This is a genomic window from Lysinibacillus sp. CD3-6 (genome assembly GCF_006351725.2).
Classification (GTDB): Bacteria; Bacillota; Bacilli; order Bacillales_A; family Planococcaceae; genus Lysinibacillus.
In genome coordinates this window covers 57,672-115,342 of sequence record NZ_CP085880.1, presented here as the reverse complement: position 1 = coordinate 115,342, position 57,671 = coordinate 57,672, and the positions used below count along the sequence as shown (strand labels likewise).

General features: G+C 38.2%; 56 protein-coding genes, 3 tRNA genes and 3 rRNA genes (2 of these 62 cut by a window edge). 5 read left to right on the top strand and 57 right to left on the bottom strand.

The window, feature by feature from the left end; genetic code table 11:
• From FH508_RS00545 to FH508_RS00460, 18 genes are all read right to left on the bottom strand, one after another.
• A 16S ribosomal RNA gene (locus tag FH508_RS00545) occupies positions 1–362 on the bottom strand (it extends 1,190 nt beyond the left edge of the window).
• Between the two features lie 550 nt (positions 363–912).
• Positions 913–2,415 (bottom strand): lysine--tRNA ligase, encoded by a 1,503-nt coding sequence (gene lysS / locus FH508_RS00540; RefSeq protein WP_228134280.1) that lies wholly within the window; start codon positions 2,413–2,415, stop codon positions 913–915.
• A gap of 237 nt (positions 2,416–2,652) precedes the next feature.
• A complete protein-coding gene (dusB, locus tag FH508_RS00535) occupies positions 2,653–3,693 on the bottom strand; it encodes a tRNA dihydrouridine synthase DusB (protein ID WP_228134279.1) in 1,041 nt (346 codons plus the stop codon).
• 117 nt (positions 3,694–3,810) lie between these two features.
• Complete coding sequence (gene folK, locus FH508_RS00530) at positions 3,811–4,332, bottom strand: 2-amino-4-hydroxy-6-hydroxymethyldihydropteridine diphosphokinase (RefSeq protein ID WP_228134278.1); 522 nt, start codon at positions 4,330–4,332, stop codon at positions 3,811–3,813.
• Positions 4,332–4,697 (bottom strand): dihydroneopterin aldolase, encoded by a 366-nt coding sequence (gene folB, locus FH508_RS00525; RefSeq protein WP_228134277.1) that lies wholly within the window; start codon positions 4,695–4,697, stop codon positions 4,332–4,334. The genes folK and folB overlap by 1 nt, the downstream gene beginning before the upstream one ends.
• On the bottom strand, positions 4,697–5,551 hold the full coding sequence (folP, locus tag FH508_RS00520; RefSeq protein WP_228134276.1) for a dihydropteroate synthase: 855 nt from the start codon (positions 5,549–5,551) through the stop codon (positions 4,697–4,699). The genes folB and folP overlap by 1 nt, the downstream gene beginning before the upstream one ends.
• A gap of 13 nt (positions 5,552–5,564) precedes the next feature.
• Positions 5,565–6,404 (bottom strand): aminodeoxychorismate lyase, encoded by an 840-nt coding sequence (pabC, locus tag FH508_RS00515; protein ID WP_228134275.1) that lies wholly within the window; start codon positions 6,402–6,404, stop codon positions 5,565–5,567.
• Positions 6,388–6,987, bottom strand: coding sequence for an aminodeoxychorismate/anthranilate synthase component II (pabA, locus tag FH508_RS00510; RefSeq protein WP_228134274.1), 600 nt, complete (start codon positions 6,985–6,987; stop codon positions 6,388–6,390). The genes pabC and pabA overlap by 17 nt, the downstream gene beginning before the upstream one ends.
• Positions 6,984–8,363, bottom strand: a complete 1,380-nt coding sequence (locus FH508_RS00505; protein WP_228134497.1) for an anthranilate synthase component I family protein — start codon at positions 8,361–8,363, stop codon at positions 6,984–6,986. The genes pabA and FH508_RS00505 overlap by 4 nt, the downstream gene beginning before the upstream one ends.
• 409 nt (positions 8,364–8,772) lie before the next feature.
• Positions 8,773–9,702 carry a cysteine synthase A gene (cysK, locus tag FH508_RS00500; protein ID WP_228134273.1) on the bottom strand — a complete coding sequence of 310 codons (930 nt, stop codon included), beginning with the start codon at positions 9,700–9,702 and terminating at the stop codon, positions 8,773–8,775.
• Positions 9,703–9,854: 152 nt separating this feature from the next.
• Positions 9,855–10,817 (bottom strand): peptidyl-prolyl cis-trans isomerase, encoded by a 963-nt coding sequence (locus FH508_RS00495; protein ID WP_228134272.1) that lies wholly within the window; start codon positions 10,815–10,817, stop codon positions 9,855–9,857.
• Positions 10,801–11,682, bottom strand: a complete 882-nt coding sequence (gene hslO, locus FH508_RS00490; protein ID WP_228134271.1) for an Hsp33 family molecular chaperone HslO — start codon at positions 11,680–11,682, stop codon at positions 10,801–10,803. Before hslO ends, FH508_RS00495 begins: the two co-directional genes overlap by 17 nt.
• A 21-nt stretch (positions 11,683–11,703) precedes the next feature.
• Positions 11,704–12,471, bottom strand: a complete 768-nt coding sequence (locus FH508_RS00485) for a type III pantothenate kinase (protein WP_228134270.1) — start codon at positions 12,469–12,471, stop codon at positions 11,704–11,706.
• 236 nt (positions 12,472–12,707) lie between these two features.
• Positions 12,708–13,541 carry an aldo/keto reductase gene (locus tag FH508_RS00480; RefSeq protein ID WP_228134269.1) on the bottom strand — a complete coding sequence of 278 codons (834 nt, stop codon included), beginning with the start codon at positions 13,539–13,541 and terminating at the stop codon, positions 12,708–12,710.
• 120 nt (positions 13,542–13,661) lie between these two features.
• On the bottom strand, positions 13,662–15,689 hold the full coding sequence (gene ftsH, locus FH508_RS00475; protein ID WP_228134268.1) for an ATP-dependent zinc metalloprotease FtsH: 2,028 nt from the start codon (positions 15,687–15,689) through the stop codon (positions 13,662–13,664).
• 291 nt (positions 15,690–15,980) lie between these two features.
• Entirely contained in the window at positions 15,981–16,523 is a 543-nt protein-coding gene (gene hpt / locus FH508_RS00470; RefSeq protein ID WP_228134267.1) for a hypoxanthine phosphoribosyltransferase, read from the bottom strand.
• A gap of 69 nt (positions 16,524–16,592) precedes the next feature.
• Entirely contained in the window at positions 16,593–17,999 is a 1,407-nt protein-coding gene (gene tilS, locus FH508_RS00465; protein ID WP_228134266.1) for a tRNA lysidine(34) synthetase TilS, read from the bottom strand.
• A 28-nt stretch (positions 18,000–18,027) separates the two neighbouring features.
• A complete protein-coding gene (locus FH508_RS00460; protein ID WP_228134265.1) occupies positions 18,028–20,421 on the bottom strand; it encodes a SpoIIE family protein phosphatase in 2,394 nt (797 codons plus the stop codon).
• Positions 20,422–20,792: 371 nt separating this feature from the next.
• Between FH508_RS00460 and FH508_RS00455 the strand changes: the two genes are divergently transcribed.
• From FH508_RS00455 to FH508_RS00440, 4 genes are all read left to right on the top strand, one after another.
• Positions 20,793–20,867, top strand: a tRNA-Gly gene (locus FH508_RS00455).
• A gap of 9 nt (positions 20,868–20,876) precedes the next feature.
• A tRNA-Met gene (locus FH508_RS00450) sits at positions 20,877–20,953 on the top strand.
• A gap of 5 nt (positions 20,954–20,958) precedes the next feature.
• Positions 20,959–21,030 (top strand) — tRNA-Glu (locus FH508_RS00445).
• A 143-nt stretch (positions 21,031–21,173) separates the two neighbouring features.
• Positions 21,174–21,422 carry a hypothetical protein gene (locus tag FH508_RS00440; RefSeq protein ID WP_228134264.1) on the top strand — a complete coding sequence of 83 codons (249 nt, stop codon included), beginning with the start codon at positions 21,174–21,176 and terminating at the stop codon, positions 21,420–21,422.
• Between the two features lie 390 nt (positions 21,423–21,812).
• Here FH508_RS00440 and FH508_RS00435 read toward each other — a convergent pair whose 3' ends face one another.
• The 25 genes from FH508_RS00435 to metG all read right to left on the bottom strand — a co-directional run bounded on the left by FH508_RS00435 (position 21,813) and on the right by metG (position 46,250).
• Positions 21,813–22,241, bottom strand: coding sequence for a S1 domain-containing RNA-binding protein (locus FH508_RS00435; RefSeq protein ID WP_024362602.1), 429 nt, complete (start codon positions 22,239–22,241; stop codon positions 21,813–21,815).
• Positions 22,242–22,375: 134 nt separating this feature from the next.
• Positions 22,376–22,780, bottom strand: a complete 405-nt coding sequence (locus tag FH508_RS00430; protein ID WP_228134263.1) for an FtsB family cell division protein — start codon at positions 22,778–22,780, stop codon at positions 22,376–22,378.
• A 16-nt stretch (positions 22,781–22,796) separates the two neighbouring features.
• Positions 22,797–23,288 carry a spore cortex biosynthesis protein YabQ gene (yabQ, locus tag FH508_RS00425; protein WP_337980135.1) on the bottom strand — a complete coding sequence of 164 codons (492 nt, stop codon included), beginning with the start codon at positions 23,286–23,288 and terminating at the stop codon, positions 22,797–22,799.
• Complete coding sequence (gene yabP / locus FH508_RS00420; protein WP_004229167.1) at positions 23,285–23,584, bottom strand: sporulation protein YabP; 300 nt, start codon at positions 23,582–23,584, stop codon at positions 23,285–23,287. Before yabP ends, yabQ begins: the two co-directional genes overlap by 4 nt.
• 148 nt (positions 23,585–23,732) lie before the next feature.
• Positions 23,733–24,023, bottom strand: a complete 291-nt coding sequence (locus tag FH508_RS00415) for an RNA-binding S4 domain-containing protein (RefSeq protein ID WP_228134262.1) — start codon at positions 24,021–24,023, stop codon at positions 23,733–23,735.
• A 4-nt stretch (positions 24,024–24,027) separates the two neighbouring features.
• Positions 24,028–25,488: a bifunctional methyltransferase/pyrophosphohydrolase YabN gene (gene mazG / locus FH508_RS00410; RefSeq protein ID WP_228134261.1), complete on the bottom strand. Its 1,461-nt coding sequence runs from the start codon at positions 25,486–25,488 to the stop codon at positions 24,028–24,030.
• Between the two features lie 9 nt (positions 25,489–25,497).
• A complete protein-coding gene (locus FH508_RS00405) occupies positions 25,498–27,117 on the bottom strand; it encodes a putative polysaccharide biosynthesis protein (RefSeq protein ID WP_228134260.1) in 1,620 nt (539 codons plus the stop codon).
• Positions 27,118–27,278: 161 nt separating this feature from the next.
• Positions 27,279–27,815 (bottom strand): stage V sporulation protein T, encoded by a 537-nt coding sequence (gene spoVT, locus FH508_RS00400; protein ID WP_024362596.1) that lies wholly within the window; start codon positions 27,813–27,815, stop codon positions 27,279–27,281.
• 187 nt (positions 27,816–28,002) lie between these two features.
• Positions 28,003–31,515 (bottom strand): transcription-repair coupling factor, encoded by a 3,513-nt coding sequence (gene mfd / locus FH508_RS00395; RefSeq protein ID WP_228134259.1) that lies wholly within the window; start codon positions 31,513–31,515, stop codon positions 28,003–28,005.
• Positions 31,516–31,791: 276 nt separating this feature from the next.
• Positions 31,792–32,019 carry an anti-sigma-F factor Fin gene (locus tag FH508_RS00390; RefSeq protein ID WP_228134495.1) on the bottom strand — a complete coding sequence of 76 codons (228 nt, stop codon included), beginning with the start codon at positions 32,017–32,019 and terminating at the stop codon, positions 31,792–31,794.
• A gap of 60 nt (positions 32,020–32,079) precedes the next feature.
• Positions 32,080–32,643, bottom strand: coding sequence for an aminoacyl-tRNA hydrolase (gene pth / locus FH508_RS00385; protein ID WP_228134258.1), 564 nt, complete (start codon positions 32,641–32,643; stop codon positions 32,080–32,082).
• Positions 32,644–32,848: 205 nt separating this feature from the next.
• Positions 32,849–33,448 (bottom strand): 50S ribosomal protein L25/general stress protein Ctc, encoded by a 600-nt coding sequence (locus FH508_RS00380; protein WP_228134257.1) that lies wholly within the window; start codon positions 33,446–33,448, stop codon positions 32,849–32,851.
• A 309-nt stretch (positions 33,449–33,757) separates the two neighbouring features.
• Positions 33,758–34,717: a ribose-phosphate diphosphokinase gene (locus tag FH508_RS00375; RefSeq protein WP_228134256.1), complete on the bottom strand. Its 960-nt coding sequence runs from the start codon at positions 34,715–34,717 to the stop codon at positions 33,758–33,760.
• A 24-nt stretch (positions 34,718–34,741) separates the two neighbouring features.
• Positions 34,742–36,112, bottom strand: a complete 1,371-nt coding sequence (gene glmU, locus FH508_RS00370; protein WP_228134255.1) for a bifunctional UDP-N-acetylglucosamine diphosphorylase/glucosamine-1-phosphate N-acetyltransferase GlmU — start codon at positions 36,110–36,112, stop codon at positions 34,742–34,744.
• A gap of 273 nt (positions 36,113–36,385) precedes the next feature.
• Positions 36,386–36,688: a septation regulator SpoVG gene (gene spoVG, locus FH508_RS00365; RefSeq protein ID WP_228134254.1), complete on the bottom strand. Its 303-nt coding sequence runs from the start codon at positions 36,686–36,688 to the stop codon at positions 36,386–36,388.
• A 556-nt stretch (positions 36,689–37,244) separates the two neighbouring features.
• The gene (locus FH508_RS00360; protein ID WP_228134253.1) at positions 37,245–37,619 is read right to left on the bottom strand and encodes a RidA family protein; all 375 of its coding nucleotides are present in this window, start codon (positions 37,617–37,619) and stop codon (positions 37,245–37,247) included.
• Between the two features lie 3 nt (positions 37,620–37,622).
• Complete coding sequence (gene purR / locus FH508_RS00355; protein ID WP_228134252.1) at positions 37,623–38,450, bottom strand: pur operon repressor; 828 nt, start codon at positions 38,448–38,450, stop codon at positions 37,623–37,625.
• Positions 38,451–38,506: 56 nt separating this feature from the next.
• A complete protein-coding gene (ispE, locus tag FH508_RS00350) occupies positions 38,507–39,373 on the bottom strand; it encodes a 4-(cytidine 5'-diphospho)-2-C-methyl-D-erythritol kinase (RefSeq protein WP_228134251.1) in 867 nt (288 codons plus the stop codon).
• Positions 39,374–39,586: 213 nt separating this feature from the next.
• Complete coding sequence (locus FH508_RS00345; protein ID WP_228134250.1) at positions 39,587–39,766, bottom strand: small, acid-soluble spore protein, alpha/beta type; 180 nt, start codon at positions 39,764–39,766, stop codon at positions 39,587–39,589.
• 113 nt (positions 39,767–39,879) lie between these two features.
• On the bottom strand, positions 39,880–40,140 hold the full coding sequence (veg, locus tag FH508_RS00340; RefSeq protein ID WP_010857021.1) for a biofilm formation stimulator Veg: 261 nt from the start codon (positions 40,138–40,140) through the stop codon (positions 39,880–39,882).
• A 154-nt stretch (positions 40,141–40,294) separates the two neighbouring features.
• On the bottom strand, positions 40,295–41,176 hold the full coding sequence (gene rsmA / locus FH508_RS00335) for a 16S rRNA (adenine(1518)-N(6)/adenine(1519)-N(6))-dimethyltransferase RsmA (RefSeq protein WP_139860055.1): 882 nt from the start codon (positions 41,174–41,176) through the stop codon (positions 40,295–40,297).
• Complete coding sequence (rnmV, locus tag FH508_RS00330; protein ID WP_139860054.1) at positions 41,169–41,735, bottom strand: ribonuclease M5; 567 nt, start codon at positions 41,733–41,735, stop codon at positions 41,169–41,171. Before rnmV ends, rsmA begins: the two co-directional genes overlap by 8 nt.
• 167 nt (positions 41,736–41,902) lie before the next feature.
• The gene (locus tag FH508_RS00325) at positions 41,903–43,114 is read right to left on the bottom strand and encodes a resuscitation-promoting factor (protein ID WP_139860053.1); all 1,212 of its coding nucleotides are present in this window, start codon (positions 43,112–43,114) and stop codon (positions 41,903–41,905) included.
• Between the two features lie 135 nt (positions 43,115–43,249).
• On the bottom strand, positions 43,250–44,020 hold the full coding sequence (locus tag FH508_RS00320) for a TatD family hydrolase (RefSeq protein ID WP_139860051.1): 771 nt from the start codon (positions 44,018–44,020) through the stop codon (positions 43,250–43,252).
• Between the two features lie 253 nt (positions 44,021–44,273).
• The gene (gene metG / locus FH508_RS00315) at positions 44,274–46,250 is read right to left on the bottom strand and encodes a methionine--tRNA ligase (RefSeq protein ID WP_228134249.1); all 1,977 of its coding nucleotides are present in this window, start codon (positions 46,248–46,250) and stop codon (positions 44,274–44,276) included.
• Positions 46,251–46,596: 346 nt separating this feature from the next.
• On the opposite strand from metG, the gene FH508_RS00310 reads away from it, so the two are divergent.
• The gene (locus FH508_RS00310) at positions 46,597–46,875 is read left to right on the top strand and encodes a transition state genes transcriptional regulator AbrB (protein WP_024362580.1); all 279 of its coding nucleotides are present in this window, start codon (positions 46,597–46,599) and stop codon (positions 46,873–46,875) included.
• Between the two features lie 264 nt (positions 46,876–47,139).
• Here FH508_RS00310 and rsmI read toward each other — a convergent pair whose 3' ends face one another.
• The 14 genes from rsmI to FH508_RS00240 all read right to left on the bottom strand — a co-directional run.
• Entirely contained in the window at positions 47,140–48,015 is an 876-nt protein-coding gene (rsmI, locus tag FH508_RS00305; RefSeq protein ID WP_228134248.1) for a 16S rRNA (cytidine(1402)-2'-O)-methyltransferase, read from the bottom strand.
• Positions 48,012–48,275 carry a GIY-YIG nuclease family protein gene (locus tag FH508_RS00300; protein WP_228134247.1) on the bottom strand — a complete coding sequence of 88 codons (264 nt, stop codon included), beginning with the start codon at positions 48,273–48,275 and terminating at the stop codon, positions 48,012–48,014. The genes rsmI and FH508_RS00300 overlap by 4 nt, the downstream gene beginning before the upstream one ends.
• Positions 48,259–49,008 carry a tRNA1(Val) (adenine(37)-N6)-methyltransferase gene (locus FH508_RS00295; RefSeq protein WP_228134246.1) on the bottom strand — a complete coding sequence of 250 codons (750 nt, stop codon included), beginning with the start codon at positions 49,006–49,008 and terminating at the stop codon, positions 48,259–48,261. The genes FH508_RS00300 and FH508_RS00295 overlap by 17 nt, the downstream gene beginning before the upstream one ends.
• Before the next feature lie 63 nt (positions 49,009–49,071).
• A complete protein-coding gene (gene yabA / locus FH508_RS00290) occupies positions 49,072–49,428 on the bottom strand; it encodes a DNA replication initiation control protein YabA (RefSeq protein WP_228134245.1) in 357 nt (118 codons plus the stop codon).
• Positions 49,429–49,455: 27 nt separating this feature from the next.
• Entirely contained in the window at positions 49,456–50,271 is an 816-nt protein-coding gene (locus FH508_RS00285) for a PSP1 domain-containing protein (protein ID WP_228134244.1), read from the bottom strand.
• Entirely contained in the window at positions 50,264–51,268 is a 1,005-nt protein-coding gene (gene holB, locus FH508_RS00280) for a DNA polymerase III subunit delta' (RefSeq protein ID WP_228134243.1), read from the bottom strand. The genes FH508_RS00285 and holB overlap by 8 nt, the downstream gene beginning before the upstream one ends.
• A 153-nt stretch (positions 51,269–51,421) precedes the next feature.
• Positions 51,422–51,862, bottom strand: a complete 441-nt coding sequence (locus tag FH508_RS00275; protein ID WP_228134242.1) for a YaaR family protein — start codon at positions 51,860–51,862, stop codon at positions 51,422–51,424.
• A 92-nt stretch (positions 51,863–51,954) separates the two neighbouring features.
• Entirely contained in the window at positions 51,955–52,284 is a 330-nt protein-coding gene (locus tag FH508_RS00270; protein ID WP_024362572.1) for a cyclic-di-AMP receptor, read from the bottom strand.
• Positions 52,285–52,587: 303 nt separating this feature from the next.
• Positions 52,588–53,217, bottom strand: a complete 630-nt coding sequence (gene tmk / locus FH508_RS00265) for a dTMP kinase (RefSeq protein WP_228134241.1) — start codon at positions 53,215–53,217, stop codon at positions 52,588–52,590.
• A gap of 17 nt (positions 53,218–53,234) precedes the next feature.
• Positions 53,235–54,659, bottom strand: coding sequence for an aminotransferase class I/II-fold pyridoxal phosphate-dependent enzyme (locus FH508_RS00260; protein ID WP_228134240.1), 1,425 nt, complete (start codon positions 54,657–54,659; stop codon positions 53,235–53,237).
• A 146-nt stretch (positions 54,660–54,805) separates the two neighbouring features.
• Positions 54,806–56,365, bottom strand: a complete 1,560-nt coding sequence (locus FH508_RS00255) for a S26 family signal peptidase (protein ID WP_228134239.1) — start codon at positions 56,363–56,365, stop codon at positions 54,806–54,808.
• On the bottom strand, positions 56,358–56,891 hold the full coding sequence (locus FH508_RS00250; protein ID WP_228134238.1) for a sigma-70 family RNA polymerase sigma factor: 534 nt from the start codon (positions 56,889–56,891) through the stop codon (positions 56,358–56,360). Before FH508_RS00250 ends, FH508_RS00255 begins: the two co-directional genes overlap by 8 nt.
• A 171-nt stretch (positions 56,892–57,062) precedes the next feature.
• Positions 57,063–57,178 (bottom strand): 5S ribosomal RNA (gene rrf, locus FH508_RS00245).
• A 103-nt stretch (positions 57,179–57,281) separates the two neighbouring features.
• Positions 57,282–57,671: ribosomal RNA gene (locus FH508_RS00240) — 23S ribosomal RNA — on the bottom strand; it runs 2,538 nt beyond the window's last position.

Sequence of the window (57,671 nt, the reverse complement as noted above, 5' to 3'; positions counted from 1 at the left end):
CTGCCTCCCGTAGGAGTCTGGGCCGTGTCTCAGTCCCAGTGTGGCCGATCACCCTCTCAGGTCGGCTACGCATCGTTGCCTTGGTGAGCCGTTACCTCACCAACTAGCTAATGCGCCGCGGGCCCATCCTATAGCGACAGCCGAAACCGTCTTTCAGAATTGTCTCATGAGAGACAAAAGATTATTCGGTATTAGCCCCGGTTTCCCGGAGTTATCCCAAACTATAGGGTAGGTTGCCCACGTGTTACTCACCCGTCCGCCGCTAACGTCAAAGGAGCAAGCTCCTTATCTGTCCGCTCGACTTGCATGTATTAGGCACGCCGCCAGCGTTCGTCCTGAGCCAGGATCAAACTCTCCATAAAAGAAATTTGATTAGCTCAAATTGTTTTGCTGGCATCAATTTTGATGTCCAAAATTTTGTTTCGTTCGCTAACGAAGTTAGCTACTAAAAACTATATTGATTACGTTTTGCTTGTTCAGTTTTCAAGGTTCATTTCGTTACCGCTAATTTCAGTAACTTTTATATAATAACATTTTCGATTTTCTTTGTCAACAACTTTTTGAAATATTTTATTTCCTTAAGAAGTGACAACTTTTATATCTTACCACTTTGCAATGTTGATGTCAACACTTTTTTTGTGATGTTATTAATAATTTGTAGTACTTAATGTTGCGTCGTCTTAGCGACAAGTAATAATTTATCACGATTTTATAATCTCTGCAAGTGTTTTTCTATAAAAATATCATTTTATGAAAAAAAGGTCATTAGTAAGCTATTAATAGCTTATTCTAGCTTTCATATTTTTGCATTTATTGATACTATACAACACTATTTTTACTATACCGCTGTTTTTGTAATTTCACAATAAAATAAGGAGACCCTTTTATATAAAGGATCTCCTTATTTTAATTTTATTTAGCAGTGTGGCGCATTGTTGGGAATAATAACACGTCACGAATTGATGGAGAGTTTGTAAGAAGCATGATTAAACGGTCAATACCAATACCTAAACCACCTGTTGGAGGCATACCGAATTCTAAAGCTTCAATAAAGTCATTATCCATTTCGTGCGCTTCGTCGTTACCCGCTTCTTTTTCAGCTAATTGTGCCTCAAAGCGTTCGCGTTGATCGATTGGGTCATTTAGTTCTGTAAATGCATTTGCATGCTCACGACGTACGATAAACAGCTCAAAACGATCTGTAAAACGCTCGTCCTCTGGATTTTTCTTCGCTAAAGGAGAGATTTCTACTGGGTGTCCGAATACAAATGTCGGCTGTACTAGCGTTTCTTCTACTTTTTGCTCGAAGAATTCATTAATAATATGTCCAACCTCATGTGCAGCCTTCACTTCTACTCCATGCTCTTGAGCAAGTGCTTGAGCTTGTTCTTTTGTCATCGGTTGCCAGAAGTCTACACCTGTAGCTTCTTTAACAGCATCTACCATGTGAACACGTCTCCAACCCACTGCTAGGTTGATCTCATCTTCACCGTATCGAACTGATGTTGTGCCAAGTACTTCTTGTGCTACATGTGCAATTAAGTTCTCTGTTAACGACATAATATCTTTGTAGTCCGCATATGCTTCGTACAGCTCAATCATCGTGAACTCTGGATTGTGACGAGTTGAAATTCCTTCATTACGGAATACACGACCAATTTCATAAACTTTTTCTAGTCCACCAACGATTAAACGTTTTAAGTGCAACTCGATAGCGATACGCATATATAGTTCCATATCTAATGCATTGTGGTGAGTGATGAACGGACGAGCCGCTGCACCACCTGCAATAGTATGAAGCATTGGTGTTTCCACCTCTAAATAGCCTGCGTTATCTAAATAGTTGCGAATAGCACGTATAATTTTAGAACGTGTAATAAATGTTTTTTTGCTATCTTCATTTGTCATTAAATCTAAGTAACGTTGACGGTAACGTTGTTCTACATCCTGCAAGCCGTGGAATTTTTCTGGCATTGGACGTAGCGCTTTTGTTAGGAATGTAAATCCTTCAGCCTTAACTGAAAGTTCTCCCACTTGCGTACGGAATACGTTACCACGTACACCTACGATATCGCCTAGGTCAGCTTGCTTAAATAAATCATAAGCTTCTTCACCTACATGGTCTTGACGAACGTAGATTTGAATTTGGCCACCTAAATCTTGAATATGCGCAAATCCAGCTTTCCCTTTACCGCGCTTTGTCATAATACGACCTGCGATAATAACTTCTTGTAAGTTTTCTTCTAACTGTTCTTTTGTTTGATCTGCGAATTGTTCACGAACTTCTGTAGATAAGTGTGTACGTTCAAATCGACTACCAAATGGATCTTGTCCATTCTCTTGAATAGCAGTCATCTTTTGACGTCTCACCAAAAGCTGATCATTTAACTCTTCTATATTTGACACTTGTTTCACTCCTTATTAAATTGTCCGCGTTTACGTCCATAATATTTCTATTGTACACAATTTTAAAGCTGTATTCATCTGTTTCGGTTTAATTTCCAAAAGAGTTGAAATTATTAATAATTCTAAAAATTAAAGTTAGCTGCATTAGAAATAACTTCTATACCAGTGTTAGTTCTATTCATTCTTGTCAGACAAACATATAAAAAGGAGGCATCTCACGTTAAAATGGAGAGGCCTCTTTTCTATTTATATAACTATTTCTTTATGCTCGGGTGCAAAAATGCCAGACTCCAGTTCTTCATACTCTTGCACTATTCCATTTAAAATCGCACGTAGCTCAACTGCTGTTTCGGTTTGATTAATAGCGCTACGAGCTTTACCGTTACCACGAATGCCTTTTAAATACCACGATGCGTGCTTACGCATTTCGCGCACAGCCACACTCTCGCCTTTTAATTGCAGTAGACGTTCAAAGTGCAGTAAGCATACATCCATTTTTTCGCGCACTCCAGGCTCGTCTTTTAGCTCACCTGTTTCTAAATACTGAACTGTACGATAAATCATCCACGGATTACCTAATGCCGCACGTCCTATCATGACCGCATCTACACCTGTTGTATCAAGCATACGTTTTGCATCTTGCGGTGTTTCAACATCACCATTGCCAAGCACAGGAATATTAACATTTTCCTTTACTTGACGAATAATATCCCAGTTTGCTCTACCTTCGTACATTTGCACACGAGTACGGCCGTGAACAGCTAGAGCAGAGGCGCCAGCACGTTCTGCAGCCTGCGCGTTTTCCACAGCAAAGATATGTTCATCATCCCAGCCAATACGCATTTTTACGCTGACTGGCTTTTTCACAGCATCTACAACTGCTGCGACCATTTCATAAATTTTGTTAGGATCTAGCAGTAACCGAGCGCCTGCTTCACACTTAATAATTTTATTAACTGGACAGCCCATATTAATATCAATAATATCAGCATTTGTATTTTCATCTACATACTTTGCCGCTTCTACTAATGTCGTTTTATCTCCACCAAAAATTTGCAATGAAAGGGGATTTTCACGTTCATCGATATAAAGCATACCTAACGTTTTTTCGTTTTTATTCACGATTCCTTTATCACTAATCATTTCAGCATATACAAGCCCCGCTCCGAATTCTTTTACCGTTAATCGGAAAGCAGAGTTACAAATCCCAGCCATTGGTGCTAAGACGACACGGTTGTCCATGACAATATCGCCAATTTGAAACGGCTTCTCAGATGTCTGACTCAACGTCGATTTCCTCCTTCTACGGGCTTTTACCCTACATTCCTAAAGCTCTATTGTTAGTGCTTAGACCATGATCGTTAAGCTAAGCACAAATATTAAAGTATTACCGACTTATGCACATTATTTCATAGACGGCATAAATCTCATATCCGATGAGTCTTTCCATAGCATTACGCCCTCTGCTTGGCAATTTAGCTGTTTCAACGTGTCATGCGCTCGTTGTAATTGCTCACCCACGGGTGTAGGTGTAATTTCTATTAGAGGTACTAACACGAAAGCCCGTTCATACATTCTTGGATGTGGAACAAGCAAACTCTCTGTTTCAATATTCTCGTGATTGTAGAGTAAAATGTCAAGGTCAATGATTCGAGGTCCCCACCGAAACTCTCGCACACGACCTAGCTCATTCTCTACCGACTGACAAATCTTCAGCATTTCCGAAGAAGAGCAGCTCGTTCTAATAGCAACCGCAATATTTAAAAAATCCGCTTGGTCAGTGTAACCTACAGCCGCGGTTTCATATATAGAAGATATACGAATAACCTCTACGCCTTCTTTTTCCATCAAAAGCTCGATTGCTCGCTGAAGGTTTTCATAGCGCTCACCAATATTTGTACCAATAGATAGATACACATCATTCATCAGAAATCACCTCGAGTAATCTCAACCGAAACTTCTTTATAATAACCATGTATCGGAGGATCTGGTTTGATGAGCTCAACCCGAACACCTTTTACTTTGTCAGGGTAAGCAGAAAGTATACTGTTTGCCATTTTCGATACGAGTGCTTCGATTAACTTAAACGGCTCACCCTCAACAATGTCACGACAGAGTTCATATACTTCCGCATAATTAACAGTGTATGCTAAATCATCTGTTAGTCCCGCTTCTGTCATATCGACCGCCAACGAAACATTAGCACGGAAGCGTTGACCAAGTGTTGTTTCTGCCGCTAAAACACCGTGGTAACCATAAAACTGCATGTCCTTTAAATGAATATAGTCCATTATGCTTCCTCCTCATATATACGTTTGCCGACTAACACATCCGTCATTTGTGAAGCACGGGCCATTTCCTTTACATCATGTACACGAATCATATGGCAGCCTTTTTCTATACCATAAACAACGGTTGCACTTGTACCTTCTATTCGCTCTTCTACAGGAAGCTTCAATACATTGCCGATCATTGATTTACGTGAAGTTGCTAATAATACTGGATAACCCATGTCCACTAAATCAGCAAGATGCTGCATCATTGCAATGTTATGAGACGTTGTTTTAGCAAACCCTATACCAGGATCTAATATAATATGCTTATCTGGCACACCTGCCTTTTTAGCGATGGCAATACTTTCTTCTAGGTCGGCTTTTGCTGTTGCCCAAAAATCATTTCCGTAGTCCATGTTATCGCGATTATGCATTAAAATTATCGGGACATTGAGTTCTGAAGCAACCTGTGCAATGGCAGGTTCTGATTTTGCACCCCAAATATCATTAATAATATGCGCACCCGCTTCAACTGCAGCACGTGCTACGTTCGCTTTATACGTATCAACCGAAATAATCGCTGGTACTTCTGCTATTAACGCCTGAATTACTGGTACAATGCGAGCAATTTCATCTTCATCAGAAATACGCTCATAGCCAGGGCGTGTCGATTCGCCGCCTACATCAATAATTTTCGCCCCATCAGCGACCATTTTTTTAGCTTGTTCTACCGCTGCCTCGACGTTATTGTATTTTCCTCCGTCAGAAAAAGAATCTGGCGTGACATTTAAAATACCCATCACGAAAGTTTCGCTTGTATAATCTAATGTAATCCCGTTAATCGTTAACGGTGTGATATATTTTTCTAGCATTTTGACGCTCCTTCTATTCTTGTTCCACTTCTTTGACAAACGCTTCATGTAAACGCAAATAAATAGGTCCTCTATTGCCTAACAACTGTATATCTTCTAATCTACAAATTGGAACAAGCTCTTGCACAGAGTTTGTAATAAAACATTCGCTGCCTTGCTCCACATCATTTTTAGTAAAAAGACCTTCTTGTATTTCAATACCTAGTGATTGTGCACGCTCAATTACCCATGCTCGCGTTATCCCAGGCAAAATACCAGCTTCTAAAGAAGGCGTATATAGTATATCATTTTTCACCCAGAAAATATTTGATGTGACACCTTCCGCGACATAACCAGTCTCTGTTAAAAAGAAACCTTCCTGTTCAGCCAATGAGGGCATTTCAAATCTTCCTAAAACGTTATTGCCATAATGATGTGACTTTACACGTAGCTCACCCTCAGGCGTATTCCGTCTTGTCTCCAACCATTGTGCTGTTTTTTCTTTGCCACGCGGTGCATCAAGTAATTCTTTACGAAAGATAATAACATTAGGTTGGGTATATTCCCTCGGTTGCAAACCTATACCATGCTCACCAGCAGATACATTTACACGAAAATAACCATCTTGTCCACCCGCTACTGCATTTAATCGTTCACAAACAGCAAGCAATTCCTGTTCTGTATATGGCATTTGAATGCGGAATTGTAAGAGTGCCGTTTGCAACCTTTCCATATGGGCATCCCAAAACAGCACGTTCCCGTTATAAGTACGAAACGTCTCAAAAAAACCTAACCCATACAAAAAGCCGTGGTCAAATGGTGAGATTCGTAATTCATCCGCCGCTAGATAGTTTCCATTAATCCAGCACTGCATTTTGCTTCGCTCCTTGTACATACAATTCAATAAAATGTCGCAGAAGCTTTTTCCCCTGTTCGGTCATAATAGATTCTGGATGATATTGCACACCTTCTATTGGATAGTCTCTATGACGAATACCCATAATTTCTCCTTCTTCCGTCCATGCTGTTACATCCAAGCATTCTGGTAATGATTCTTTCTCCACAATAAGGGAATGATAACGCGTTGCTTTAAATGGATTGGGCATACCTGCATGTAGCCCTATTTCCGCATGTAACACTGGAGACGTTTTACCGTGCATTAAACGCTCAGCACGAATAACATGTCCGCCAAATACTTGGGCAATTGCTTGATGTCCTAGACATACACCTAAAATAGGAATATTTCCCGCGAAATAACGAATAATGTTTAAACTTTCACCCGCTTCGTTCGGACTACAAGGTCCTGGAGAAATAACAATCATATCAGGCGCAAGTTTTTCAATATCTGCAATCGTTAACGAATCATTTCTTTTCACAATTAATTCATGTCCAAACTCACCAAAATACTGCACAAGATTATATGTAAAAGAATCATAGTTATCAATCATTAAAATCATTTTGCTCGCTCCTCCGCCATAGCTTTCGCTTGCCACATTGCTTTTGCTTTATTTAGAGACTCTTGGTATTCTCTTTCTGGTACAGAATCTATGACAATACCTGCACCCGCTTGTATATGAGCCATGCCATCTTTAACAAATGCCGTTCGAATCACAATATTTAATTCCATATCTCCTGTATAGCCTAGCCAACCAATAGAGCCTGTATATAATCCTCGTCGAACGGGTTCCAGTTCTTCTATAATTTCCATCGTACGAATTTTAGGTGCGCCCGTAATCGTTCCGCCTGGGAACATCGCTCGCACAACATCTGCATTTGTCTTTCCATCAGCTATTTCACCACGAACATTTGACACAATATGCATCACGTGTGAATAGCGTTCAATCACCATAAATTCGTCTACTTCAACAGTTCCGTAGGCTGAAACTCTCCCTAAATCATTACGCTCTAAATCTACAAGCATTACATGCTCAGCTCGCTCTTTCTCGTTATCAATCAATTCATGCGCCAATGCAATGTCTTCCTCTTGCGACTTCCCTCTTGGACGTGTACCTGCTATTGGTCGTGTTGATAGCTCATTACCATGGCGCTTTACAAGCAACTCAGGTGATCCTGACACAACAGCGAACTCAGGCGCTTCAATATATGCCATATACGGCGACGGGTTAAATGCACGTAATGCCTCATAAACATCCATCGCGGTAGCATTTAGCGTTTTAGATTGACGTACAGATAAATTCACTTGGAACACGTCACCTTGTGCTATATATGTTTGAATTTTTCTCACTGCCGCTTCAAAATCCGTTCCTGCGAACGATACAAGTAATTCACTTTCATCATTAACCACTTCAACAGCACTGGTCTTTTCAAATTTTCGTAATTGTAAACCTTCCTGTGCCGCCACTTGCCATGCTTGCGCGCGCTCTTCTAGATTTACATCGCTGTTTGCTAACTTCATAAGCGTCACTGCATTTGTCTTAACATCATGTACTGCCCAACAGTCAAATAAATAAAAATAAATATCTGGCACCATTAAATCATCTGTTGCTACTATTGGTAGCTCTTCAATTTTTCGAGCGTAATCGTATGACACAAAGCCAATTGCACCCCCCTGAAAAACGGGTAGCTCAGGGTCATAAGCTAATTGATAGGTAGCTACTAATTGTTCTAGTAAATCAAGCGGCTCACCTAATAACATTTCACTGCTCCCATTTCTCCACTTTACTAATAGACCACCTTCAATTGATTGGGCTGTTGCAAGAGGTTGCCAAGCCGCAATTGAATAATGCCCTCCACGTCCACTCTCTAAAAAAACATGTGCTTGTTCATGTTCTGTTTGCTTCTTATAACTATAAAAAAACGCGTCTGCGTCCATCTCCGTCGTTATGGTAAATAATGTGTTCACGTTACTCTTCCCCTTTGAATCATATGATGTGATTCCATCTTAACTAGAAAAATGAAAAGATGCGAATGTTTTTGCTAACAATTAAATACTATAACCATTCCTCATATTGCAACAGATTGTATGCACAATGCCAGCACACTTCAGTACCAATTGCATTTGCTCCCTGTCAAAACGCCAAAAGAGAGTTGATGGTAGTGGACGAATGGGGGCTCCTGCGCATATTGAGGGGTGCAGCTTACATACATGCCTGCAAAAAGGAAACGTATGGCACAAAGCATGTCGTCATCACTATTCTAAAAAGAAAAAACTGTAGGCAAACTCAATTTAATGAGTTTGCCTACAGTTTGCGAGACTCGTAGGAGAGCCTTTTTTATTTTTATTAGTCTTCAAATTGATATAAAGGTGTAGATAGGTAACGCTCACCATTTGAAGGTACAATGGCAAGAACATTTGAGTCTTTGCCTAAACGTTTTGCAGTTTCGATTGCTGCATAAATTGCTGCTCCTGACGAAATACCACATAGAATACCCTCTTCACGTGCAACTTTACGAGCTACATCAAACGCAATTTCATTTTCTACAGGGAATACTGATGAGTAAACATCTGTATCTAATACTGCAGGCACAAATCCAGCACCAATACCTTGAATTTTATGTGGACCTGGTTGACCACCTGAAAGTACTGGAGAGTCTTTTGGCTCAACAGCAATAATTTCGATTTCAGGGTACTTCTCTTTTAATACGCTACCAGCACCCGTAATTGTACCACCTGTACCAACACCCGCAATAAACGCATCTAATTTTAAGCCATCAAATGCTTCTACGATTTCTGGACCTGTAGTTAAACGGTGTACAACCGCATTAGCTGGGTTTGTGAATTGTTGAGGTAAAAAGTATCCATGCTCTGCTGATAATTCTTCTGCCTTTGCGATAGCGCCTTTCATACCTGCTGGTCCAGGAGTTAACACTAAATCGGCACCGTATGCACGCAATAAATTGCGACGCTCTAAACTCATTGTTTCTGGCATTACTAAGATTGCTTTATATCCTTTAGCTGCAGCGATCATTGCTAATCCAATCCCAGTATTACCTGAAGTAGGTTCAATAATAGTGCCACCTGGTTTTAGCGTGCCGTCTTGTTCAGCAGCTTCGATCATTGCTAACGCTAAACGGTCTTTTACAGAGCTTCCTGGGTTAAAATACTCTAATTTAACATAAACAGTACCTTCGTTTTCACCTGTTGCATGATTTAATTTTACAATTGGTGTTTTACCAACTAATTCAGCTACCGAGTTTGCTAATCTACTCATTTATCAATCCACTCCTAATCCCTACTATTTTTATAGGTTTTACTTATTTTGTATTTTATCAATTTTTCAGTTGAATTGTCAATCAATAAAACTTATATTTTCAGAATATTTATTAGAAGCCAGAAAGTATACTACTCCCTGGCTTCCTTTTATTATTTCTTTTCCTCACCATAATACCAAGTTGCCTTAAACTCAGACCAAAATGCTTCTGGTGTTATCGATTGTTGTAGTTGCTCCAACGCAAGCTCTCGTTCGATATGTTCTTTCACATCGTCATATGTAAAGGATTGACCTTCTATTACTTCTTGAACTTGCACAATTCCGTAATGTCCGTTGTCTAACTTAAATGCCTTACTAACCTCATTTGCTGATAAAGCTTTCGCTGCCTTCAAAATAGCTGGGTCAATATTGCCCTGCTTTTCAGTTAGGAAACCGATATCTCCACCTAAGCTTGCTGAAGCACTATCAATTGAAATTTCACGTGCAAGCACAGAAAAATCGGAGCCATTTTTCAGTTCACTTAACGCTTCTTCAGCAGCTTTCTTTGAATCCACCTCAATGAAATTCGTACGATAGCTTGTTTCAGTATTGTATAGCGCTTTGTTTTCTTCATAGTATTTTTGAATACTATCTTCTTTTATAACTACATCTTTAGTCAGTACTTTATCTAAAATTAGACCTGAGCGAATTTTTTGTTTTAGCTGCTCAGCTGATAAATTTTGCAATGCCGTATCAAATTTATCTTGAGCTGAACGCATTAACGCAAGCTCTAAATTAATTTCTTTATCAGACACTTTTATTTTATATTTATCAGCTGCCTTTTCCATAACCGATTCATTGACTAAATTTTGGAGTGTTTCTTTACCATAGCGTTCTTCCATAGCAATCATCCACTCTTGGCGAGTTATCACATCACCATCAACGGTAGCGACCTGTTCGTCGCTACCGATTTCCTTACCGTTATTCGGAATTAACCAAGCAATAAACCATAAAAAATTTCCTAAAAATAATATAGAGAAAACTATTAAAGCCGGCTTTGTTTTTAAACGGCGTTGCAATAAAGGCGTTTGGTTTGTTGAAGATGGTTGTGGTCTACGATTACGCGTTGAGCTCATCAATAAATCCTTCTAGTTCATCTTTTGAGAAATGGTACGTTTCTAAGCAGAAGTGACATTGTGCTTCAGCCTCTCCATCTTCATCAATCATTTCTTGGATTTCTTGTGAACCTAAGCCTAAAATTGCTGCTCCAAATCGCTCTTTTGAACATTGACATTTAAATTCAACCGGCATTGAATCTAAAATTTGGACTTTCCCTTCTCCTAATACAGCTTCTAAAATTTGCTCTGGTGTATAACCTTTTTCAATCATTTTTGAAACAGGTTCAATTGTTGCTAAATGCTGCTCGATTGCATCAATCGTTTCTTCTTCACAGCCTGGCATAAGCTGAAGAATAAAGCCACCCGCTGCAAGAATTGAATTATCTGGATTTACCAACACACCAAGCCCTACAGATGAAGGCACCTGTTCAGATGTAGCAAAATAGTAAGTAAAGTCTTCTGCAATTTCTCCTGATACAATCGGTGTTTGTCCAGAGAACATATCACGTAAGCCAAGATCTTTTACTATCGTTAATGCACCTTCTGTTCCAACACCAGCTCGTACATCTAATTTGCCTTGCTCGTTTAAATCAAAATGCACATGAGGGTTTGTCACAAAACCACGCACTTCACCACGGGCGTTACTGTCAATCACCATAGGGCCGATTGGACCATTACCTTCCACTTTAATCGTAATTTTTTCTTCACCTTTTAACATTGCGCCCATCATTACACCAGCAGTCATTGAACGACCAAGAGCTGCCGATACAACTGGCCATGTATTATGTCGACGTTGTGCTTCCCCTACCGTTTCTGTTGTACATGCGGCAAAAACACGCACTTGCCCATTAAAACCTAACCCACGAACTAAATAATCTTTCATAAATGAAAAGTCCCTCTTTTCTTATTGGTTGCGTTTATATAATTTATATAAACCCTTTAATGTTAAAAATGGATCGACTACATCAATAGCTTGCGTCTCTCCAGCAATTAAATTTGCTAGCCCACCTGTTGCAATAACAAGCGGCTCTTCCTTACTTTGTGCTTTCATGCGATTAACAATGCCCTCAACTTGTCCAACAAAACCATAAAAAATGCCCGCCTGCATTGCAGAAACGGTAGTTTTTCCAACAATATGTGGAGGACGTAGTATTTCAATACGCGGTAACCTAGCTGCCTGCGTATAAAGTGCCTCAGTTGAAATAGAAATTCCTGGTGCAATAGCGCCACCCATGTAATCGCCTTTTTCATTCAAATAACAATATGTTGTCGCTGTACCAAAATCCACAATAATTAACGGTGCTTTATAAGCATCTAATGCTGCTATTGCGTTTACAATACGATCTGAACCAACTTCACGAGGATTTTCATATTTTATATTCAATCCTGTTTTCACACCTGGTCCAACTACTAGTGGTTTTTTGCGAAAATACTTTTGACACATAGATTCTAATGAAAACATAATTGGTGGTACAACCGAGGATATAATAATGCCAGTAATTTGTTCAAATGAAATGCCTGCATGATTAAAAAAAGCTAATACTTGCATTGCATATTCGTCTTCTGTTTTGTGAAGATCTGTTACCATTCGCCAATGGAAAGCTAGCTGGTCATTGGTATCATAGACTCCCAATACTATATTTGAATTTCCTGCATCCAAAACTAAAATCATGGACGATGCCTCCATATCAAATTCACCTTTATGCCATATGCTAATTTGCATTATTTGTGCAAACCTACCTACAATGACTAGTCGCCCCTACTTTATATTAAAAAGGCTCAGTAATGAACACTAAATAAAGTTTGAACACTTTAGAAAATGATACCACACTTTTAAGACAATGAAACAGCATTCCTACTCACGATAAAAGGAGCTACTCAACATTTTAGCAAGTAGCTCCTTAAACATTATTTAAAATTAAATTTTTCAGGATCTGGACCGCAACGCAAGCCGTCGTTCATAGCATCTAACTGTGCCATTTCCTCATCTGTTAAAGCAAAATCAAAAACATGTAAGTTCTCAGTCATACGTGCTGGAGTCATTGTTTTTGGTATTGTGACAACATCATGCTGAACATCATATCGCAAAACGATTTGCGCTGGTGTTTTACTGTATTTACTTGCTAACTGTTGAATCAACTCTTCCTCTAACAAAGAACCATTCATTAACGGAGACCATGCTTCCACTTGAATACCGTTCTCTTTACAAAAGTGACGCACTTCTTCTTGCGTTAAATGGGGATGGAACTCAATTTGATTAATAACTGGAATAACCGTCGTTTCTTTTAACAAAAGTTCTAAGTGATGCACATGGAAATTACTTACGCCTATTGAACGAACTCGTCCGTCCTGATAGATTTTTTCAAGCGCTTTATATGAATCGATATAATTCGTATCTAAACCTGGCCAATGAATTAAATATAAATCTAAATAATCTAAACCTAATTTTTCTAAACTACTATCATATGCAGCAAGTGTCTCTTCATAAGAAAGTCCGTCATTCCAAACTTTAGAAGTGATGAAAAGCTCATCTCGGGAAACTAGCCCTTCTTCAATTGCGGCACGGATTCCTCGCCCGACACTTTCCTCATTACGGTACACTTGCGCAGTATCTATACTACGATAGCCTTTTGCAATAGCTGTTTTAACAGCCTCAGCCAAATCATCTCCATCTGGCACACGGAATACGCCATAACCTACTAAAGGCATTTCTAGACCATTGTTCAATGTTACATTACCCATATCCAACACTCCTATCCATTACGCAAATGCATAATATACTATTTATATCCTAATGCTTCAGGCCAAAAAAAGGCAAAGAAAAAGACTGCTTATGAAATTCATAAGCAGTCTTTAACGTGATTACTCACGCTTTTCGTCGATTCCTTTTGGTGCATCATTTTGTTCCGAACCTTCTTTTGGTAGATCCGCTGTTGTTGGTGTTGGCGCATCACTTAGCAATTCTTTTTCAAGAACTGGCTTCCCGACTTTTTCTAATGACGGTTGTGCTTCAGCTTTTGGCGCTTCGTCTTCAACATTTTCCACCGCTTCTGGTTCTGGTAGGACACCATGATCACGTAAATGCTCAATTTCTTGCGCATTTAATGTTTCTTTCTCCATTAATGTATTCGCAATTAAATCAAGTAAATGACGTTTTTCTGTAAGGATTCGTTTAGTACGTTCGTATTGCGTATCGATAATTTTTTGCATTTCTTTATCGATTTCATAAGCAACTGAATCAGAGTAGTTTTGATCTGAATTGAAGTCACGACCAAGGAATACATTGCCACCTTGACTTGACCCAAATTGCATTGCTCCAAGATTTTCACTCATGCCATATTCTGTAACCATAGCACGTGCAATACTTGTTACCTTTTGGAAGTCATTATGAGCTCCAGTCGATACTTCGCCTAACACAATTTCCTCTGCCACACGACCACCAAGTAGTCCTGCGATACGGTCTAAAAGCTCTTGTTTCGTAGTGAAGAAACGTTCTTCCTTCGGCAACATAATTGCATAACCGCCCGCTTGACCGCGTGGGACAATCGTTACTTTATGAACTGTATCCGCTTCATCAAGTTCAAGACCTACTACAACGTGACCAGCTTCATGGAAGGATACAAGCTTTTTCTCTTTTGCTGAGTAAACACGGCTAGCTTTTGCTGGACCTGCGATTACACGGTCAGACGCCTCATCGATATCTGCCATATTAATCGAACGTTTACTTTTACGAGCTGCTACAAGTGCTGCCTCGTTTAATAAGTTTTCTAAATCGGCACCAGAGAAGCCTGGTGTACGTTGTGCTACAGCTGCTAAATCGACTGAATCCGATAAAGGCTTATTGCGTGCATGCACTTTTAGAATTGCTTCACGTCCTTTTACATCAGGATGTCCTACTGTAATTTGACGGTCAAAACGACCTGGACGTAATAACGCTTTATCTAAGATGTCTGGACGGTTTGTTGCTGCGATAATAATAATACCTTCGTTTGCACCGAAGCCATCCATTTCAACTAATAATTGGTTCAATGTTTGCTCACGTTCATCGTGACCACCGCCAAGACCAGCGCCACGTTGACGACCAACAGCATCAATTTCATCAATGAAAATGATACATGGAGCATTTTTCTTCGCATTTTCAAATAAATCACGTACACGTGAAGCCCCTACGCCGACAAACATTTCTACGAAGTCAGAACCTGAAATCGAGAAGAATGGTACGCCAGCTTCACCAGCAACTGCACGAGCAAGCAATGTTTTACCTGTACCTGGAGGACCTACAAGTAAGATACCTTTTGGAATACGAGCGCCAATTTCAGTGAATTTGCGGTGATCTTTTAAGAAATCTACGACCTCTACAAGCTCAGCCTTCTCTTCATCTGCACCCGCTACATCAGTAAAACGGACTTTTTTCTTTTGGTCATCATAAAGCTTAGCTTTACTTTTACCAAAGCTCATTACTTTATTGCCGCCACCTTGAGATTGACTCATTAGGAAGAAGAATAAGAAGATAATAATGATGAATGGAATAATACCTGTAAAGAACTGTACCCATCCACTCGTTTCTGGTGCTTTCAAGAAATCTATATTGCTATTCTTATCCTTAGCAGCTGCATCGATTCGATCCATCAATGATTGGTTATCGCGGGGAAGGTTTACTGTGAAACTTTCGCCTTTTTCATAACCTTTCATCGTACCTTCAACAATATATACTGATTTATCAGGTTGAATTTTTGCTTCTGTAATTTCATTCTTATCAAGAGCTTCTAAAAACTCTGGGTAAGTAATTTCTTTCGTCGGCGAATTACCACCGTTGAAAGTACCAAATATACCAATGATCACTAGGAAAATCAGTAAATAGAATATGGTATATCGAAATATTCGATTCATCTCCAGCCTCCTCATTACAAACAGAAAAATTATAAGTAAAATCTTAACATATCATGATTTCATCATACAACGAAAAGCCTTACTTAAAAAAAGTTTCGTTAGAATTTTGTCGAAATCTAAACATATTTATTCCTACTAATTACAATCCCAGCGTATTTACACTTGGTGATTCCTTTTGGGCACAGCCTTTTATGTGTCCGAATTGAATAGTATTTTAACAATTCATCACCTGTGCATCCACTGGAGGCTTAACGCTGTTTTCACTCGGAAAACCAAGTGGATATTTAAGCATTAAAACGAATAAACTTCCGGTTTTAAAATACCGATGTATGGTAAGTTGCGGTATTTTTCCGCGTAGTCTAAACCATATCCAACTACAAAGCCATCTGGAACTTTGAAGCCAACATAATCAGCAGCAAGATTTACTTTTCGTCCTGACGGTTTGTCTAAAAGCGTAACAATTTTAATTGATTTTGCTTTACGATACTTAAATAAATCTACTAGGTAGCTAAGCGTTAATCCGCTATCGATGATGTCCTCGATAATTAATACGTCACGCCCTTCCACACTTGTATTTAAATCCTTTAAAATCTTTACTTCCCCAGATGAAACAGTAGCATTACCATAGCTAGAAACATCCATAAAATCTAGCTCAATGAAAGAATCGAAACGTTTCATTAAGTCTGTCATGAATGGCATCGCACCTTTAAGTACGCCAACAGCCAATGGGAATGAATCTTTATATTCCTCTGTTAATTGGGCACCTAGCACGGCGATTCTTTCTTGCAGTTGTTCTTCTGTAATCATAATTTTTTCGATGTCATTTTGTAACATATCGATTCCTCCTCGTGTTGTTTCAAAAATTTTCAACCTGTATGTAGGTGAAATATTTTACAAAGACCATTAGTCTACGATGAGCACTGTATCATCGCTTGGCTGCGGGGTTGTTGAAAAGTAAATCCCCATACGCACACCAATTACCGCTACGACCTCGTCAGATTGAGAAATCAGTAACGGCCAGCTATTTCGCTCATTTAAAGGAATCTTTTCATCTATAAAAAGGCGAGATAAACGTTTCGGCTTATCCATTCCTTTTAACAGCATTCGGTCTCCTTCCTTACGTGCCCTAATATAGAGTGGAAGTGTAAGTTTGTTAGCGTTAAAGTAAAAAAGTTGTGCAGAATCCGTAAGCAAATCAGGTGCCAATTCAGACAGACGAACGACAGATAGACGAATACCATTTATCATTATCGCCTCTCCATTAGCAGTTAAAACAAATCCTTTTTCTGGATAAATCTCACTTTCTAATGAATTGCTTTTTTGAATCGTCAATTTGCCATAACGGCGAACTGCTATAAAACCTTCTGGCAAGTGAATTTCAGCATACCCAGATGTTGTTTCACAAAGCTTTGAAAGCGAAGTTAAAATAGCATAACTTTGTATCGTATTTGAATCTTTGTAAAGATAGTTTAATAGTATTAAAATGAGCCTCCTTTGTAAAGCAGGTGCTACCATTTCAAACGCTTCTATCTCCATACTATACATATTTCCATTGTATATTTTTACTGTTTTTGAAAATATGTCTTGTGCAAGGGTCATTAAGTACGCATCATCCTCTTGCAAATGCTTTGTAAAACGACTCGTCTGCTCAGCTACACGTGGATTTTCCGCCTCCAATAGTGGTACTACGTGGTGTCTAAAGCGATTTCTTACGTAGGAATCTTTCGTATTGCTCGCGTCTTCACGATAATTCAAGCCTTGCTTCTGTAAATATTCCCTTATTTCAGACTTTGTAACCGTTAAAAACGGACGAATTAATGATTTTCCTTCAAAAAAACGCTGTGAGCGAATACCTTGCATACTATTCATCGTGGCATTTTTCGTCAAGGCCATTAATACTGACTCCAGTTGGTCGTCCGCATGATGTGCAGTTACAAGCTTGGTTGCCATCGTTGTATGTATGATTTCACCAAAATAACGATAACGTTCTCTACGGCAAATTAGCTGCGAGTTGCCATTTTCTGATGCTAAAATTTCTGGAATTGGAATCGCTGTTGAATGCAATGTAATGCCGTATTTATCACAATAATTTTGCACAAAAGCTCGATCCTCTGCTGAAGCCTCACCTCTTAACATATGATCGACATGCACTGCCTCGATTTCAATCCCCCATTGTTCTTTTGTTTTAATAAAGTAATGGAGTAGCGCCATAGAATCTACACCACCCGAAACGGCGATGAGAAGATGATCGTCTTGCTGTAGTAGTTGCTCTTCATCAATAAATTGTTTGACCTTTAATTCAAATGACAAACGCTTCTCCTCCCCTTTTCGTTCTCTTTTATGAAGACTGGCTCATGGAATATTGGACTGGTTTAAATACCGCCCATGTTGGTACGACGTGGGTAACTTCTAACATTAACACTGTACAGTCATCTTCTATTTCATAATACGATTGGAAGGACTGCATAATCGTTGTTAATTTATCTTGAATTGTTTTATTTGTGCTTGCTACCTGTTGTGCGAACGCTAAAAACGCTTCTTCCTGTTCATCCCAGTCGGCGACACTTGAAAACAGACCGTCTGAATGCATAAGAATGACATCGCCTGCCTTAAGCTTTCTTTTTTCAGCTTCTACTGCTGAGATCGACAAAAAGCCAACTGGTGCTGCGTTACTTTCTACTTTCAATACCTCTTTACCACGTAAAATATAGGTAGACATGCCTCCTGCCTTCCACGACCATAAGTCACCATGTTGTAAATCCACAAGAGCAAAATCAAGCGTTGCGTACATATCGTCTTGTTGCTTTAGTGACATCACATAATGCAAAGTATGCATAGCCGTCTCAGGATTCATATTGAAATTCAAGCATTCCCGCATTAAATGAATCAATTTTCTACTTTCATGCTGTGCTTCTTTACTCTGTCCCATACCATCGGACAATAATATCGCAAATAGCCCTGGATGCAATTGGAACAGTGCGTGTGAGTCACCAGAATACAATGTTGCATCTTTTGACATGCTATATATATCATACTCTACTTCAAAGCTAATAGCTGACCTAAAGCTTACTTGTATGTGACGAAATGGTACATCGCACTCGACTACCTTTTCAATTTCGAATGGCTCATCAAAAGTATCATATAAAATCGGTAAAATCATACGCTCCGCCAGTGTCGTGTCCTCTTCCCAGTCGACACGTGCAGGTGCTAATGCACATACGATTTTTCGTGCTCCCGCCTTATTGCTTAGCACATCAAGTTGAAAACATTCTATATGGGCATCTTTTAATCGTTGAACAATATCCTTCTCCACACTAACAAATGAAATTGTTTCTTCTTTCATCTCAGCGATAAGCTGATTAAGATGATTACTCATATCACGTAGTTGTAATGCAATCATTTTTTTACCGTGAAAATACTGGCCATTTATTCGTTCTCTATAAAGCTCCGTATCCAGCTCCTCGAATATTTTCGTTGATTTAACGCATTTATAACGTATTTGTTCTTCCACTCGATGGATAGCAGACTCCTTCCCTACGCCTTTCATATGAAACCAATCCGTCATTAGCTTGTCCATGCCGTTATTTTGTGCTCCCCAGCATCGATCATGACGGAAACAGCTTAAACAAGTATTCATAGGGGAAACTTCTTCCTTCACCGCTACAGGAGCCGTCATAAAGCGTTCAAAGACTAATTCTTTCATGAAATGAACGAAGTGTTGAAAGTGCTCTAGCTTAAATGTAACATGCTCTGTCAACCAATGCTGCCTTGCTAATAAAACTTCTTCTCGTTGTGGAAAAAGCTTATGCCGTACTTTATCTGAATAGCTTTTAGGAATAACTAAAAAAGCAATACTGCCTAAAGCTATGGAAGTGAAATACACACTATCTAAAGGTAATGTTGCATCATAAAATAGAAAAAACACACTTGGCAAAATACTACCAATCGCCACGCCAAATCTTCCTGCACGTGCTGCCATACCTGCACAAAGACCTGTTAAGGTAATGACCGATAGCATGCCTGTAAATGATAGCTTAGCCACTCCGATAAGCGTTCCAAGTATCGCTCCTATAACTGTTGCTAGTGGCACACTTCCTACAAATGCACCGAAGCAAATTAGAACTTGCAATAAAAAAATCGGCAACGAGAAATAGCTAATGACGACCGCTTGCATCCCCGTTAGCATGGCAGCAAATACAACTAACGCCGAACCTAGCCGCTCATATGTCCAATTACTTGTAAACCACTCATAAGAGTTGATGAAGAGCACTTGCATAAATAACGTCATAATAAGCGCTAAAGCTACCTCACAACCTACATAAAATTGTACAAGCACTGGCGGAAGACCTTGATACATTATGCCCTGCCACAGCACTTGTACGCTTAGTACAGCAAGGGATACGGCAATGCTTTGGGGGAGTCGCCAATATCGGAAACGCATTATACACTCGTACATGCCTATTTGTAATGCTAGAATGAGGACTTGTCCAAAACCTAGGAAATAGCAGCCTATTAAACCGCCAAATAATACGAATTTCGCATACTCTTTATATTTACTGCGAATAATCGCCCAAAAAGGGACAGAGAAAGGTACAGCTGCTTCAAACACAACAGATTGAGCTAAAAAAAAGGCTGTTAAAAAAAATAGGGAACCTATAAACAATTGCCTTTTTCTCGCCCCCGATTTTTGGTCGTCTACATTCACTGTTTCATACCATTCAACACTCGTCATTTCATAATCCCCTTTCTACACTTTTTCGTTATTATAAGAAATTATGTGTGGAAAGATTGTCTGACGATGGCAAAAAAAAATATAAACATTTCGACGAATACATATGCATAAATACGATAATTGTCAGTAACTACTAAAAAAACGGGTAGCTGCGCATATTTACAGTAAATATTTTTCGCAATATTCCAACATTAACTGTATTTATGGTACTAATGTCAATATTCGCGTACAAATAATTCCTTTCTTTGTCTATTCATTAAGCTAATACACGTTTTTTCAACTTTATTAGATTTTTATTAAACTTTTTTCATAAAGATGTTGACACTTTGTTTAATGGATTGTATTATTTAACTTGTCCTTTAAAAAGACATGCGGAAGTAGTTCAGTGGTAGAACACCACCTTGCCAAGGTGGGGGTCGCGAGTTCGAACCTCGTCTTCCGCTCCAATAAAGTTTGGCGGCCTAGCTCAGCTGGCTAGAGCGTACGGTTCATACCCGTAAGGTCGGGGGTTCGATCCCCTCGGCCGCCACCATATTCGGCCCCTTGGTCAAGCGGTTAAGACACCGCCCTTTCACGGCGGTAACACGGGTTCGAATCCCGTAGGGGTCATACATATAAAAACGTCTCAGAAGCACTTCTGAGACGTTTTTTCTTGTTTTAAACCTAATACGTCAGCATTTTAGTATGCCTACCTTCTCATCTTATGGCATACTAATTATAAAATGCACGTGTTACTAGGAGGTTCACTTTCTTTGGGTTCATTAACTAAAGCTGCTTTAACATGCGGGAGTGGCTCAATGATCATTCTCGTATCAATACTTATTAACTTACCCTTCGTCATTCAAATTTTCTTACTTTTTGCAGGCCTCATTATAAGCGTATATGGTGTGTACTTACTCGTAAAAATGGTCACTAATCCTGTGGAGAAGACGCCTGAAACACCACCAGAGAAGCCTGTATCAGCTCCGAAAAAGAAAAAAGGGCCCACTTCAACTTTATAGGTATACTCTCTCCATTCTCGTACTTTGTAGAGTGTAAACACCCCGTCGATTAGCGTTCCATTCGCTCCATTTGTACAGGTACGGCACTTTTCTGGTGACTACTAGACAAAGCCATTTGCTGCTTGCGCTATTCTCGTAGAAATGTCGCACCTACCCAAAGGAAGAGGAATGACATATTTGGCGTCGCTCGTCGCCAATTAAATACTTTAGGTCAATCACACGTAATTTCTACTACATGAAATTACGTTTTTTAATGTCATAATACTTATGCCCTCAGCAACCGTATACCATTGTTGCTTCCAAATAAAAAAAGATTAGCCTTTGTCATAAACAAAAGCTAATCCCCGTTCTATTTAATACACTTTTTCTACGATTAAAACAGTCAGCAAACTACCCTCTTCTAGCCCCGCGACCACCACGTTTTGACTCTGTAGCACGTTTTAATGTTGCTAGACGTTCATCACTATCTTTTAAGAAACGTGCCATTTTTTGCTCAAAGTTTTCCTTCGGCTGATGGCGTTCGTTACGATCATTAGAACGATTGTCACGACGCGGACGTTGAGGACGCTCTGGTCTCTCAGCTTGAGGCTTTGCTTTACGAATCGAAAGACCAATCTTTCCATCCGCTTCAACATTCATCACTTTTACTTCAACTTCATCTCCAACTTTTAGATGCTCATTGATATCTTTTACATAATTGTCAGCAACTTCACTGATGTGTACTAAGCCTGTTTTGCCGTCTGGCAGCTCAACGAATGCTCCAAAATTTGTGATTCCTGTTACTTTACCTTGTACCTTGCTGCCTACTTCAATTGACATAAAAAAAATGCTCCTCCTTAAAAATTAAGCGACTCTTTTGAGCCATGTAATCAATTTAATCAAACTTTTTACTTCAATAAGTTTCTCTTTTCATTATATATAACTAAAAAAGAGTGTCAACAATACATAGCTTATCAGTCGTCTTTTTTATCTTCCTTCTCAGGAATAATGAAAATAATTTCACCTTCCTCAGATAAGAAGTACTCTTTGCGTAATAACTTTGCAATATACTCATCATCTTCTAATTGTTTGATTTTAAGATTTAGTGAATCCTGCTCATCTTTTACCTTTACCAAATGCTGAGTTGCCTCTTGTTTTTTCTGTTCTTTTTCAGCTAGCGTCTCCGATTGATGGACTAGAACATTTATGAGGAAGGCGATAATGACGACCGGCACAACCGCAAAAAAGACAATTCGGCGCAATTTTCGTTTACGCGATTGCATTTTACGATTCATAGCTTTATCCGTGTTACGGACATAGTCATTATCAAGCTTGGTGTAGTTTTGTTGTTCATTTTTTGATGAATGACGTTTAGTCATGCCCGCACCTCCGAAGTTATTGTTGTCTTTTATTATACTTGATATATCGAAATTTTTTAAATAAAGTGTAGGACAAATACGAATAAATTTTGACAAAAGGTCTTAAGACGAATGCACCAATTTTCATAAATATGTGTAGGATTTGTCGAATAATAGCGATTATTAAACGTACGATAAACCAAAATGGTTTCCATGTTATATTCACTATTATACGCGCAACGAAACGTAAGAAGCTTTGAAAAAAGGTCTGATATAAAAATATACCCGCAATCTGCGCAAGCGGGTCGTATGCCCGCCATGCGCCATCTTTTAGCCAAAATAATAAATAATACGTTAACCCTCCTAGTAGAATCCAAGTCAATAATTCTAAAACCATCATCCACTTTCGGAGGCTTGACCTTTTGGGAGTTGAAAAAACAATGAGCCTTACACTATCAATAATAAATCCAACTGCGATACCGCTCACAACCATGACTAATAGCTGAACGAATTGCTGGCTAACAATCATCCAAACAATTTATGAAGGAAACCTTTCGAGAAGCCACTTTCCTCCTCGTCATACTGCAAGGTTTTTACAGTTCCTTCAAGTGTCAATAACCCTTTGTCAACATCTAAGTGAACGATATGCAGTTCCTCTCCACGAATCAATAAATGCCCTTGGGACGTCTTAATAAAAAACTCTTCCTGATCAAAGCGTTCAATTGATTTTACAGAAGTCATGTCCATTCTTTTACGATTACGAATCGTTAAAATATGTTCTCCAGATGGAATTGTGTAACGATTACTTTCTTGATGTAGCGTCATTTTTTTCCTCCTTTAGTCGTCCTAGCTTCTGTTCACTTTATGCGGACAACCTTAAAAGCATGACAAACTTTATGAAAGTTGCCTTACTTTTATTAGGAAAAATTTATAACATTACTATCGAGCACGCTTAAATTCAGAGACCTCTAAATTAATCCTCGTCATCAATAAATTCAGGCTCCACCTTTTCAAGACGCTCTTCTTTTAAAATTGTGAACATCTTTGCTGCATCTTCTTTTTTAACAGTGTCACGTAATTCTTCTACACGAGCTGTTACAATTTTTTGGCCAAAACGAATAGCTAGCTCGTCACCAGCCTTTACACTACTACTAGCCTTTGCTACTTTGCTATTAATTGTGATACGTCCTTGGTCAGCGACTTCTTTTGCTAACGTACGTCGTTTTATTAATCTTGAAACTTTTAAATATTTATCTAATCGCATTTTATTACTCCTTCTCAAGTTGCTTTGCTTCAAGCCAAAAAGCATCTAATTGTTCTAGTGTATAATCTGAAAATGGCTTACCGCTAGCCTTTACTTTCGCTTCTACATAGCCAAAGCGTCTTGCAAATTTCTCATTTGCATGTAACATGGCCTCTTCTGGTGATAGCTTATAAAAACGAGCTAAATTCACGAGTGTAAATAACACATCTCCAAATTCATCGAGGCGCGTCATATTAGACCCTTTCGCCACTTCATGTCGGAATTCCTGCCACTCTTCTGCGAACTTATCCCATGCACCATCTACATCAGGCCAATCAAAACCAACTTTAGCCGCCCTTTTTTGATAATTGTACGCTGTTTGCAATGCAGATGAAGCACGGTATTCCTCTTTTAATAACGGCTTGTCACTAATACCTTTTTCTTCAGCCTTTATCGCTTCCCAATTAGCAACAACACCGTCTGCATCTTCAACTGACACATCTCCAAATACATGTGGATGACGACGAATCATCTTTTCACTAACGGAAGCCAACACGTCCTCTAACGTGAAATAGCCTTGATCTTCTCCGATTTGCGCATGTAGAAATACTTGTAATAACACATCCCCAAGCTCTTCAATCATTGCAAAATCATCCTCTGCATCTACAGCGGCTAAATATTCATGTGCTTCCTCTAGTAAATATTTCTTTAATGATTCATGTGTTTGCGTTTGATCCCAAGGACAGCCATTTGGTCCACGCAAAGTAGCAATAATTTGACGGAAAGTTGTCCAATCACGTAACGCTTCCTCCTGTGAAGTCACTGGTGGCACATATACTGTTGTTAAATTATTTACTTCAACGCTTTGGTCAAGCTCATATAGCGGAACTGTCACTAGCTTCTCTTGTGAGGAACCTGCTGCTGTAACGACCGTTACTGGATATTCATCATCATATTTCTCCATTAATGTCAGCTTCACTTCCGACGCACTGAATGTATCATATACTTGCGCAATTAAAATGTGCTGGCGCATATTAATGTCATGCATAGAAAAGCTCGTACCATCCAGTAATTGAAAGCCCTCAATTGGATCAATTTTTAATGCACCAAAAATCGGGTCTAAGAAGCTCTGACCACCTTCTATTACTACATTGACCTGACCTTCTTCCGCCGCTTGAATAAGTAGCTGCACAGTTTGCTCTGCAACTAGCGGATGACCAGGTACAGCATACATTACATCGCCCATTGAAGTGGCCTCGATTAATCTTTGTGCAATTTCTTCATATACTGGCTGGAATGTACCATGCTTTTCATATACAGCATCAAAGCTTTCAAATTGTAAGCCTTCGTTCGCTAACTCCTCTAGTACAGGGTGATCGACCGTCCGAACAAACAATTTATTTGCCGCTTTTAATTTTTTATAAACACCCATTTGCAGTTGATTGAAATCACCCGCACCAAGGCCAATTATCGTTAATGTATTCAATAACTCCACCTACTTCTTTCTATTTAACCATAGTTGATAAACAGCCATTCTACGACCAAAAGGCAGTAGATACCATTCCTTTTCAGCAAGTACTCGTAGCTTTGCGATGCAAGTAATCATCACAACGGCGCCAATACAAACCGCACTAAAGCCAGCTCCCACTGCGACAAGGCGTTCAGATAAAAAGCCTTGTAACAAAGTAGGGACAAATCGTAGCCACACTATTACGACCACTGCCATACATAATGAGGCAACACTAATTTTTTGATAAAAGCTTGCTGGTGCCAATTGAATACCTGTTATTTTCTTTAAATACAGTACGAGCGCTAATGCTGTCAACAAAAGACCCACATTATTAGCAACAGCAGCTCCGAGAACACCCATCGGTTCAATTGTAAACACATTTAGCACTACTTTTAATAAAAAGCCTATTAATAAAAATACAGCTGGTATTTTTAATTTTCCATAACCTTGCAAAATCGCTGTAAATGTCAAAATAATTGACAATGGTACAATTTGTAGGACATATAGCATGAGTACTTCTGACAGTGCATCTGTTTTAAATAGCATGGCATTAATATAAGGCATAACAAGTATTAGCCCTAGGGAAGCTGCCCAGCCAAACAATACCGATGCTCTATACGTAAGCTGTATAAACGGCATTGCGCTTCGGCCATTTTGCTTGTTAGACATATGTGCAACAAGGGGCACAATGGCAAGCGATAACGAGGAAGCAATAACAACCCCTAGCTGTACCAATGGTTGTCCTCGATCATAAATGCCTTTTGTTTCCTTTGCTATTGTCTCATCCATCCCACTATCTATTAGTAGTGAAAAAATAGTAAATGAATCGACAAGCTGATAGCCTAGCAATAATAAACTACTCATACTTACACTTAAACTAAGTAATGTTACTTCTTTTAACACAGGCAAGCTTGCAAGTCGTTGTTGTTGTTTGCCAATAAATGAACCAAAGCGTTTTCTAAAAAGAAACGCAATTAATAATAGGCCAACTACTTCTCCAACGACGGTTCCAATAATAGCCATTTGCCCTGCCCCATAAAGGGATTTTGTTGTTGACATTATGATAAACGTTCCAGCTAAAATGACAGAAACTCTTACCGTTTGCTCCAATACTTGTGCATAAGCAATAGGCTCCATAATTCCTCTCGATTGGAACCCCCCCTTAAAAACAGCAAGTGCTGGCATTACTAATACAATAAAAGATCCTGTTCGTAGTAATGGCGCAAGGCTGGTATCACCCATCATTGTTGCTAAAACATCTGCTCCAACAAATAAAATACCAAAAAATATAAAAGATAAAACTGTTAAATAGCGGAAAATAATCCGCATTATACTTCGTCTTTTCTGTGTACGTTCTTCCTCATTTACTATACAATCATTATCTGCAAGCATTTTTGAAATGGCTACAGCAAAACCACTTGACGTCCATACTACAAAGATAGATATGACAGGATACACTTGTTGGTAAATGTAAAATCCCTCGTCACCAACTAGATTTTGAAAAGGTACACGATAAATTGCGCTTAACACTTTCACAATAAGGGCAGCAATGGTTAATAATGCCGCTCCCTTCATGTAACTTTTCATACCAAATCGTTCCGACATAAATTGTCCTCTTTCCTTCATTTAACAATGCCAATAGTATAGCATACCTCAAAAGTATGACGCTCACGTTAACACTGTTTCCGCTATCGGCACAGTATTATGTATACAAAAAAAGTTATTGTTCACCCTAAAAGAGTCATGACAATAACTTTCGATGTTCATCAATTATTCATTTGTTTAGATAAGAAATTAGCAGCTGTTTCCACTACTTTTACTTCTACTTCGCCTACAAAATGGACTTTAGATAAAACAATGATACAACCAATTGGATCACCATTTACCATGATTGGTGTTGCACAATATGATTTTACTTGCTCATATTGTCCAGGAACAATCTCAATAGTTGTTTCCATTTTCTCAATTTTTGTTGAACGCTCGTCCATAAAACCTTCTGCAAAAGAGGTAATACGGCGATTAATATATTCTTTCTTGCCAATCCCTGCAACAGCGATTACTTCGTCTCTGTCTGTTACAAACGCTGGAGTGCCTAGCGTTTCATACAATGTTTCTACATACTCACGTGCGAATTCTCCTAAATCATTAATTGGAGAATACTTTTTCAAAATGATTTCACCTTCACGGTCCGTATAAATTTCTAACGGGTCACCTTCACGAATACGTAGCGTTCTACGAATTTCCTTCGGTATTACCACACGTCCTAAATCATCTATACGACGAACAATTCCTGTTGCTTTCATGCTAAACTGCCTCGCTTTCGTATTCATTAAAATTTTTCTACAACAATAGTATGGTTTTTCTTAAGACAATCTATGCAAAAAATGAACGAAAAGGATTTTGAATCCAACATTATTTTTTTTAATAAAAATTTGTCTTTTCATACAATAAGGCTGAACTTGCCAATTTGTCAACAAGTTCAGCCTTTTTTCACATATTTTTTTTCGAATTTGCAATAATCTGCATTATTTCTTCTAATATATCAAAATGATGGTATTTATTGCATTTACGCTCATCAATTGTCAATATCAATTGCATACTATCCATTCCGAAGCCAACAGCTCGCTCAAATTTCATCGTTTCCGTTACAATTTTACTGCCATCTATTTTTGCAGAGCCTTCTTCAGAGATCAAAATAGAAATAATCTTTTGCTTTTCTTTAATAGATGTAACGCCCATTTCTAGTCCCCAAATTTTCATCCGAGCAATACGAAGTAACCGTTCTGTTTCAATCGGTAAATCACCGAAACGGTCTTGTAATTCTTCAACAATCTCTTCGTATTCATCGACTTGGTCCATCGCTTTAATGCGCTTATACATTTGAATTTTTTGATAACCATCTGGAATATACGCATCTGGAATATATGCATCAATATTGAGTAAAATTTCTATCTCTGGCTTCTCCTCTTTTTTCACGCCAGTTTGTCGCTCCGCAATGGCCTCTTCGAGCATTTGTGAATACAAGTCAAAGCCGACAGAATCAATAAAGCCATGTTGCTGGGCACCCAATAAATTACCAGCTCCACGAATAGATAAATCTCGCATCGCAATTTTAAAACCAGATCCGAGCTCCGTAAACTCTTTAATAGCCTGTAGACGTTGCTCTGCCACATCTGTAAGTACTTTATCACGCTGATACATAAAATATGCATATGCTACACGGTTTGATCGACCTACGCGACCTCGTAACTGATACAATTGTGCTAAACCCATTCGATCTGCGTCATGAACAATAAGTGTGTTGACATTAGGAATATCAACACCAGTCTCGATAATAGTAGTCGTTACTAGGACATCATAATCCCCTTCAATAAAAGCTAAGATGACAGATTCTAATTGGGATTCAGTCATTTTGCCGTGTGCATGTCCAATACGTGCCTCAGGGACAAGCATCTGAATCTCGTCCACCTTCCGTGCCATATCCTCTACTCGATTGTATAAGTAAAATACTTGGCCACCACGTGCCATTTCTCGCTCAATGGCTTCTCGGACAAGTGCGCCACTATGCTCCATCACATAAGTTTGCACTGGGAAACGGTTAGCAGGGGGCGTTTCAATAACCGATAAATCTCGCACACCTACCATAGACATATGCAACGTTCTTGGAATAGGCGTTGCAGTTAAAGTTAATACGTCCACATTCGTCTTCAGTTGTTTAATTTTTTCCTTATGTGTAACACCAAAGCGTTGTTCCTCATCTACAATGAGTAGGCCAAGATCTTGGAATGTTAAATCTTTAGATAATATTCGATGAGTTCCTATTACAATATCAACTTGCCCTTCTTTTAATCCCTTTAATGTCGCTGCTTGCTCTTTTTTCGTACGGAAACGAGATAAGAGTCCAACATTAATGGCAAAGTCCTGGAATCGATCACGGATTGTCTCGTAGTGCTGCTGCGCTAAAATCGTCGTAGGCACTAGGAAAGCAACTTGTTTTCCGTCTTGAATGGCTTTAAATGCCGCACGAATGGCTACCTCTGTTTTGCCATACCCCACATCACCACATACAAGTCGATCCATTGGACGTTCACGTTCCATATCACGTTTTACTTCAATAATTGAACGCAGTTGGTCTTCTGTTTCTTCATAAGGGAATGATGTCTCAAAATTTCGCTGATCATCATTATCAGGCGCAAAAGCATGCCCTTTTTCTGCTTCTCGCTTGGCGTAGAGCTTAATTAAATCATCTGCAATATCTTGAACAGCAGAGGAAACTTTCGCTTTGGCTTTTTTCCACTCCGCTCCACCTAATTTATGTAGCTTCGGCTCTCGATCTTCAGATGCAACATATTTTTGAATTAAATCGATTTGCTCCACAGGCACATATAATTTATCATCTGCGCGATATCGTATATGCAAATAATCTTTATGTGTCCCATTGACTACTAGCGTTTCTACACCGATATATTTCCCTATCCCATGATGTACGTGCACAACATAGTCGCCAGGCTTAATTTCTGTATAGCTTTTAATACGTTCTGCATTGGTCATTTTTTGAGGTCGTGATTTTTTCTTCGCCTGCTGTTTAAATAATTCATCCTCTGTTACAACAGCCAAACGCTGCAAAGGCAGTTCAAATCCGCTTGATAATCCACCTTCTATAATATACAGGCCAGCATCAGTCGGCTCCCCAATTGTTGCATGAATGTCATATTCCTCAAGCATTTGCTGTACACGTTTTACACGGCTTTTATCCCTAGCTACGATAAGCACCGTGAATTTACCGAGCTGCCATCGCTCAATTTCACTTTGTAATAATGCCATTTGTCCGTGGAATTGCTGCATCGGCTTGCATGAAAAATTAGTTGTCTTATTGAACGTAATGCCAGCAAACGTACGTGAAAATAATGAGAAATATAGCTTCTGCTGTGTTAGCATTGCTAAAATCTCCTTTAAAGAAAAGGCTGGCTTTACATCATGTACCATTTTCCCTTCTTCAATCAGTGATAAAAACCACTCTTCTTCTTCACGCTCCCACGCATCCATTACTTCTTGAATACGACCAAGCTCGTCAAATAATACGATGCCATCCTGTGCAAAATAATCACCTAAATAAGCCGTTTTATCATATAACAAGGAGCCGTATTTATTAACGAAATCTGGTAGGTTTCCTTGTTGCAACAGTTCAATATCGTATTGAATATGTTGATAAAGAAGCTCTTTCGTCTCCTGTTTTTTCACCTTTTTCAAGCTTGTCGCCAAAGCACTTTCTAAGCGCCCTGCTAAAGCTATTCGCTCTTCCTTTGTCAAAATGACTTCTGACGCAGGTAAAATACGAACTTTTTGTAATTTATCTATTGAACGCTGATCATCTGCAGAAAATGTACGAATCGAGTCTACTTCCGTATCAAATAACTCTATTCGAATAGGCGCTTCTAAATATGGAGGATAAATATCTAAAATGCCTCCACGCAACGCAAATTCACCAGGCGTAGTTACCATTGAATTGCGGACGTACCCCATCGCCACAAGCGTTTGGAGCCATTCCTCAATTTGTACTTCCTCGCCTACCGTCGTCTGTAAAAAATAATGTATCCAATGCTCTTTTGGAGGCATCATTTTTCGCAAGCCAGCAATAGGTATAATGTAAATGGCTTTTTCACCTCTCGCTAGACAGTCAAGCGTTGCGATACGCTCTGCTCGAAGCTCTGGAGAGGCTACTGATAAGTCTGCAGCAATAAACTCATCTGCTGGATAATAGTGGACATATTCCTCCCCTAATAAACCAACAAGCTCATCCGCCATTTTTTGTGCCTGCAATAAATTTGGCGACACTATATAAATAGGTTTTTGTACATGGTCAAATAACGCATCGACCATAATTGGCCGTGCGCTTCCTGTTAAACCTGTGATGAGCTGAGATGCTGTATTGCCGCTCTGAATCTCCTGTAAAAATGATGTGATATGTTTGTCCTGCGACACAATCTGTCGTAAAACTTCCACAGTCAAAAGCCCCTTTCAGCGCGAAAATTCTAATTATTTAATGTGTTTCATACTACCAATCTAGTACAATATTACACATTTCATTTGTCTAATTATCAAGTTCACCTTTGTGTAATTGTCCTAGCATTAAACTCTCGGTTTAGAATACATGATGTATTGATATTCATCATGTGAATTATCATCGCATTACTATTGTCAGTAATGTCATATGCTACTTCAAAAATAAAAACGGAAAAAGCTTTGAACGCACGCAATGTGCGCCAAAGCATCCTTCCATTATTGAATCCATTTATTGAGTGCGTGATAATCTGGATATTGTCTAAGCGAATCCTCACATTGCTCACAAATGCAGTGTACAGTCGTTTGCCCATGTTGATCCTTCTCAACATAATCGTCTGCCTCACCTAATTCAAAAATATGCAACTTTCGAATTGTATCATCTGCATCAAATGGTAGTGTTCCTATTTCTACTTCACAATGCCTACAACGGTAGCGAATTGCCATCTCCAAATCATCCTCCTTTAAGCAACTTACTACTTAAAGTATAGACATTTTGGAAAAGGATTATGCACCGTTAAATTGGCTCATCACATCAAGAAATGGTTTTGAAAGAGACGCTTCTATTGCATTCACACTATTATTAATAGCATCTGCCATAACAATATTGTCTTCTTTAGAAAACTTCGATAGCACATAATCCGCTACCTTCATGCCAGTCGGTGGACGACTCACACCAATGCGAATTCGGTTAAATTCCTGTGTTCCTAAATGTTGAATCAAAGATTTAATGCCATTATGTCCACCCGCACTACCTTTTTGACGCAAACGTAATTTTCCTGTTTCTAAATCTAAATCATCATAGATAACAATTAAATCTTTTACATCAATATCAAAATAGTCCATAAGAGGTCTAACACATTCACCTGATAAGTTCATATATGTTAACGGCTTAACAAGTAGAACCTTTCCTTCAGGACGATGTACTGTTGCATACATGCCATTGAACTTTGAAGTAGCTAATGGCGCATCCCACTTTTTAGCTAATGCATCAATTACATCAAACCCAATATTATGTCTTGTATGCTCATACGGTTTACCTGGATTCCCTAAACCAACGATAATTTTCATAAGTACCTCACTTCTTTCAATCTAATAGTCATTATTTTACCATACTGAGCTATAAGAAAACATTTCGTTCAACCCAGTTATGAACAAATATACGAATGATAAAATTTTATTCCTAACTTATAAAATTTCATTTTTATTACAATAAAAAAAGCTATCAAGTCCGTCTTTTACGACTTCCTCGATAGCCTTCCCTTTAAGTAAACATTTAACCTTCTGACTCAACGCTTTCTTCAACTTCAGTTTCGTCGTCTGCAGAAGCTGTTGGCGCCATAACGGTTACTAAAATATGATCATCTTCATTCACAATTTCAAAATCCACATGATCGCGAATATCCGCTACCATAATCGTTTCACCAATTGCTAGTTTTGTAATATCAAGCTCTAATGTTTCTGGAATATCAGTAGGTTTTACTTTTATTTTTACTTCTAAGTTAGGCTGCATTAAAATGCCACCTTCACTTACACCAACTGATTCTCCAACAAGTGTTACCGCTACGTCTACTTCTAATTCTTCAGACATATTAATTGCTAAAAAATCAACATGATTCACTTCATCTTTCAGAGTACATTTTTGTACTTCTGATACAACGACATTTACCCTTTCACCATCTAACTCCACGGGAATAACACCATTACGTCCATTTTTTTGAACGAACTGTCTAAATTCTTTCGCTGAAATAGAAATTGGGGTTGAATCTAGTTTGTAGCCATAAATAACTGCAGGAATGGCTCCCCCTTTTCTAAGTTGGGTTAATGTTGAACGATGCCCAGCTTCGCGTTTATTTACACTTAAGACTGTACTCATACTTTACCTTCCCCTTCCAAGAAAATTATTTATGCCTTATCACGGATGCCACATGCTAATTACAGAATTCAATATGAAAATTGCTTTCTTCTGTTAAATGTCTATGACAATCACGAAAGGCTTTATAATATTTACATCTATTTTTCAAGAACGTAAATATTACACCGTAACAATTACTATTATACCCTTTAATTTGCACATTCACACATAACAGCTATGCAAAAAGGACAAATCTACTCATAAATGTAGATTTGTCCTTTTTTTGTCACACAATATGCTGTATCAATTATTTCTTTATTCTATATAAAATTAATCGAATAAAGTACTTACTGATTTATTTTCATATACACGAGAAATTGCATCTGCCATCAATTTAGCTACTGAAAGCTCTGTAATTTTTGGTGATTTTTTCTCATCAGAAAGTTGAATTGTATTTGTTACGACTAATTCTTTAATTGCAGAATTTTCAATACGCTCGATTGCTGGGCCAGATAGTACTGGGTGTGAGCAGCAAGCATACACTTCTTTTGCACCAGCAGCACGTAATGCGTCAGCGCCAATTGTAATTGTACCTGCAGTATCGATAATATCATCAATCAAGATTGCCACTTTACCATCAACATTACCAACGATATTCATTACTTCTGCAACATTTGGTTTTGGACGACGTTTGTCAATAATTGCAATCGGTGCTTTTAAACGTTCTGCCATTTTACGCGCACGAGTTACTCCACCGTGGTCAGGTGAAACAATTACGATTTCCTCAGAAGGAATACCTTTAGATTTGAAGTAATCAGAAAGTAAAGGTACTGCCATTAAGTGGTCAATTAAAATATCGAAGAAACCTTGGATTTGCGGTGCGTGTAAGTCTAATACGATAACACGTGTTGCCCCAGCCGTTTCAAGTAAGTTTGCCACTAATTTAGCTGTAATTGGCTCACGCGCTTTTGCTTTACGGTCTTGACGAGCATAACCATAATAAGGCATTACAACGTTAACTGTACGAGCAGATGCGCGTTTCACAGCATCTACCATAATTAAAAGCTCCATTAAATGTTCGTTTACAGGTGCAGAAGTTGACTGCACGATAAACACATCACAACCACGAATACTTTCTTCAATACTAATTTGAATCTCTCCATCGCTAAAGTGCTTAACTGAAGATTTCCCTAATTCAACTCCCATTTCTTGCGCAATTTCTTGGGCTAGTGGGTTATTAGAATTGAGTGAAAATATTTTTAATTGTGAGTTTGCATATTGATACGGCATGATGGCCTCCTGTTTATTTGATAATTATTTTGAATTTAATTTGCTTACATAATTCGGTTTGTTTTCTTGTCTTGCACGAGCAATTGCTAGTGCATCCTCAGGAACTTCTTTTGTAATTGTAGATCCTGCTGCAATAAATGAACCTTTTCCAACTTTCACTGGCGCTACCAAGTTAGTATTACATCCTACAAATACATCATCTTCAATAATTGTTTGGAACTTGTTTTTCCCATCATAGTTTACTGTAATTGAACCACAGCCAACATTGACGTTATTGCCTATTTCAGCATCTCCAATATAGCTTAAATGGGATACTTTCGTGTCGTTACCTAGTTTACTTTTCTTCACTTCTACAAAGTTACCGATTTTAACATGGCTACCGATATCAGAAAGTGGGCGAATATGTGCAAACGGTCCAATTGCTGTATCTTCCGCGACAGTGCTTTCGCGTACAACTGATGAATGCACAGAAGTACGGTCATCAATACGGCTATCGATAATTTGTGTATTTGGACCAATAATACAGTCTTCACCAATTACAGTTGCTCCTTCAATCATAGAGCCTGGTTGAATCACTGTATCACGACCAATTACTGCATCTGAGCTAATGTACGTAGCATTTGGATTAATGATCGTTACGCCATTACGCATATGACGTTCATTAATACGCGCACGCATTAACTCTTCTGCCTGTGACAAAGCCACACGGTCATTCACACCAAGTGTTTCTTCAAAATCATCCGTTACATACGCTTCAACGATATCGCCTTGCTTTTGTAAAATTTCAATGACATCAGGTAAATAATATTCACCCTGTGCATTATCATTTTTCACAAGTTTTAACGTTTCAAATAAAGCTTTGTTATCGAAGCAATATGTCCCAGTATTAATTTCTTTTACTCGTTGCTGCTCTTCGTTTGCATCTTTTTGCTCAACAATTTGCTCCACCTGTCCACCATCGCCACGTAAAATACGACCATAGCCAGTTGGATTTTCAGCAACTGCTGTTAAAATTGTTGCTTTTGCACCTTTTGCTTGATGATGCTCATATAAAGCTTTCATCGTTTCAGGGCGAATAAGAGGCGTATCACCGCAAACAACTAATGTTGTTCCTTCTTCACTACCTAAAATTGACTCTGCTTGTTGTACTGCATGTGCTGTACCTAATTGTTCAGCTTGTAAAACATACTCGCTCTTATCTCCAAGTTGTTGTTTTACTTTTTCTGCGCCATGTCCTACAACCGTTACGATGCGATTGACATCTAACGTTTGAATGTGATCCACTACATGTTGTACCATGGGTTTCCCACATACTGGATGGAGCACTTTATATAATTTGGACTTCATACGTGTACCTTGACCTGCAGCCAAAATGACAGCAAAAATATTGCTCATCAGTAAGTCCTCCAATACGCTCATTTTCTCTTATGACTATATAGCAAAATTCATCTATTTTCAAGGCATGTAGAATTGACTAAACGGTGAATTCCTAAATCAAACACACCTTATGCTCGAATGGTATGAGCTATACACTACAATTTGCTGTTTTTCTCTTTTTTGAAAAATAAAAAGAACTCCTCAATAAATAGAAGAGTTCTTTTTATTTTCTCCCGTCAAAAGGATACTTATTTGTAAATAACCTTTAAACGAGCATTTATTTTCATAAAACTATACGCCAATTCCTTCTAGTTCAGCTGCTTGCTCCGACTCTGGCACTTCGCTAGAGTTATGGTAAGCATTTAAAATAATTTCTTGAATTTTGTTACGTGTCGTTGAGTTGATAGGATGTGCAATATCTCTAAATTCGCCATCTGGTGTACGTTTACTCGGCATAGCGACGAATAAGCCTGTATTCCCATCAATAACGCGGATATCATGTACCACAAACTCATTGTCGAGTGTAATGGAAGCAATCGCACGCATGCGACCATCCGTTTGTACATGACGTAATCTTACATCAGTAACTTCCATTTTCTCACCACCTCTCATCTTAGATGCCTAAATGAAAATATTATATTTATATTGCCGAATATTTCCCTTTTTACAGTCTACCAAATTTTCTAAAAAATTTGAATACTTCATTTTTAATTCGTTCTAATATTTTCTCTAGTTTACGGTAAATTTGACAATTGTTTGTCAAATTTTCAAAAACGAGTTTATAACGATGCGAAATTGCATGGTTTAATCTTTTTAAAAAAGGCCACTCTTTAAATTTTTTTAGCCAGTAGCTTAATCCGTTAAAGCAAATTGATAGAGCTCTTTAAAAGAACTTTCTGACGGTTCCTAAAGCTATTAAGAAGTTCAACTCAATAACTTTTGTCATATGTATAAAATAGAATTCTACTAACGTTTTCGTTGATGGTGTGAGCGAGGCGGCATACGCTCCGAATATAACGTCACAATCTTCGCCTCAGCGAGGATTTGTTGCCCGTGTAAGGCAATCTCCCGCAACGACAAAGCCAGCTATATGTATCTATAATAAAAGCCCTTTAAAAGAGATTCCGTTCTTTTAAAGGGCTACTAATTTTTATTTTACGATTGCGATAACTTCTATTTCTACTTTCACATCTTTTGGTAAACGTGCTACTTCCACTGCTGAACGAGCTGGTTTATGTTCTCCAAAATGACTAGCATATACATCATTCATTGCAACAAAGTCATTCATATCCTTCATAAAGACTGTTGTTTTGACTACATTGTCTAGTGATGAACCTGCTGCTTCTAACACTGCTTTTAAATTAGCAAATACTTGGTGTGTTTGAGCAACAATATCGCCCTCTACTAATTCGCCTGCTGCTGTTAAAGGAATTTGACCTGAACTATAAAACATCCCATTTACGATCATTCCTTGTGCATATGGTCCAATTGCTGCTGGTGCATTCGTTGTAGATACTACATTCATTTGTCATTTCTCCCTTTTTGTAAAATAATTGCCTTCACTTAATGCAATCGTACGATCTTTTTCATTGACCTCATGAAGCTTTACAAGTGAATAGTAATCATCTACTAAAGTTTCGTCTGCATGCTCTGCCTCAACTAGCACAGCGATGCCTGCTAATTGACAGTCGAACTCTTCTAATAGATTTTTCATGCCGTTCATCGTACCACCGACCTTCATAAAGTCATCGGTAATCAGTACACGCTGTCCACTCTTCATGCTTCTTTTAGATAATACCATTGTCTGAATTCTTCGAGAAGAACCAGATACATAGTTTATGCTGACTGTAGAGCCTTCTGTTACTTTACTATCTCTACGCACGACAACAACTGGAACATTTAAATGTCTTGCAATGGCATGGGCAATAGATATTCCCTTTGTTGCTACTGTCATAATAACATCAATTTGCTGGTCAGCAAATGCAGATGCAAAAACCTTTCCAACTCGATTAATTAAATCTGGATTGCCCAATAAATCCGTCATAAATAAATAGCCACCAGGTAACAAACGATCTGAATGTTCGAGCTCTGCTTTTAAATCCTGTATGACTAAACGAACTTCCTCTTGGGACATTTTAGGAATATACTTCACACCACCTGCAGCTCCTGGTACTGTTATCAATAACCCGATTCCTTTTTCTTCGAAAGTTTCTTTAACAATCGTTAAATCTTCACTAATCGAAGACTTTGCGGATTGATATAATTCTGAAAAATAAGTTAGCGGGATCAGCTGATGTGGATGTTCTAGTAAATAGTACGTCATATCAACTAGTCGTTCACTACGCTTCCATTTCATGCGACCCTCTCCTAAACACGAATATTTATAGGTAAAATTAACACAATTATGCGTTTTTAAGCAAGCGTATTTCGCTCCCCTAGTATGCGCACAGCATATACTTCCTCACAAAAACCTCGTAAGCCATTGTAAATTCGGCTCACACGGGCCTCACTATCCACAAGGCCAAAGACTGTTGGACCGCTTCCACTCATTAAAGTAGCATCAGCTCCAAAACGTTTCATCTGCTCTTTTAACATAATTACTTCTGGATGCAACTTAAATGTTACAGTTTCCAAAACATTACCTAACGATGCACATAGTAGCTCATAGTTATCCGTTTCAATTGCCTTAATCATTTGCTTTGTATTAGGATGCTCAAGTCCATCAACCTTTAAGCCACCATATACTTCTGCTGTTGACACCCCAATTTTAGGCTTAGCTAACACGACCCAACAGCTTGGCGGTGCAGGTAATTCCTGAATTTTCTCCCCTCGCCCTGTTGCTAATGCAGTACCTCCGTATACACAAAAAGAAACATCTGAACCGATTTTAGCACCAAGCTCCGCTAGCTCGTCTATTGAAAGCTTTAAATCCCATAGTTCATTTAAACCTTTGAGCGTCGCCGCAGCATCGCTACTGCCTCCTGCAAGCCCTGCTGCAATCGGTATTTCTTTTTCAATTGTAATGGATACACCTTGTCTAATGCCGTATGTATCTTTTATAAGACGCGCTGCTTGATAAGCAAAATTGCGGTGATCATTTGGTACGAAATTATCCGTTGAAATAATTTCAATTACTCCATCTTCACGAGATTCTAAGCTTATGCGATCTGCCAAATCGACAGTCGTCATGACCATCTCCACTTCGTGATAATTATCTGGTCGTTTATAAAGAACATCTAATGTTAAATTAATTTTTGCAGGCGCCTTTACATAAAGCATCTTACTTCCTCCCTCATAACTACACGCATAAACAGCCGTTCATTTTTCGCGCAAGATAATTCATTTTATTTTACCATAATGAGAAAGCAAACTGAAAAAAGAACCGTTTTAAAAACGGTTCTCTCTCGTCAGTTGTTTTGTTGTGTTCAGCATCGGTTCATTCCCTAGCTGATTGAAGTAAAAATGTCAGCAAGCAATTTTGTGCGAAGTATACTACTTACGCTCTTGCTCGCTGAGTTCTCTTTCCGCCATTTCAATGGCACGTTTCACCATATTACCAGCATCTCGAGCTTTAATTCCGCCCCAACCTTCTTTTTGCACAACATCATAAAATCCAAGCTCTTTGGCGATCTCTTCTTTTAAACGAGGTGACATGATTCCCTTTCTAGGCATGCAAACTCCTCCTTTAACAACTGACGATATTAGTATGTGCGATAAAACGAAAAACACTCATGTAGTTTTTAACATACATGAGTGCTTCAAAATATAGAAATAAGTACTAGAAACTATTTCGCGACAGCAGCCTGTGCTTCGTCTAAAAATGTAATCTCTACTGCCTCAGTTAAAATATCTGTGTAGCTATACGATACGCGCTTGCACGTATTGTCTTCTTGATCAAGTTCAACTACAAAAATTGCACGATATGTTTCACGCAATATCCCTGCACACTCGACCGTTTTCTTGCGACCTCCGTTTGCTTTTAACTGCAAACGTTTACCCAAATGACAATCCAACGACTTTTTAATGTCCGCTAAAGTTTTTGGCATTTTCGCTTACACCTCACTAATAACTAGTATAAGGGATACGCCCAAAAATGTCAACAAAATATAATATTTTATCAGCCCTCTATAAATGTTGTCAACTTATTTTTTTTGAAAAAATACGTTTTTTTTCATTTCGAATGAAAATGTAACATATTTTTTACTTTGCAAACGTTGGATATAAGGCATCCGCTAACTTTCCAAACTCTTGAATGGAAAGTGTCTCACCTCGACGAGTTGGTTCTATATTTGCCGATTGTAAAGCTTCGATTATTTTTTCTTTATTCGCCTTACCGTTTGGTAGACCTGATTGTAAATTATTTAAAATTGTTTTACGACGCTGTACAAACGAAGCGCGCGTTACGACGAAAAGGAAATCCTCGTCTATAACTTTCACTGGCGGCTCATCATGTTTAATAAGGCGTATAACTGCTGAATCTACGTTTGGTTGTGGCATAAAAACCGTTTTCGGCACGGTCATAGCTATTTCAGCCTTCACATAATACTGAATGGCAATAGATAGCGAGCCATATTCTTTTGTTCCTGGTTTTGCTGTAATACGATCAGCAACCTCTTTCTGCATCATGACAACGAATCCGCGAATTGGTAAACGATCATTTAACAATTTCATCAAAATAGGCGTCGTAACATAATAAGGCAAATTAGCAACAACCATAATATCTTCAATGCCTGGCATTTCTTCTTCAATTACCTTCTCCACATCTGCCTTTAAAATATCAGAATGTACGATAGACACATTATTATATGGACTTAGTGTATCTGCTAGTACTGGTAATAAGCGCTGATCAATTTCAAACGATACGACCTTTTTCGCGCTGCGTGCTAAATGCTCTGTTAATGCACCAATTCCTGGACCTACTTCAATCGCGCCACTATTTTCGGTTAAATTCGCATGACTAACAATATTTCTTAAAATATTAGGATCAATTAAAAAATTTTGGCCTAAACTTTTTTTAAACGAAAAGCCATATTTCTTTAAAATTTCTTGTGTTCGAATCGGTGTTGCAATATCCTTATGCATTATTTTCCTCCTGATCTACCTGTGCGACAGCTGCGCCAAATTGCTGTTCTGTTATTTGAAACATTTTCAATCTTTTATGAAGTTGTTTACCATTTGTTGCACCAATATTTAAAATTTCTCCTAGACGATCTCTGCGTCTTTTCGCCGCTGGATGCCCAATTAAGCGAGCGGTCATTAAATCTTCTAGCGTAATATCATCAGCAATGGGCTCCGTACTATTTGGCGTATAAACAAGACTCAATGCCTCACGAATATCCTCATCTGCCGCATGCTCAATACCTAATCCTTTACCATTTTTCGCAATTGTTTTGGATTTTGGTAAAAAGGCATGTTTCACACCTTGCACGTGCTGTTCAATAATTGCTCGAATTCGTCGTCCTGGATAATCGGGATCTGTAAAGACGATGACACCTCGTTTATCCTGTGCATGCTGAATACGTTTAAGCGTCTCTTCCGAAATAGCCGATCCATTTGTTTCTATAGTATCTGCCTGAACAGCTCGCTTAATTGCGGTTGTATCATCTTTTCCTTCAACGACAATCACTTCTTGTATTTGCAAAAAGGCTCCTCTTTTCTACCATATCTTCAGACCATTTTACAACTGCCCTGTATGATTGTACAGAAATACAAAGCTTATGTGTTGTTTACGTGAAAAAAGCTTTCCTGCCAGTCAATACAGGAAAGCCAATGCTTAGTGAAAACATTTTGTTATATTTTACAATTTTTTTAATTTAATACTTTAATGCGCACTTTCTTGCGTCCCCAATTACGAGCTTGTGCATCTGATTGTACTAGTATGTCGATCTTATTACCCTTAATTGAACCACCAGTATCCCCAGCAATCGCTGTTCCATAGCCTTCAACCCAAACTTTTGAGCCAAGTTTAATAACAGATGGATCTACTGCGATTACTTTTAAGCCTGAATCTGAACGTAAGTTAATGCCAGTAGCTGATGTTCCTGAACAACCTTTACAGTAAGGTGTGTACGCTGTTGCAGTAACATAAAACTCTTTTCCACTAGATGGCTCCGCTGAACCACGAGACACAGTTGTAGTGCTGGCTACTAAATTTTTAGTACCAACAGCCACTACTTGTTTCTTTGGCTCATTTATGACTTTTTCAGATTGTAAATTTTTCGCGACAATTTTGCCGTTTTCTTTAACGACTTCATACGTTCGAGAAATTTTGCCCTTCTCGCCCGTAGTTACTACTTTTTGTTTTCCCTTTAGCAAAGAAGCATCCTGCTTCTTTTCAATTGCGAAATCTAATGAGTCTTCCACTACATCGATAACCTTTTCTACGCGAACTACTGCGATTTTACTCTCTGGAGTGATAACGTCCTCCAGGTTATTCTCGACACGATCGAATTCATTTAGCTGAATTCCCTGTTGTTTTAAAAAGTTAGCGACCGTAGTCGAAGTGGACCAAACTTGTCTATTTTCTAAGCCATCGACAAGCGTCACCTGAAACGCTTTTTGAATATCGATTTTGTTATCTGCTCCTACTTCTGTATCCAAGCTTTGCTTTAATGTATCATGCTCTGATACTTCAATATTTGCTTCCTTCAAAATGTTCTTCACTAGTTTTTCAGTTGTCCAAACTTTTGACTGATTTCCATCAACTGAAATTGTTACTTCTTTTGCCTGTTCCCAAGTAATTGCTAATCCATTAACAATTTTGGCATTCAGAGAGGGTGATATTTTATCATGCGCTGCTACGTCTATATTTTCATTTTGTAATAGTTCTTCTACAGTTTTTGCATGTGTTGCTACTTCATTTGCTTCCCCGTTAGCGCTAAGCGTTACGGTTTTTTTAGTACCTTGGTAAAGTACGAAAGAAATTACTGATACAAACAGGACAATTGAAACAATTCTTATCACTGTTTGCTTACTCCTCAATGATCCTAAGAACAAGTTTTTCATGGAATTATTTGACATGAAAAAACGCCTCCTTAATACAAAGTTGGATTATACGGACTAGAATTAGCACTGTCAACCCGATTGTATTTCAAAAAAATTTGACCATGCTATATTAGCCAACCGCAAACACTGTATTGGAGGCACTTTAGCTAGTTAAACGTCAATCCTAAAAAATTTTTTTGCATTCGCAGTCGTTACTTGTGCAACTTCTTCAATTGGTTTTTCTTTTAAACGTGCTATTTCCTCTGCAACTAATGGCACCCACGCTGGTTCGTTACGTTTACCGCGATATGGATGTGGCGCTAAATATGGGGCATCTGTTTCAATCATCAAGTGCTCTAAAGGTATCTCCGTCGCCACTTCTTTCGGCATACGGGCATTTTTAAACGTCACTGGTCCACCAAGACTAATCATGAAATTCATCTCAATGCATTGGCGGGCAGTTTCTACACTTCCGCTATAACAATGCATTACGCCTCCAACAGAAGCTGCGTTTTCTTCACGCAAAATGTTGACAACATCTGCGGTTGCCTCTCTGTTATGAATAATAATTGGTAAATTTACTTTTTGTGCTAAATGAATTTGCTTGCGAAATAGCGCTTGTTGAACATCTTTTGGGGATTTATCCCAATAGTAGTCTAAGCCTGTTTCACCAATTCCAACAATTTTAGGATGTGATGCCAATTCTTCAATCCAGTGTAAATCCTCTTCTGTACAATCAATGGCATCTACTGGATGCCAACCAATAACACCATAAATAAAATCATATTGCTCTACTAATTCCATTGTTTTTTCAATCGTTTTACGATCAAATCCTACAACTACCATAGTTTCAACTTTTGCTTCAAGAGCTCGATCTATGACTTCTTGTAAGTCTTCTTGATACTGCTCCGCATTCAAATGTACATGTGTATCGATAAACATTGTCATTCTCCTAACATTGATTTTATTAAAAATTATTATTTCATATTTTGCATCTGTATTACAAATTTGTTACAAACAATTTAGTATTGTGACAATACACTTATATATATTCGTCATAACTATTACCATATACCTAAAATTCGTCAATTTACGCATTGCATAAATTATCTCAAAATAATAAAATAGCCATTTTAAGGCTAAATTTACAATGGCCCGCTGAATATTTTCTACTCAGCAGGCCATTCTTAGTTTTTTATTTTACCTTTGCACCATTTTCCAATTTTGGATCAACAGTTGCTAGCTTTAAAATTCCATCTTTTTCACCTGCTAAAATCATTCCTTGTGATAATTCACCGCGTAACTTAACAGGTTTTAAGTTCGCAACTACGATTACTTTTTGTCCGACTAATTCTTCCGCAGAATAGTACTTAGCAATTCCCGAAACTACTTGTCGTTGCTCGTAACCAAGGTCTACCTGAAGCTTTAATAATTTATCTGCCTTCGGTACTTGCTCACATGCTGTAACCGTTGCCACACGCAAGTCAACTTTCATAAAATCATCAATTGAAATTTCAGGAATTTCTGGAACCTCCACAGCTTTTGATTCTACGCTTGCTTCTTCTTCCTGAGAAGTTTTAACTGAGCCACGCATTTCCTCACGAATATAAGTAATTTCAATTTCGCTATCTAAACGTGGGAAAATCGGTGTTCCTTTTTCTACCACTTTAATGTTTGCTGGAATAGTATTGCCGAATGTTTCAATTGTTTCCCATGTTAAGAATTTGTCATCTAGACCTAATTGGTTGATAATACGTGTCGGAGTAGATGTCATAAATGGTTGTAACATGACAGCAATATGATGTAAGCTTTCTGCCAAATTTCGCATAACAGAACCTAATTTTGGTTTATCCGCATCATCTTTAGCAAGAACCCAAGGTTGCGTTTCATCAATGTATTTATTTGTGCGTGAAACAAGCGTCCATAGGTCGGCTAATACGACACTAAATTGCATTTTTTCCATACTTTCTTCATATTTAATACGTACTGCTTCTGCATGCACTTTTAATGCCTCGTCAAATTCAGTAGATTGAAGATTTTCTGTAGGGATATTACCATCAAAATATTTGTTAATCATGGAAATCGTACGGTTTAATAAATTGCCTAAATCATTTGCTAAGTCAAAATTTGTTCGCTCAACAAACGACTCTGGAGAAAATACACCATCAGAGCCAAATGGAAGCTCTCTTAATAGGAAGTAACGCGTTGCATCTAATCCATAACGCTCCATAAGCATTTCTGGATACACAACATTTCCTTTTGATTTAGACATTTTACCGTCCTTCATCATAATAAATCCGTGTGCAAAAACTTTTTTAGGTAATGGTAAATCAAGAGCCATTAAGAATATTGGCCAATAGATTGTATGGAAACGTACAATATCTTTTCCAACTACATGCACATCCGCTGGCCAATATCTGTTAAATAACGTTTCATCATCCGATAAGTATCCTAAAGAAGTAATATAATTTGTTAACGCATCTACCCAAACATATATTACGTGTTTTGGGTCTCCAGGTACTTTAATACCCCAGTCGAATGAAGTACGCGATACCGATAAGTCTTCCAGTCCTGGTTTAATAAAGTTGTTAATCATTTCGTTTTTACGTGATTCTGGTTCAATGAAATCAGGGTTCTCTTCATAGTAAGCTAATAGGCGATCAGCGTATTTCTTCATATTAAAGAAGTAAGATTCCTCTTTCACTTTGTGTACAGCCCGTCCACAGTCTGGACACTTCCCATCTTCTAGTTGCGTCTCTGTAAAGAATGACTCACAAGGCGTGCAGTACCAGCCTTCATACTCACCTTTATAAATATCGCCGTTATCTAAAAACTTTTGGAAAATCTTTTCGACAGTTTTTGTATGACGTTCCTCTGTTGTTTGAATGAAATCATCATATGAAATGTCCATTAATGTCCAAAGTTTTTTTGCTGCCTCGGCAATCTCATTTACATATTCTTGAGGATGCTTGCCAGCTTCTGCTGCTTTTTCTTGAATTTTTTGCCCATGCTCATCCATTCCTGTTAAGAAACGCACATCATATCCACGTAAACGTTTATAACGTGCTATCGTATCGGACGCCACTGTCGTGTACGCCGTACCAATATGAAATTTTCCACTTGGATAATAAATCGGGGTTGTTATATAGAATGTTTTGTTTTGTTCGCTCACGAGAACTGCCTCCAATGTTTCACAGTATAATATCTATTCTATCGAAGTACGAAATTCGTTTCAATGAAAGTTTATTGAATGCGAAAATTGTCGAATATTATACTAATCCATTTAATGTATTTTATAAGAAGCTTTTTTACTATAAAATAAAATCTATAATAAAAACCTTTTAAAAAATTGAATATAACTGTTTTCTTCTCAAAAATTTTTACAAATAAGAGATTATTACTGTATTAATTAATTGACGTTTATGGCATTACTTGGTATGATAACTATCAGACAAAGAAATAATGTCGAAATTTGACGAAATACAATATAACTTTTACTTTTAGGAGGAAAAATAATTATGAAATCAACAGGAATTGTTCGTAAAGTCGATGAATTAGGTCGTGTGGTAATTCCAATCGAACTTCGCCGTACATTAGGTATCGCTGAAAAAGACGCTTTAGAAATCTACGTAGATGACGACAAAATCATCCTTAAAAAATATATGCCTAATATGACATGTGCTGTTACTGGTGAAGTATCTGATGATAACTTCCGTCTAGTTGGAGGAAAATTAATTTTAAGTCCTGAAGGCGCAGAAATGTTAATGAAAGAAATCCAATCTAGCTTAAAAAAATAATTTCTTTCTAGCACCTAAATCGAAAACAGCGATTTAGGTGTTTTTATTATTTGATAAAAATTTCTTCCTATCACGAAAAGTAATATATATGATTCCCTTATAATGTCCATGTCAGACATCTTTTATTAAGATTACTCTTTTTTACAATTATTATCAATTTTAAATCTTTTATTTTAACAAATAAAATGACAACATTTGGAAAATTTTGTATTAATAAGTCAAAAAAGGTTGCCTCTTTTGAGACAACCCCACTGTTATTGACACTTACTCACTATGATAAGCATTATAAATATCTCGTTTAGCTACTTGTCGAAGTTTTGCTACTTCTTTAATAGCTTCTTTAGAAGTTACACCTGTTTCAGCAATAATATAATCGACATGTTCTACCTCGTTCATATCTTTCCAATATGCCTCTTCTTGATTGTCTTGTTCTGCATGTTGATTTCCTTCTAAAACAATGCAAAATTCCCCTCGAATTTCTTCGGTCTGTGCCCATTCAACCGCTTCTGTTATCGTGCCACGAAGAAATTCTTCAAATTTCTTTGTGAGCTCACGCGCTAGCACAATACGTCGATTGCCAAGAACTAATTCCATATCCTTTAACGTTTCCTTTAAGCGATGTGGCGCCTCATAAAATAAGATTGTTTCTTGTCGATTTTTTAATTGCTCTAATTGTTGGCGTCTCTCTTTTTTTCCACGGTTTAAAAAGCCATAGAAGAAAAATGGCTGAGGCGTTAAACCTGATGCAATTAAAGCAGATATTGCCGCATTGGCACCTGGTATTGGCACTACTGCAATTCCTTCCTCGATTGCCTTCACGACAATATCTGCCCCAGGATCCGAAATACAAGGTAGACCCGCATCACTAACTAATGCCACCGTTTTCCCTTCTCGTAAAAAGGCTAATAGCTTTTCTCCCCCAGCTTCGATATTATGTTCGTGGTAACTAACAAGTGGTGTATCAATTTCAAAATAGTTACAAAGCTTTTTTGTATTTCGTGTATCTTCAGCAGCAATCACATCCGCTTCTTTTAATATTCGCAGTGCACGTACACTCATGTCCTCTAAATTCCCAATTGGTGTTGCCACAAGATATAAGTATCCTTGCTGATTGTGCACCGTACTTTTTTGTGATTTCACGATTGATCCCTCCCCATATATTTTGTTTTTTGCGTCCGTGTTAACTGCTTAAAAGCATATTCTGCTCGCATCGCTTCTTGTTTTGTGTCGAAAGCTTCGACATAGATACATGTCACAGGTCCTCTTGCCTTAGTATATTTAGCACCTTTACCTGCATTATGTGCGGCAACACGCTTGTCTACATTATTTGTATAGCCTGCATAGTACGACTTGTCTGCACATTCTAATACATAGAAGAAATGACTATTGGTTTTTTCCATAGAGCATTTCTCTCACTTCTGCTGTATATTCATTGTTTTCGTCATAAACATAAAGCGGCGGTAATATTTTTAAATCAGGTTTACCATCCTTTATTCCTTCTATTAATAAGGTATTGGCTTCTTTCCCCGCTTTCGGATAAATCAGTTGCATTCGTTTTGGTTCCAATCGATTTGCCCGCATCGCAGTGACAATATCTAATAAGCGGCCTGGCCGATGAACAAATGCTGCCTTGCCACCTTGTTTTAATAATTTACTTGCAGACTGTACCGCTTCATCGAGTGTTAAATGTAGCTCATGTCGCGCAATCGCGTGATGTTCACTTATATTTTTATCACTCGCTTCATGAGCTAAAAAATACGGCGGGTTACATGTTACCACATCATATTTTTCAATTCCTAATTGAGTTGGAATTTCCTTTACATCACCAAGAACTATTTGGATTTGTTCTTCTAAGTTATTATAACGAATACTTCGCTCAGCCATATCAAATAGACGTGGTTGTATTTCTACACCTGTAATTTGTCCTTTCGTTCTGGCACTTAAAAATAATGGTATGACACCGTTACCAGAACATAAATCAACAATTTTTCCTTTATAAAAAGGTACATTGACAAATTTCGAAAGCAACACCGCATCCAATGAAAAAGAAAAGACAGATGGGCTTTGAATAATACGTAAATCCTCTGCCAGCAAATAGTCTAGCCTTTCATCATCCTTTAACCAATTTTCCACGAACCTTCCTCCTACTATACAAAACAAAAGACTGACACCACCGAAGCGGGAATCAGCCTTCTATTACACATTTTGCTTATTTAAAAATGATAGACAAAACAGACAGTCTTCACCTTTACGTGAACTCCCAAAATGAACATGACAAACGTGGAAGCCCTCCTGGTAAAGGCGTGCTAAGTTATCATATCCCTCGCCAATATCTAATGGAATCTCTTTCTTCTCATCTGCAGCCTGTACGGTGTTCTCTTTAGAAAGTAGTTCTTCTAGACGTGTACGAAGGTGATGATTTTCTGTTTCGAGTGCCTTATGTTCTTCCATCATTAACGCTACAAATTGCTTCAATGCACCAAATTGCTCCTGCATTGCTTCGAGCTGTTGTTCGAACTCCATAACGGTATCTAAGAAATTACGGTCCTTCACCCAAGCCACCTCGTTAAATTCTCTATCTTATATAAGATTTTTTTCGCATGCTAGCAGTTCTTCTAGTGTATACTCAGCTGTTCGTTCCTGCTCTTGTAAATATACTTGAATAAGTCTTTCCAGCACATTTAAACCTACAACTCTTCCGCGGCCATCTGGTGTCATTGTCATTTCACCAACATCTGGCATGCCTTCTTTTGCTTCTTCATATTCATCGTTTTCATACTTTAAACAGCACATTAAACGACCACATAACCCTGATATTTTTGATGGGTTTAAAGATAAATTCTGATCTTTTGCCATTTTAATAGATACTGGGTCAAAATCACCTAAAAATGTTGAACAGCATAGCATTCGACCACATGGACCGATACCACCTAATAATTTTGCTTCATCTCGAACACCTATTTGGCGTAGCTCGATACGCGTTCTAAAAACAGAGGCTAAATCTTTTACTAAATCCCTAAAATCGACCCGACCTTCTGCTGTAAAATAAAAAATTATTTTATTACGATCAAATGTATATTCAACATCAACAAGTTTCATCTCTAGTTTGTGTTCTATGATTTTGGCACTTGCTAGCTCAAATGCCCGCTTTGACTCAATTGCATTTTCTTCAACTTGAATCCGATCTCGTTCATCTGCTGGTCGTAGTACTTGCTTAAGTGGCAATACGACATCATTTTCCCCTACTACTTTTTGAGGGACAACTACTTTACCGTATTCTACACCACGAGCTGTTTCTACAATGACATATTGACTGTCTTCTAGTAGAAATGATGCTGGATCGAAATAATATATTTTACCCGCTTTTTTAAAGCGAATTCCTACTACATTATACAAATGTATATCCCTCCTGCAGATTAAGCATTAGCTGCTCCATCATTAACGTCCTATTCATGTTACGCTGTAAAGATGCGCGCGCCTGTAAAATGGCTTCCATTTGACTAGATAGGCGTTCGAAAGTCGAATGTAACGCAGCTTCTTTGAAAGGCTGTAACATGTCTGGATAAGTACAAGCTGCTTCGGGATTAGCTTTTATTGACACTATATCACGGTAAGCAAATAGTAGTAAATCCAATGCTTGCTCCATTTCGCTTTTTTCCTTAAATAGTGGCAACCATTCCTCATGCACAACAATCATAGCTTCATGTACATTTTGGCGAATTGCCTCTACTAATTTTAACACTGTTTTTCGAGCCTGTGCAAACTGCTCATCTTTTGCTAAAAAAATAGCTGTTTCGAGCTCGTTCGTCATCATGCTAACAGTAGAAGCCATAGAGTGGGAAATTTCATTTTCTTGCAAATGCTTTAACAACACTTGTCTTGGCATTTTTTGAAACTTAACATGCTGACAGCGCGAACGAATCGTTGGTAATATCGATTGCATCTGTTCTGTTAACAAAATAGCCGTAACTTCCCCTTCTGGTTCCTCTAAAAACTTCAAGATCATATTAGCGGATGCAATATTAAGGCGGTCTGCATGATGGAGTACGTAAATTTTCCGTCCTTGCTCTACACCCATCATCTTCATCTCTGCAATAAGATCCCGTATTTGATCAATTTTAATAAATTGACCTTCAGGATAAATTTGATGAATATTCGGATGATTTCCCGAATCGACCCGTCTGCAATTTCGACATGTTTCACATGGAACATTTTTAAGTGGTTGTTCACATAGCATTAATTTTACAAAAAAATGCATAATATCCACTTTGCCTGTCCCTTTTTCGCCATCAAAAATGTATGCATGGGCTAATCTATTTTTATCAAATATCGTTTGAAGCTGCTTCATTACGACTGGCTGTAGTGTGAAAAGCTCTTCAACATTCTTCGCCATTTTTTATTAAATTCCTTCCTATATCAATAAAGCCTTTTAGACTTGTACAAGTAAATGTATTTCAGTAGAGATACATTCCTAATTTTACTATTTAAAATCCTACTGAACCAATTTGAAAAAAGCCCGCGCCTACAAGTGAACAAGACACGGGTTTTACATATATAAATTAATTAATAGACCTTTTATCTCTCCAATTTTATCGAGAAGGTCAATCGCTTCTTTTTCTTCATCTAAAATATCTTGTGCTAGTTCCACAAGACGACTATCAATTGTTTCAATAATCTTTAATCGTCTTCCTTCACCAAAGCGATTCCATGTATGTGATTGCTTTAATTCCATTCCATGCTCTACAGTTTCCTGTAAAAATCGCTTGACGAGCATTTTAAAACGAGCAAGTTCTCGCAAATTACGGGATCTTGCAACACGGTCACCAGCAGTAGAAATATCCCCCAACAATCGTGTTAATTGTTCGGTTTGCAATTTTGAACCTTGCTTTACGACCATATCACCAAATCGGTTGTTTTGATTAGTATTTTGCAGAGGCTCTTTACGATTAGTATTTAACCCGACACGGATATCTTGATTGATCTTCAAGCTTCTTTCGCCCCCAATTGCTTTCTTCTCAAATTCATCTTCGTAAGTGAATTTGTACTGCCTTGATTATGTTAAATTTTTATTCAATAGCGTTAAAAATGGTGAAATTGTTCAATCGGTAAAACAAATACAGTAGCGCCTCCTACCTCTACCTCCACTGGATATGGTATATAGGAATCAGCATTACCACCTAATGGTGACACAGGTGCAACTAACTGTTCACGCGCACGACAATTATCACGGATAATATCTAAAACTTTGGGTATGAGAGAGTCTTCTGTTCCAATTAAGAACGTCGTATTACCAGAGCGTAAAAAACCCCCTGTACTCGCTAATTTTGTTGCGCGAAACTGATTTTTCGTTAAAGCATTTGATAAGCGGCTACTATCCTGATCCTGTACCACAGCTACGACTAACTTCATTCGCACTCACCCCTTTTATATAATTGGCCTTGATAGAATTTATTCAAAAACAGCAACATCTACCATCGTTACTAACTTCATTTTATACAAAAGCACAAAATTAATTAGGCTTTCGAATGACTACCTCGAAGGAAAGATTGCGCTAAAAAAAGTTCACTTCTTTATTTTATCACGTTTTGCGTAACCAATGATAAATTGCATTCTTCTTAGCACCTATAAGGAAAGTTGTTCTTCTATTCGATGCAGTTCATCTGTCACCGTATGTTACCATTATATCACAATATGGTGGTTGACTTCATGTTTTTACTGTATTGCTTCATTCAATATTGCCCATACATCTTCAACTACACGCTCAATACTTTGGTCTGCATTGATGACATTTATACGTTCTGGATAACGTTTTACTAATTGTAAATATCCTTCACGCACCTTTTGGTGAAAAGCCAGACTTTCCACATCAAGGCGGTTTACTTCGCGGTCTCCATGTGCATGAATACGGGCTAAACCAACCTCTGGAGAAATATCAAATAAGATTGTTAAATCAGGTAGTTTTTTTCCTATCGCAAACTCATTAATGGATAGTACTTCATCTACACCAATGCCACGTGCATATCCTTGGTAAGCTAAAGATGAATCGATAAATCGATCACAAATCACCATTTTTCCAGCATCTAAAGCAGGTCGCACTTTTTCAAAATAATGCTGGCTTCTAGCTGCGGCATATAACAATGCTTCTGTTCGCTCATCCATTGCTGTATGCTCAGGATTTAAAATGATTGTACGAATTTTTTCAGCGATCTCAATGCCGCCAGGTTCTCTTGTTGCTAATACATCTATATTTTCTTGTGCTAACCGTTCAGCAATTTTCTTAATAACGGTTGTTTTGCCAGCACCTTCTGGACCTTCGAATGTAATAAATAAATTGCGCTTCATGCTGTTATTGCCTCCAACTATTTAATGACCTCAATCATTTTTTCTTCTAATCGGTGTTTTCCTTGGAAGGTTGCACCTGTTGCAAGTAATTCCTCTAGTTGACTTAGTTTAGCCACTGTAATTTTTTCACCTGGCACAAGTAATGGTATGCCAGGGGGGTATGGAATAATCATACTTGCAGCCGTACGTCCCATTGTTCGCATATATGGTAGCCATTCTTTTTTCATATTCCCTATTTCATCGAACGAATACACTGGTTCAGTAATAGCGACAAAATTGTAAGCAGTTTGTGAAACAGCTTGTATATCTGTTTTTTCAGTGTTTAATAATGCTGTTACAGCTTCTTTAATGCGAACACGTATATCTGCAAACGGGTAACTATACCCTTGTTTTAAAAGTGGTAACACAAATAATACTTGATGTGCATCTGCAAGCTCTGCATAAACATGCTTAGCTTCTAATGCTTCTTGTAATTGAAAGCCACTATAACCGTTAACTCGGAGCAATACTTTTATAGGATCATCTACTTCAATAACTTCAAGTGAGCCAATCGCACGTAATGCTTCAACCCATTGATTTTTTTTCTCTATTATATATGCACCATCACTCTCCATATATGTCTGTATATAATAGCGTGCATCATCTAAAGAAGCTAACAATACATACGATGGACTACTGGATTGTAACATGCGTAAATAGTGATGGATGCGATCTACATCCACTAATTGTGAGTTTACATGCATAAAAGAAGCCATTGTCATAGCGGGCAACGTTTTATGAGCTGACTGTACAACAACATCAGCACCAAAGGTCAAAGCAGATGGCTGAAATAAAGCACAGGCACTAAAATGAGCGCCATGAGCCTCATCTACCAAAACGGGTATTTTTTTTTCATAACAATAAGCGACTTGCTGTGACATTTCTTTCGAAGTCATACCGTAATATGTAGGGTATGTTAAGACAACCGCCTTTGCCTCTGGATAACAATCGACTGCCTGTTTTAGATCATGATAAGAGACATGTGTTGCAGTTAATGTTCGATCATCCCACAGTGGAGAAACATATACCGCCTTTGCTCCAACAAGCTCGATTGCGTGAAAAATAGACTTATGCGCATTGCGTTGTACAATAATCGTCTCGCCTCTTTTACATGTAGCATAAATCATAGCTAAATTTCCTACCGTAGAGCCACCTACTAAAAAAAAGCTTTTTCTCGCGCCATATGTATCAGCTAGTAAACTTTCTGCCTCTAAAATCATCTCTTCTGGATAATGTAAGTCATCTAGCCCTGTTAATTCTGTCACATCGTAACGCATGACATCTTTAAAAGCTTGTGGAAGTTGTGACAATTCACCATGTTTATGTCCTGGTACATGGAAGGATATATTTTGTTGTTGTCGAAAACGCTCTAAACCTTCTACAATTGGCTTTTTCTTTTGCAAAACAAGACACCCTTTTCCGTTTATTATCCTTTAATTATACGGGATTATTGCAGGATAAAAAAGCTATCCTACTAAATAGGATAGCTTAAGATTTAAAGGGTAGAAAATCACAATAAATAGCCTACATACTACTACACTAAGAATGTTTACTGTATTGGCATAAAGGCCACTTGCCAAATACCGTTTTCATTCCTTACCATTTGATAGCCCATGTCACTTTCATTTTGTGTAAAAAGTATGACTCCTCCATGATCAGGTAGTTCTTTAAAAGTCCCATTCTCCATCGCTTTAGCCATTTCAAATGCCCACGACCTATTACTTTCTGCCTCTACTTGTGTATGCTGACGCATATGCTCTGCTTCGCTCCACTTCGAATAGTTTTCCCGAGTTGTATACAGTCGATACACCGTTTGTTCATCAGCTAAAAATTTCGCGTATAACTGGACACGGGCTATCGTCAATGGATCTACATCGCGGAATATTTCCATATTATTTTGTTCTCTAAAAGCATCGTATAATGACCTTTCTGTTTCCGTCCATTCATTCGCCATCTCCCCTGCTTCATAACCTAGCACTTTCCCAATAATTTGAGCATCTGTGATTTTCGACAGCATACCGTGTCCCCAATTATCTGCTGCTACAAAATATTCGTCTGCATTAACGGTCAATTCATCCATATTCCAGAAAAAATATTTACGAATTTCATTTTCATCAAAAGTCGCACCATCTTCTTTCAGCTTGTCGATATATACTTCAAACACATCGAAGCCCATTTGTGTGGCAAAACCATAGTATATATCTAGGGATATTGTATTTACTATAATCGTTCCATCATGAATGGCAACCTTTTCTCCAGGCAATCCTACAATACGTGCTATCGTCTTTGTTCCATCCTCGGCATTTACATAAACAACGTCGCCACTATTTAGTTTTTCAATATTTGGCTCAACTACAATCGGATAAGAAGTATATTCGTTGTTACCCCGATCCATTGCATTACCTGTATACTGGACCTTATATTGTTGTCCCGACATATTACCTAGCACAGGGACCCTATCATCAATGTCCGTGTACGACCATTCTATGGAATTCATACGTTGCATTGATCCATCCATATATTCGTAAACAACACGAGCTCCTGGTTGCTTGCTAAAAGCAAACCAAAACATGCCCTCATTGGCTACCTCCAGTAGCTTTGCTTTCTGTTGTCCAACTATAACTTTCTTTAAACTATTGCTTCGTACAGCACCACAATATAAATTAGATGACTGTCTATAATGGACAATTACATCTTCTGTACCAAATCCATTCGTACAATTGTCTTGGAAAACCCATTCGCTATTTTGATAAATTAAATATGTAGCATGGACTAGCAAACCCGAATCTGTCTGTACTTTGTAAATAATAAAGGCATCTTCCTTTTGTAACACATTCATTTCTTCATAAAGAATTTCATCTGCACCACTTTTTTGCAACCATAATGCCAGTGACTCTTCTTTGGATATATTTGATTCAAACGACACAATCACGGCGAGCAAAACTATAAGAACTATTGAGCCACATATTATAAGAGGATACTGCCACGAACGTTTACGACTAGTATTTTTTCTAGCTGTTATTTCTTGCATAATTCGTGCCTCATTAGCCTCCGAAAATCTAGATTCTTCACTAAATAACTTATCAAATTCATGCTTTATTTTATTCATGACGTAACACCTCCCATTCAGCTTCAACTAGCCTCAGTTTTAGCATTTCCCGCGCGCGTCGCAATCTCGTTTTAATTGTATTCTCAGAAAGATTGAGTAACTCTCCAATCGCCGCAGTGGTCAGTTCTTCATAATAAAACAATATAATTACTTCACGGTACTTTACAGATAATTGTAGAACATTTTTAGCGATATCCAGCTTCTCTAAACGTTGTAACATCTCGCTATCTATCGATGGCTTTTCAGCATGGATTTGTTTTAACAAGTAGTTCGAAATTAATTGTCTTCTACTTTTCCAGCTACGCAAATAATCATGACATCGATTGATTGTTATTTTAGCCAAATATGTTTTTAACGTAGCACGTTCCTCAAATTGGTGTTGCGTTTCAAAAAACTTTATAAAGACGTCCTGTACAATATCTTCAGCCGTAACCCAATCCTTAACATATAAATACGATAATCTCAGCATATAGTCACCATATGTATGCATAATTTCCTTCATATTTTGTGCATCGTACTGCTCCATAAAATCCCCCCTTCTCTTGTGTTTGAATAATTAATATATGATTTTTACTCAATAGACGGATGCAAATTAGGTATAGTTTCATTTTCTTTTATATGTATTCTTCATGAATAGATTATTATTTTAGTAGAAATAAAAAAAAGACCGAAGATTTCTCTTCGATCTTTTAAATGTGCCTAGCGACGTCCTACTCTCACAGGGGGAAGCCCCCAACTACCATCGGCGCTAAAGAGCTTAACTTCCGTGTTCGGTATGGGAACGGGTGTGACCTCTTTGCCATCATCACTAGACTATGTTCGGCTTTCAATATACATCGTATCTTGAAACCCTCTTAATTGAAAGTGTTGTTCTTTCAAAACTGGATAAACGGTTCATTGAATGTTTCAAACTTTTTTGGTTAAGTCCTCGATCGATTAGTATTCGTCAGCTCCATGTGTCACCACACTTCCACCTCGAACCTATCTACCTCATCGTCTTTGAGGGATCTTACTTACTTGCGTAATGGGAAATCTCATCTTGAGGGGGGCTTCATGCTTAGATGCTTTCAGCACTTATCCCGTCCACACATAGCTACCCAGCGATGCCTTTGGCAAGACAACTGGTACACCAGCGGTGTGTCCATCCCGGTCCTCTCGTACTAAGGACAGCTCCTCTCAAATTTCCTACGCCCACGACGGATAGGGACCGAACTGTCTCACGACGTTCTGAACCCAGCTCGCGTACCGCTTTAATGGGCGAACAGCCCAACCCTTGGGACCGACTACAGCCCCAGGATGCGATGAG

Bases quoted from the DNA above. Each gene is read 5' to 3' on its own strand.
- yabP (WP_004229167.1), bottom strand. From the start codon at position 23,584: ATGACGCTACATCAAGAAAGTAATCGTTACACAATTCCATCTGGAGAA.
- FH508_RS00485 (WP_228134270.1), bottom strand. From the start codon at position 12,471: ATGATTTTAGTTTTGGATGCAGGAAATTCAAATATAGTATTGGGAGTC.
- FH508_RS00480 (WP_228134269.1), bottom strand. From the start codon at position 13,541: ATGGGTAATGTAACATTGAACAATGGTCTAGAAATGCCTTTAGTAGGT.
- FH508_RS00345 (WP_228134250.1), bottom strand. From the start codon at position 39,766: ATGCCTAGAAAGGGAATCATGTCACCTCGTTTAAAAGAAGAGATCGCC.
- ispE (WP_228134251.1), bottom strand. From the start codon at position 39,373: ATGCTTTATGTAAAGGCGCCTGCAAAAATTAATTTAACATTAGATGTT.
- FH508_RS00495 (WP_228134272.1), bottom strand. From the start codon at position 10,817: ATGAGCTCAACGCGTAATCGTAGACCACAACCATCTTCAACAAACCAA.
- rsmA (WP_139860055.1), bottom strand. From the start codon at position 41,176: ATGCATAAGGATATTGCAACACCGATTCGAACACAAGAAATTTTAAAG.
- FH508_RS00505 (WP_228134497.1), bottom strand. From the start codon at position 8,363: ATGGACGCAGACGCGTTTTTTTATAGTTATAAGAAGCAAACAGAACAT.
- FH508_RS00435 (WP_024362602.1), bottom strand. From the start codon at position 22,241: ATGTCAATTGAAGTAGGCAGCAAGGTACAAGGTAAAGTAACAGGAATC.
- FH508_RS00320 (WP_139860051.1), bottom strand. From the start codon at position 44,020: ATGTTTATCGATACACATGTACATTTGAATGCGGAGCAGTATCAAGAA.
- FH508_RS00255 (WP_228134239.1), bottom strand. From the start codon at position 56,365: ATGAATAAAATAAAGCATGAATTTGATAAGTTATTTAGTGAAGAATCT.
- spoVT (WP_024362596.1), bottom strand. From the start codon at position 27,815: ATGAAAGCAACAGGAATTGTTCGTCGTATAGATGATTTAGGACGTGTG.
- spoVG (WP_228134254.1), bottom strand. From the start codon at position 36,688: ATGGAAGTTACTGATGTAAGATTACGTCATGTACAAACGGATGGTCGC.
- FH508_RS00375 (WP_228134256.1), bottom strand. From the start codon at position 34,717: ATGCCGTATCAATATGCAAACTCACAATTAAAAATATTTTCACTCAAT.
- yabQ (WP_337980135.1), bottom strand. From the start codon at position 23,288: ATGATTGTTAGCCAGCAATTCGTTCAGCTATTAGTCATGGTTGTGAGC.
- FH508_RS00380 (WP_228134257.1), bottom strand. From the start codon at position 33,448: ATGAGTACAGTCTTAAGTGTAAATAAACGCGAAGCTGGGCATCGTTCA.
- FH508_RS00360 (WP_228134253.1), bottom strand. From the start codon at position 37,619: ATGAATGTAGTATCTACAACGAATGCACCAGCAGCAATTGGACCATAT.
- FH508_RS00460 (WP_228134265.1), bottom strand. From the start codon at position 20,421: ATGACGAGTGTTGAATGGTATGAAACAGTGAATGTAGACGACCAAAAA.
- holB (WP_228134243.1), bottom strand. From the start codon at position 51,268: ATGGCGAAGAATGTTGAAGAGCTTTTCACACTACAGCCAGTCGTAATG.
- folP (WP_228134276.1), bottom strand. From the start codon at position 5,551: ATGCTAGAAAAATATATCACACCGTTAACGATTAACGGGATTACATTA.
- folK (WP_228134278.1), bottom strand. From the start codon at position 4,332: ATGAATGATGTGTATCTATCTATTGGTACAAATATTGGTGAGCGCTAT.
- FH508_RS00325 (WP_139860053.1), bottom strand. From the start codon at position 43,114: ATGTCAAATAATTCCATGAAAAACTTGTTCTTAGGATCATTGAGGAGT.
- FH508_RS00300 (WP_228134247.1), bottom strand. From the start codon at position 48,275: ATGGAAAAAACCAATAGTCATTTCTTCTATGTATTAGAATGTGCAGAC.
- FH508_RS00250 (WP_228134238.1), bottom strand. From the start codon at position 56,891: ATGGAGCAGTACGATGCACAAAATATGAAGGAAATTATGCATACATAT.
- hpt (WP_228134267.1), bottom strand. From the start codon at position 16,523: ATGTTACAAAATGACATCGAAAAAATTATGATTACAGAAGAACAACTG.
- purR (WP_228134252.1), bottom strand. From the start codon at position 38,450: ATGAAATGGAAGCGTAGTGAACGACTAGTTGATATGACGTACTATTTA.
- FH508_RS00270 (WP_024362572.1), bottom strand. From the start codon at position 52,284: ATGAAGTTAGTCGTAGCTGTGGTACAGGATCAGGATAGTAGCCGCTTA.
- FH508_RS00405 (WP_228134260.1), bottom strand. From the start codon at position 27,117: ATGTCGGAACGATTTGGTATGAAAAGTTACATGAAGGGAGCGGCATTA.
- folB (WP_228134277.1), bottom strand. From the start codon at position 4,697: ATGGACTATATTCATTTAAAGGACATGCAGTTTTATGGTTACCACGGT.
- FH508_RS00430 (WP_228134263.1), bottom strand. From the start codon at position 22,780: ATGACTAAACGTCATTCATCAAAAAATGAACAACAAAACTACACCAAG.
- veg (WP_010857021.1), bottom strand. From the start codon at position 40,140: ATGCCAAAAACTTTAGCGGACATTAAAAAGTCGTTGGATTGTCATTTG.
- cysK (WP_228134273.1), bottom strand. From the start codon at position 9,702: ATGAGTAGATTAGCAAACTCGGTAGCTGAATTAGTTGGTAAAACACCA.
- FH508_RS00415 (WP_228134262.1), bottom strand. From the start codon at position 24,023: ATGCGATTAGATAAATATTTAAAAGTTTCAAGATTAATAAAACGACGT.
- pth (WP_228134258.1), bottom strand. From the start codon at position 32,643: ATGAAAATTATCGTTGGTTTAGGGAATCCAGGTAAACCGTATGAGCAT.
- hslO (WP_228134271.1), bottom strand. From the start codon at position 11,682: ATGAAAGATTATTTAGTTCGTGGGTTAGGTTTTAATGGGCAAGTGCGT.
- FH508_RS00310 (WP_024362580.1), top strand. From the start codon at position 46,597: ATGAAATCAACAGGAATTGTTCGTAAAGTCGATGAATTAGGTCGTGTG.
- pabA (WP_228134274.1), bottom strand. From the start codon at position 6,987: ATGATTTTAATGATTGATAACTATGATTCTTTTACATATAATCTTGTG.
- FH508_RS00390 (WP_228134495.1), bottom strand. From the start codon at position 32,019: ATGGCAATTCGCTACCGTTGTAGGCATTGTGAAGTAGAAATAGGAACA.
- glmU (WP_228134255.1), bottom strand. From the start codon at position 36,112: ATGAGCAATATTTTTGCTGTCATTTTGGCTGCAGGTCAAGGTACACGT.
- pabC (WP_228134275.1), bottom strand. From the start codon at position 6,404: ATGCAGTGCTGGATTAATGGAAACTATCTAGCGGCGGATGAATTACGA.
- ftsH (WP_228134268.1), bottom strand. From the start codon at position 15,689: ATGAATCGAATATTTCGATATACCATATTCTATTTACTGATTTTCCTA.
- tmk (WP_228134241.1), bottom strand. From the start codon at position 53,217: ATGAAGCGCAATTTATTTATTACATTCGAAGGTCCAGAAGGTGCTGGC.